Source organism: Mycolicibacter algericus DSM 45454 (assembly GCF_002086455.1).
Taxonomy (GTDB): Bacteria; Actinomycetota; Actinomycetes; order Mycobacteriales; family Mycobacteriaceae; genus Mycobacterium; species Mycobacterium algericum.
In genome coordinates this window covers 54,871-106,120 of sequence record NZ_MVHC01000012.1, presented here as the reverse complement: position 1 = coordinate 106,120, position 51,250 = coordinate 54,871, and the positions used below count along the sequence as shown (strand labels likewise).

46 protein-coding genes and 3 pseudogenes are annotated in these 51,250 nt (G+C 70.1%); 35 read left to right on the top strand and 14 right to left on the bottom strand.

Going from position 1 to position 51,250, the window contains the following annotated elements; genetic code table 11:
• Together BST10_RS13255 and BST10_RS13250 are read left to right on the top strand one after the other, a co-directional pair.
• On the top strand, positions 1-341 hold a 341-nt coding region (locus BST10_RS13255; RefSeq protein ID WP_242665670.1), incomplete at its 5' end, for an MmpS family transport accessory protein.
• Entirely contained in the window at positions 341-982 is a 642-nt protein-coding gene (locus tag BST10_RS13250) for a DUF2561 family protein (RefSeq protein ID WP_041319761.1), read from the top strand. The genes BST10_RS13255 and BST10_RS13250, both read left to right, overlap by 1 nt.
• A 6-nt stretch (positions 983-988) precedes the next feature.
• Here the strand turns inward: BST10_RS13250 and BST10_RS13245 are convergent, their stop codons facing one another.
• Genes BST10_RS13245 through ctaE form a run of 5 tightly spaced genes read right to left on the bottom strand, consistent with a single transcriptional unit; the run spans position 989 to position 5,936 of the window.
• Entirely contained in the window at positions 989-1,609 is a 621-nt protein-coding gene (locus BST10_RS13245) for a pyridoxine/pyridoxamine 5'-phosphate oxidase (RefSeq protein ID WP_085975708.1), read from the bottom strand.
• Between the two features lie 49 nt (positions 1,610-1,658).
• Positions 1,659-3,287: a cytochrome bc1 complex cytochrome b subunit gene (gene qcrB / locus BST10_RS13240; protein ID WP_013828643.1), complete on the bottom strand. Its 1,629-nt coding sequence runs from the start codon at positions 3,285-3,287 to the stop codon at positions 1,659-1,661.
• On the bottom strand, positions 3,284-4,456 hold the full coding sequence (gene qcrA, locus BST10_RS13235) for a cytochrome bc1 complex Rieske iron-sulfur subunit (protein ID WP_083038226.1): 1,173 nt from the start codon (positions 4,454-4,456) through the stop codon (positions 3,284-3,286). Before qcrA ends, qcrB begins: the two co-directional genes overlap by 4 nt.
• Positions 4,453-5,328, bottom strand: a complete 876-nt coding sequence (gene qcrC, locus BST10_RS13230) for a cytochrome bc1 complex diheme cytochrome c subunit (RefSeq protein ID WP_041317711.1) — start codon at positions 5,326-5,328, stop codon at positions 4,453-4,455. The genes qcrA and qcrC overlap by 4 nt, the downstream gene beginning before the upstream one ends.
• Positions 5,325-5,936 carry an aa3-type cytochrome oxidase subunit III gene (gene ctaE, locus BST10_RS13225; protein WP_041317714.1) on the bottom strand — a complete coding sequence of 204 codons (612 nt, stop codon included), beginning with the start codon at positions 5,934-5,936 and terminating at the stop codon, positions 5,325-5,327. The genes qcrC and ctaE overlap by 4 nt, the downstream gene beginning before the upstream one ends.
• Positions 5,937-6,075: 139 nt before the next feature.
• Here ctaE and trpD point away from each other — a divergent pair, with 139 nt between their 5' ends.
• Positions 6,076-7,158, top strand: a complete 1,083-nt coding sequence (gene trpD, locus BST10_RS23835; protein WP_162097227.1) for an anthranilate phosphoribosyltransferase — start codon at positions 6,076-6,078, stop codon at positions 7,156-7,158.
• Here trpD and BST10_RS13215 read toward each other — a convergent pair.
• Positions 7,096-8,934, bottom strand: a pseudogene (locus BST10_RS13215) (DEDD exonuclease domain-containing protein); the annotation flags it as partial. The gene trpD and the pseudogene BST10_RS13215 sit on opposite strands and share 63 nt — an antisense overlap.
• An 80-nt stretch (positions 8,935-9,014) precedes the next feature.
• Between BST10_RS13215 and BST10_RS24350 the strand changes: the two are divergent.
• The 4 genes from BST10_RS24350 to BST10_RS13195 all read left to right on the top strand — a co-directional run bounded on the left by BST10_RS24350 (position 9,015) and on the right by BST10_RS13195 (position 12,690).
• A complete protein-coding gene (locus BST10_RS24350; protein ID WP_235673585.1) occupies positions 9,015-9,335 on the top strand; it encodes a hypothetical protein in 321 nt (106 codons plus the stop codon).
• 161 nt (positions 9,336-9,496) lie between these two features.
• Positions 9,497-10,654 carry a peptidoglycan hydrolase RipC gene (ripC, locus tag BST10_RS13205; protein ID WP_083038222.1) on the top strand — a complete coding sequence of 386 codons (1,158 nt, stop codon included), beginning with the start codon at positions 9,497-9,499 and terminating at the stop codon, positions 10,652-10,654.
• 64 nt (positions 10,655-10,718) lie between these two features.
• The gene (locus BST10_RS13200; protein ID WP_083038220.1) at positions 10,719-11,480 is read left to right on the top strand and encodes a hypothetical protein; all 762 of its coding nucleotides are present in this window, start codon (positions 10,719-10,721) and stop codon (positions 11,478-11,480) included.
• 67 nt (positions 11,481-11,547) lie between these two features.
• Positions 11,548-12,690, top strand: coding sequence for a glycosyltransferase family 4 protein (locus BST10_RS13195; protein WP_083038219.1), 1,143 nt, complete (start codon positions 11,548-11,550; stop codon positions 12,688-12,690).
• A 78-nt stretch (positions 12,691-12,768) separates the two neighbouring features.
• On the opposite strand, the gene BST10_RS13190 is transcribed toward BST10_RS13195, so the two are convergent.
• On the bottom strand, positions 12,769-14,571 hold the full coding sequence (locus BST10_RS13190) for an AMP-dependent synthetase/ligase (RefSeq protein ID WP_083038218.1): 1,803 nt from the start codon (positions 14,569-14,571) through the stop codon (positions 12,769-12,771).
• Positions 14,572-14,726: 155 nt separating this feature from the next.
• On the opposite strand from BST10_RS13190, the gene BST10_RS13185 reads away from it, so the two are divergent.
• The 5 genes from BST10_RS13185 (at position 14,727) to BST10_RS13165 (ending at position 18,159) form a co-directional block, all read left to right on the top strand.
• Positions 14,727-15,122, top strand: coding sequence for a hypothetical protein (locus tag BST10_RS13185; protein ID WP_013828653.1), 396 nt, complete (start codon positions 14,727-14,729; stop codon positions 15,120-15,122).
• Positions 15,123-15,211: 89 nt separating this feature from the next.
• The gene (locus BST10_RS13180; protein ID WP_083038217.1) at positions 15,212-15,649 is read left to right on the top strand and encodes an SRPBCC family protein; all 438 of its coding nucleotides are present in this window, start codon (positions 15,212-15,214) and stop codon (positions 15,647-15,649) included.
• Positions 15,646-16,935, top strand: a complete 1,290-nt coding sequence (locus tag BST10_RS13175; RefSeq protein WP_205277384.1) for an ArsA family ATPase — start codon at positions 15,646-15,648, stop codon at positions 16,933-16,935. The genes BST10_RS13180 and BST10_RS13175 overlap by 4 nt, the downstream gene beginning before the upstream one ends.
• Positions 16,932-17,300, top strand: coding sequence for a hypothetical protein (locus BST10_RS13170; RefSeq protein WP_013828656.1), 369 nt, complete (start codon positions 16,932-16,934; stop codon positions 17,298-17,300). Before BST10_RS13175 ends, BST10_RS13170 begins: the two co-directional genes overlap by 4 nt.
• Positions 17,301-17,424: 124 nt before the next feature.
• Complete coding sequence (locus BST10_RS13165; protein WP_083038215.1) at positions 17,425-18,159, top strand: lysophospholipid acyltransferase family protein; 735 nt, start codon at positions 17,425-17,427, stop codon at positions 18,157-18,159.
• Here the strand turns inward: BST10_RS13165 and BST10_RS13160 are convergent.
• A complete protein-coding gene (locus BST10_RS13160; protein ID WP_083038214.1) occupies positions 18,120-19,406 on the bottom strand; it encodes a glycosyltransferase 87 family protein in 1,287 nt (428 codons plus the stop codon). The genes BST10_RS13165 and BST10_RS13160 overlap by 40 nt on opposite strands.
• Positions 19,407-19,499: 93 nt before the next feature.
• On the opposite strand from BST10_RS13160, the pseudogene BST10_RS13155 reads away from it, so the two are divergent.
• From BST10_RS13155 to BST10_RS13145, 3 genes and pseudogenes are all read left to right on the top strand, one after another.
• Positions 19,500-20,351, top strand: a pseudogene (locus tag BST10_RS13155) (hypothetical protein); the annotation flags it as partial.
• A gap of 220 nt (positions 20,352-20,571) precedes the next feature.
• Positions 20,572-21,060 (top strand): polyadenylate-specific 3'-exoribonuclease AS, encoded by a 489-nt coding sequence (locus tag BST10_RS13150; RefSeq protein ID WP_083038210.1) that lies wholly within the window; start codon positions 20,572-20,574, stop codon positions 21,058-21,060.
• A 34-nt stretch (positions 21,061-21,094) separates the two neighbouring features.
• Entirely contained in the window at positions 21,095-22,480 is a 1,386-nt protein-coding gene (locus BST10_RS13145; RefSeq protein ID WP_013828661.1) for a class II 3-deoxy-7-phosphoheptulonate synthase, read from the top strand.
• Between the two features lie 103 nt (positions 22,481-22,583).
• Here BST10_RS13145 and BST10_RS13140 read toward each other — a convergent pair whose 3' ends face one another.
• Positions 22,584-23,768 (bottom strand): protein kinase domain-containing protein, encoded by a 1,185-nt coding sequence (locus BST10_RS13140; RefSeq protein ID WP_083038209.1) that lies wholly within the window; start codon positions 23,766-23,768, stop codon positions 22,584-22,586.
• Between the two features lie 52 nt (positions 23,769-23,820).
• Between BST10_RS13140 and BST10_RS13135 the strand changes: the two genes are divergently transcribed.
• Positions 23,821-24,225 (top strand): Rv2175c family DNA-binding protein, encoded by a 405-nt coding sequence (locus BST10_RS13135; protein ID WP_083038242.1) that lies wholly within the window; start codon positions 23,821-23,823, stop codon positions 24,223-24,225.
• On the opposite strand, the pseudogene BST10_RS13130 reads toward BST10_RS13135, so the two are convergent.
• Together BST10_RS13130 and idsA2 are read right to left on the bottom strand one after the other, a co-directional pair.
• Positions 24,215-25,742, bottom strand: a pseudogene (locus BST10_RS13130) (alpha-(1->6)-mannopyranosyltransferase A); the annotation flags it as partial. The gene BST10_RS13135 and the pseudogene BST10_RS13130 overlap by 11 nt on opposite strands.
• 15 nt (positions 25,743-25,757) lie before the next feature.
• A complete protein-coding gene (gene idsA2, locus BST10_RS13125; RefSeq protein WP_308214907.1) occupies positions 25,758-26,795 on the bottom strand; it encodes a bifunctional (2E,6E)-farnesyl/geranyl diphosphate synthase in 1,038 nt (345 codons plus the stop codon).
• A 323-nt stretch (positions 26,796-27,118) separates the two neighbouring features.
• On the opposite strand from idsA2, the gene BST10_RS13120 reads away from it, so the two are divergent.
• Entirely contained in the window at positions 27,119-28,024 is a 906-nt protein-coding gene (locus BST10_RS13120) for a mycobacterial-type methylenetetrahydrofolate reductase (protein ID WP_083038240.1), read from the top strand.
• A gap of 13 nt (positions 28,025-28,037) precedes the next feature.
• Here the strand turns inward: BST10_RS13120 and BST10_RS13115 are convergent, their stop codons facing one another.
• Entirely contained in the window at positions 28,038-28,658 is a 621-nt protein-coding gene (locus tag BST10_RS13115; protein WP_409371393.1) for an LppM family (lipo)protein, read from the bottom strand.
• Positions 28,659-28,756: 98 nt separating this feature from the next.
• Positions 28,757-29,380: a GNAT family N-acetyltransferase gene (locus BST10_RS13110; protein ID WP_083038203.1), complete on the bottom strand. Its 624-nt coding sequence runs from the start codon at positions 29,378-29,380 to the stop codon at positions 28,757-28,759.
• A 226-nt stretch (positions 29,381-29,606) separates the two neighbouring features.
• On the opposite strand from BST10_RS13110, the gene BST10_RS13105 reads away from it, so the two are divergent.
• The 17 genes from BST10_RS13105 to BST10_RS13025 all read left to right on the top strand — a co-directional run bounded on the left by BST10_RS13105 (position 29,607) and on the right by BST10_RS13025 (position 49,167).
• Complete coding sequence (locus tag BST10_RS13105; protein WP_083038201.1) at positions 29,607-30,008, top strand: DUF3040 domain-containing protein; 402 nt, start codon at positions 29,607-29,609, stop codon at positions 30,006-30,008.
• Between the two features lie 300 nt (positions 30,009-30,308).
• Positions 30,309-30,740 (top strand): division/cell wall cluster transcriptional repressor MraZ, encoded by a 432-nt coding sequence (gene mraZ / locus BST10_RS13100; RefSeq protein WP_013828670.1) that lies wholly within the window; start codon positions 30,309-30,311, stop codon positions 30,738-30,740.
• Entirely contained in the window at positions 30,715-31,902 is a 1,188-nt protein-coding gene (gene rsmH / locus BST10_RS13095) for a 16S rRNA (cytosine(1402)-N(4))-methyltransferase RsmH (protein ID WP_083038199.1), read from the top strand. Before mraZ ends, rsmH begins: the two co-directional genes overlap by 26 nt.
• Positions 31,899-32,930 (top strand): cell division protein FtsL, encoded by a 1,032-nt coding sequence (ftsL, locus tag BST10_RS13090; RefSeq protein ID WP_371869098.1) that lies wholly within the window; start codon positions 31,899-31,901, stop codon positions 32,928-32,930. Before rsmH ends, ftsL begins: the two co-directional genes overlap by 4 nt.
• Complete coding sequence (locus tag BST10_RS13085) at positions 32,927-34,921, top strand: peptidoglycan D,D-transpeptidase FtsI family protein (protein ID WP_083038195.1); 1,995 nt, start codon at positions 32,927-32,929, stop codon at positions 34,919-34,921. The genes ftsL and BST10_RS13085 overlap by 4 nt, the downstream gene beginning before the upstream one ends.
• A gap of 101 nt (positions 34,922-35,022) precedes the next feature.
• Complete coding sequence (locus BST10_RS13080) at positions 35,023-36,588, top strand: UDP-N-acetylmuramoyl-L-alanyl-D-glutamate--2,6-diaminopimelate ligase (protein WP_083038193.1); 1,566 nt, start codon at positions 35,023-35,025, stop codon at positions 36,586-36,588.
• Positions 36,585-38,090, top strand: a complete 1,506-nt coding sequence (locus BST10_RS13075) for a UDP-N-acetylmuramoyl-tripeptide--D-alanyl-D-alanine ligase (RefSeq protein WP_083038191.1) — start codon at positions 36,585-36,587, stop codon at positions 38,088-38,090. The genes BST10_RS13080 and BST10_RS13075 overlap by 4 nt, the downstream gene beginning before the upstream one ends.
• Positions 38,087-39,166 (top strand): phospho-N-acetylmuramoyl-pentapeptide-transferase, encoded by a 1,080-nt coding sequence (gene mraY / locus BST10_RS13070; RefSeq protein WP_013828676.1) that lies wholly within the window; start codon positions 38,087-38,089, stop codon positions 39,164-39,166. The genes BST10_RS13075 and mraY overlap by 4 nt, the downstream gene beginning before the upstream one ends.
• A gap of 1 nt (position 39,167) precedes the next feature.
• On the top strand, positions 39,168-40,694 hold the full coding sequence (gene murD, locus BST10_RS13065) for a UDP-N-acetylmuramoyl-L-alanine--D-glutamate ligase (protein ID WP_083038188.1): 1,527 nt from the start codon (positions 39,168-39,170) through the stop codon (positions 40,692-40,694).
• Positions 40,691-42,259, top strand: coding sequence for a putative lipid II flippase FtsW (gene ftsW, locus BST10_RS13060; protein WP_083038186.1), 1,569 nt, complete (start codon positions 40,691-40,693; stop codon positions 42,257-42,259). The genes murD and ftsW overlap by 4 nt, the downstream gene beginning before the upstream one ends.
• Before the next feature lie 4 nt (positions 42,260-42,263).
• Positions 42,264-43,421, top strand: coding sequence for an undecaprenyldiphospho-muramoylpentapeptide beta-N-acetylglucosaminyltransferase (murG, locus tag BST10_RS13055; protein WP_013828679.1), 1,158 nt, complete (start codon positions 42,264-42,266; stop codon positions 43,419-43,421).
• Complete coding sequence (gene murC, locus BST10_RS13050; RefSeq protein ID WP_083038184.1) at positions 43,411-44,895, top strand: UDP-N-acetylmuramate--L-alanine ligase; 1,485 nt, start codon at positions 43,411-43,413, stop codon at positions 44,893-44,895. The genes murG and murC overlap by 11 nt, the downstream gene beginning before the upstream one ends.
• Positions 44,892-45,884: a cell division protein FtsQ/DivIB gene (locus tag BST10_RS13045; protein ID WP_371869099.1), complete on the top strand. Its 993-nt coding sequence runs from the start codon at positions 44,892-44,894 to the stop codon at positions 45,882-45,884. Before murC ends, BST10_RS13045 begins: the two co-directional genes overlap by 4 nt.
• A gap of 214 nt (positions 45,885-46,098) precedes the next feature.
• Complete coding sequence (gene ftsZ / locus BST10_RS13040) at positions 46,099-47,262, top strand: cell division protein FtsZ (protein WP_013828682.1); 1,164 nt, start codon at positions 46,099-46,101, stop codon at positions 47,260-47,262.
• Positions 47,263-47,279: 17 nt separating this feature from the next.
• Positions 47,280-47,987: a peptidoglycan editing factor PgeF gene (pgeF, locus tag BST10_RS13035; protein ID WP_083038182.1), complete on the top strand. Its 708-nt coding sequence runs from the start codon at positions 47,280-47,282 to the stop codon at positions 47,985-47,987.
• Positions 47,988-48,141: 154 nt separating this feature from the next.
• A complete protein-coding gene (locus BST10_RS13030; protein WP_041319770.1) occupies positions 48,142-48,804 on the top strand; it encodes a cell division protein SepF in 663 nt (220 codons plus the stop codon).
• Positions 48,805-48,876: 72 nt separating this feature from the next.
• On the top strand, positions 48,877-49,167 hold the full coding sequence (locus BST10_RS13025; protein ID WP_083038180.1) for a YggT family protein: 291 nt from the start codon (positions 48,877-48,879) through the stop codon (positions 49,165-49,167).
• Positions 49,168-49,227: 60 nt separating this feature from the next.
• On the opposite strand, the gene BST10_RS13020 is transcribed toward BST10_RS13025, so the two are convergent.
• A complete protein-coding gene (locus BST10_RS13020) occupies positions 49,228-50,028 on the bottom strand; it encodes a DUF2249 domain-containing protein (protein WP_083038179.1) in 801 nt (266 codons plus the stop codon).
• Positions 50,029-50,395: 367 nt separating this feature from the next.
• Between BST10_RS13020 and wag31 the strand changes: the two genes are divergently transcribed.
• The gene (gene wag31 / locus BST10_RS13015; protein WP_013828687.1) at positions 50,396-51,196 is read left to right on the top strand and encodes a DivIVA-like cell division protein Wag31; all 801 of its coding nucleotides are present in this window, start codon (positions 50,396-50,398) and stop codon (positions 51,194-51,196) included.
• Positions 51,197-51,250 lie beyond the last annotated feature (54 nt).

The following is a 51,250-nucleotide window of genomic DNA, read 5'->3' as shown; positions in this document are numbered from 1 at the left end:
CGCCGGTTGAGACCCCCGCCCCCGAACCGTCCACTACGACACCGGAGCCCACCACGACCACGCAGGCCAAGCCAATGCAGGTGACCTACTCGGTCACCGGCACCAAGGCACCGTTCGACCAGATCACGATCACCTACGTCGACGCATCCGGGCAACGGCGGACGCAGCGTAACGCCTACATTCCGTGGTCGTTGACGTTGACGCCGATCTCCCAGTCGGAGATCGGTTCGGTGGAGGCGTCCAGCATGCTGCGGCTGAGCAAGCTCAACTGCTCGATCACCAGCAGTGACGGCAGGGTGCTGTCCTCCAACAGCAACGACGCACCGGCGACGAGCTGCTGATGGTCGGCAGAAACATCGCGGACCGATTCGGCCACCCGGGGCAGTCCCCGGAGGTCACCGACCGCGTGCTGCTCGGTGTCTGCGCGGCGATCTGGCTGGCACTGCTGGGCATGAGCGTGGCGGCCACGGTCGCACTCGTCGACCTCGGGCGGGGTTTCGACCAGCCCACGGAGAGTTCCCACACCGGTCTGCTGTACATCGTCATCGGCGTCTCCGCTCTGGTCATCCTGGCCGCGATCCCGGTGCTGCTGCGAGCCCGGCAGGCCGGGCCGGCGCGGCGATCCGCCGGCTTCGCGCCGCCGGCGGCGGCCGGGCCGCGGCCACGGCCGGGGGCACCGCTGCCACAACGCGGGTTCGACGCTCCGGGTCGCCGGTCGGCCGCCACGCGACCGGCGTTGCTGCCCAACCAGGCGCAGGTGGACCGGGTGCTGCTGCGCGGCGTCACGGTACTCGGCAGCGCCTTCGGCGGTGCGTTGACCATGGTCGCCGCCGCGACCTATCTGATGGCGGTCGGCAAGGACACCGGCTCGTGGGTCTGCTACGGGCTGGCCGGCGCGATCACGCTCGCCATGCCGGTGATCCCGTGGCTGTATCTGCGCCGGCTGGGCGAGGTGCTCGAACTGCCGTCCCGGTTCGGCTGACGCCCCTTACGGCCACAGCAGCGTCGTGGCCCAGCTCTCGCCGTCGCGCTCGTAACGCAGCCTGCGGTGGCGCCGATCCGGGTCAGACTGCCAGAATTCGACGGTGTCGGCGCGTACCGCATAGGAGACCCAGTCGCCGGGGACCAGGGTGGGGGACCGGTCCAGCTCCAGGCGGGCCTTCGCCAGTGCCTCACTGATCTCGATGGGATCGCAGTAGGGCTGACTCTGGCGCCCGGTCAACGCCATCGCGCGGGCGCCCTCGGAGCGGGCCCGGAAGTCCTCGGCCGTCAGCTGCGGTGGGTCGGCATGCGCAACTCCCTCGACCCTGACCTGCCGGCCCAGTGCGGGCCAGTAGAACGTCAGCGCCACAGCGGGATTGCGTGCCAGCTCGGCGCCCTTGCGGCTCACCGAGCTGACCGCGAAATGCCATCCCGCGCCGTCGACGTCCTTGAGGATCAGGACCCGCGCCGACGGGCGCGGCCCGGCCGATCCGGACACCGTCGACACTGTCATGGCGTGCGGCTCAGCGACACCGGTGTCGACGGCGTGCAGCAGCCACTGGGTGAACAGCTCCACCGGATCCCCGGGTGCCCGCGCCGGATCGAACTCCGGCGCGGAACCGGTCAGAACCGGAAGCCCGCGCAGCAGGCCGCGCAGCTCGCCCGATCGCGCGGGGTCAGTGCTGCTGGCCGTTGCCGTCGCCGTCCTGGCGCTCGGCCAGCGCGGTCAGCGCGCGCCGTTCGCTGGCATGGGCGGCCTCGTTGAGCGCGGCGTCCTCGGAAGCCGGGTCCGCGGTCAGGAAGCTGCCCCGGCCGGGCGCGCCGCCCGAGCCGAGCTTGTTCATCCTCTTGGGCAGCGGCGCACCGGCGTACTCCAGCGGAATCGGGTGACCGTGCTCGTCGACCGGTCCCAGCGGCTGGTGCAACTCGATGTAGGCGCCGTGCGGCAACCGCTTGATGATGCCGGTCTCGACACCGTGCTCGAGCACGTCGCGGTCACTGCGCTGCAACCCGAGGCACCACCGGTAGGTGGCGAAGAACATGATCGGCGGCAGTATCACCATCCCGATGCGTCCGATCCAGGTCGTCGCATTCAGCGAGATGTGGAACTTCCACGCGATGATGTCGTTCATCGCCGCCAGGGTCAGCACCATGTAGAAGCTGATCGCCATCGCACCGATCCCGGTCCGGACCGGAGCGTCCCGCGGACGCTGCAGCAGGTTGTGGTGGGCGTAGTCCCCGGTGAACCGCTTCTCCAGGAACGGGTAGATGATCAGCAGGATGAAGACCGCGCCCATGATCAGCGCAACGCCGACCGAGCCGGGCACGGTGTGCCCGAAGGGGTAGAACTCCCATGCCGGCCAGAGCCGCGCCATCCCTTCGGTCCACATCATGTAGAAGTCCGGCTGGCTGCCTGCCGACACCTGAGATGGCCGGTAGGGCCCCAGGTTCCAGATCGCGTTGATCTGGAGCAGCCCGCCCATCAGGCCGAGGATGCCGGTGATGATGGCGAAGAACGCACCGGACTTGATCGCGAAGACCGGCAGCACCCGCACGCCGACCACGTTGCTCTCGGTGCGGCCGGGCCCGGGGAACTGGGTGTGCTTCTGGAACCACACCAGCGCCATGTGCACGCCGATCAGGGCCAGGATGATGCCCGGCAGCAGCAGGATGTGGAGGGCGTAGAGCCGGGGGATCAGGATGGTGCCCGGGAAGTCGCCGCCGAACAGCGCCCAGTGCAACCAGGTGCCGATGACCGGCATACCCAGCGTGATCGACGACAGTGCGGCCCGGATGCCGATACCGGACAGCAGGTCGTCGGGCAGCGAGTAGCCGAAGTAGCCCTCGAACATGGCCAGGATCAACAACAGTGACCCGACCACCCAGTTCGCCTCGCGAGGCCGGCGGAACGCGCCGGTGAAGAAGATGCGCGCCAGGTGCACCATGATCGACGCGGCGAACATCAGCGCCGCCCAGTGGTGCAGCTGCCGGACGAACAGCCCGCCGCGCACCTCGAAGGAGATGTTCAGTGCGGTTTCGTAGGCGCGCGACATCTGCACCCCGTTGAGCGGCTGATAGACGCCGTGGTAGATGACCTCGGCCATCGACGGGTCGAAGAACAGTGTCAGGTAGACACCGGACAGCAACAGGATGATGAAGCTGTACAACGCGATCTCGCCGAGCAGGAACGACCAATGCGTCGGGAAGACCTTGTTGAACTGGCGTCGCAGTGCCGCCGCCGGGTGGTAGCGGGTGTCGATGTCGTCTGCTTGGCGGGCGAGCAGATCGCCGATTGCAGGGCTCATGAGGTGCGCTCCCAGAAGGCCGGTCCGACAGGTTCGACGAAGTCGCCGTTGGCGACCAGATACCCATTGGTGTCAATGGTGATCGGCAGCTGGGCCAGTGCGCGCGCCGCCGGGCCGAAGACCGGCTTGGCGAAGTGCAGCGCATCGAACTGCGACTGGTGGCACGGGCACAGAATCCGGTAGGTCTGCTGCTCGAACAGCGATGACGGGCAGCCGAGGTGTGAGCAGATCTTCGTGTAGGCGAAGAAGTCGCCGAAGTTGAAGCTCTCCTGGCCCTTGCGCTTGACCACGTTGGGCATGTCGTCGGGCCGGATGCGGATCAGCATCACCGGGTTACGGACGCCCATCATGATCTCGGTGAGCTTCTCGCGCGACTCCTCGGTGGTGCCGTCGCCGTCGGACTCCCGCCACGGGAAGACGGTCTCCATGCCGCCGGCGTCGAGGTCTTCGGGGCGCATCTTGATGAACGGCGAATTGGTGCTGTGACCGGTGGCGCGGGCCAGGTAGATGGTCTCGCCGTGGTAGCGCGGGGTCCATCCCGAGGTCCACAGCATGGCCTTCTTGCCTTCGGCGGTGTCGACGACCGGCTTCCACGGGTTCTTGATCAGGCCGCCGGCCCCGGCCACCAGGGTGCCCAGCCCGAACGCGCCGAATCCGATGCCCAGCGACGCCCCGAGCAGCTTGCGCCGCCCGATCGTCGAGCCCTCGAATGCGTCGGTCAGCTGTGCCGCGACCGTCTTACGGTCCAGCTCGGCGGAGCTGCCGTCGTGGCGCTCCTGGATGGTGATCTCTTCGGGGATGAACTTCTTGACGAACATCACCGCGCCAATGCCGAGCAGCAGCACCGAGAGCCCGAAGGTCAGCCCGTAGAGCGGAGTGGCCAACGAGTAGGCGAACCCGCCCGCGGAGTCCACCGAGGCGTACTCCCAGGGCCAGAACACGAAGATCAGCAGCAGGGCGAGGCCGAAGCCGCCGGCGGCCAGAAACCAGCCGGCGACGCTACGCTCGGCCCGCTTCTCGGCCCGGGTGCCCTCGACCGGCCAGCGCGGCTCCTTGAAGATCGTCTCCACGCCGTCGATGCGGCCCCCGAGTGCCAGCAGCTCCTCGGTGTTCATCGCGGCCAGCTCGGCCGCGTCGGGAATGGCGGTGTCCTTGCCGACCTCGGTCATGAGCGTGCCCCGATCCACAAAGCCGCGCCGATGGCGGCGACCATCCCGACAATCCACATCACCATGCCCTCCGGCGCCGGACCGAAGCCGCCGAGCCCGTAACCGCCCGGATCATGTTCCTCGGTGACGGCTCTGACGTAGGCGATGATGTCCTTCTTCTCCTCCATGGAGATCTGCCGGTCGGAGAAGCGCGGCATGTTCTGCGGGCCGGTCACCATCGCGGTCAGGATCTGCTGCTCGTTGGCCGGTGCCAGGTCCGGGGCGTACTTGCCCGAGGACAGTGCGCCGCCCCGGCCGGTGAAGTTGTGGCAGGACGCGCAGTTGAGCCGGAACAGGTCGCCGCCGCGGCCCAGGTCGTCGCCGCGCAGCGAGGCCTGCGCGATGCTGCCGTCGGCGTCGCGGACCACGGTGGGGCCGCCGCCGTTGGCCTGCACGTAGGCGCCCAGGGCGTCGATCTGGTTGTCGTCGAAGAGCGGGTACTTGCGGGGTGCCTGGGCCTCACCGCGGGCTGCGGGCATCCGCCCGGTCGAGACCTGGAAGTAGACGGCGGCCTCGCCGACGCCGATCAGGCTCGGTCCACGTCCGGGCTCACCCTGCAGGTTGGCGCCGTGGCAGCTCACACACGAGGTGTCGAACAGTTGCTTGCCGGTGCGCAGCAGCGCCGAGGCGGACTCGTCGGCGACGGCCACCTGCGGGGTCGGGGTCACCACAGCGGCCAGTCCACCGGCCATGGCCAGCGCGACCAGCAGCAGCAGGCCGCCGGACAGTCGACGCCGGAGCCGACGCCGGGCGACGGTTTGGTTGTGGTGAGGTCGGGCCCACTTCCTCAGTGTCTTCAACCGGACACTCCTGTTCATCGGGCGGTTGGTCATCGGATGAAGTAGATCGTGGCGAACAGTGCGATCCACACGATGTCGACGAAGTGCCAGTAGTACGACACGACGATCGACGCGGTGGCCTGTGCCGGGGTGAACTTGCTCATCGTGGTGCGCAGCATCAGGAAGACGAATGCGATCAACCCGCCGATGACGTGCAGGCCGTGGAACCCGGTGGTCAGGTAGAACACGGTGCCGTAGGCGCTGGACGGGATCGTGGTGCCGTGCGAGATCAGGTGGTAGTACTCGTAGCCCTGACCGCAGACGAAGAACAAGCCCATCAGGAACGTCACCAGATACCACCGGCGCAGTCCGAACACGTCGCCGCGCTCGGCGGCGAACACGCCCATCTGGCAGGTGAACGACGAGGCGATCAGCACCAGCGTCACCGGCACCGACTGCCACAGGTTCAGCTCAGTCGGTGGTGGCGGCCAGGCGCCACCGGACTGTGCCCGGGCCGTGAAATACATGGCGAAAAGCCCGGCAAAGAACATCAACTCACTGGACAGCCACACGATGGTGCCCACGCTGACCATGTTGGGACGGTTCAGCGAATGCACACGCGACGTGATGGCAGTACCCGAGGACCCCACAGCGCTCGTCACATCCGCAAGTATGACGCTATGTAGTTGTAGATCTCCACCCGGGGCGGGCAATTCATCAGAAATGGTGTGGTGTAGGCCGTCACCTGCGGTATTTCCGGGCGGCTTTGGTGGCCGGTGGGCCGCGTGCGACGATCTGCGCGTGGTCGAGCCCGGTGGTGAGGCGCAGCCGATAGCGCAGATAGCACAGTGGCGGCAGGTGCTGGGGTGCCTCACGTCCGGCGCGGACCTCCCCCGGGGCCAGGCGGCCTGGGCGATGGAGCAGATCATGGCCGGTGCCGCCACGTCGGCCCAGATCGCGGCCTTCGGTGTGGCGATGCAGATGAAGGGCCCCAACGCTGCCGAGGTCGGGGAGCTGGCCGACGTCATGTTGGCGCACGGTCGCAAGGTTCCCACCGAGGAGATCGGCACCGAGACCGTCGACGTGGTGGGCACCGGCGGGGACGGCGCCAACACCGTGAACCTGTCCACGATGGCCGCGATCGTGGTGGCCGCCGCCGGGGTGCCGGTGGTCAAACACGGCAACCGGTCGGCCAGCTCGCTGTCCGGCGGCGCCGACACGCTCGAGGCGCTGGGGGTGCGCATCGATCTGGGCCCCGACGCCGTCGCGCGCAGCGTCGCCGAGGTCGGCATCGGGTTCTGCTTCGCGCCGCAGTTCCAGCCGTCCTACCGCAACGCATCGCTGGCGCGGCGCGAGATCGGCGTGCCGACGGTGTTCAACCTGCTGGGCCCGCTGACCAACCCGGCCAGGCCGCGGGCCGGCCTGATCGGCTGCGCGTTCGGTGATCTGGCCGAGGTGATGGCCGGGGTGTTCGCCGCCCGGCGGGCCAGCGTGCTGGTGGTGCACGGCGACGACGGCCTCGACGAACTGACCACGACCACGACCAGCACCATCTGGCGGGTGCAGGCCGGGACGATCGACCGGCTGACCTTCGACCCGGCCGGGTTCGGGTTCGCCCGCGCCGAGGTGCACGAGCTGCTCGGCGGCGACGCGCAGGCCAACGCCGAGGAGGCCCGGTCGGTGCTGGCCGGGGCGCCGGGTCCGGTACGCGACGCCGTGGTGCTCAATGCCGCCGGTGCGATCGTGGCGTATGCCGGCCTATCCAGCAGCGCTGAATGGCTGCCGGCCTGGGAGGACGGGCTGCAGCGCGCTGTCGCGGCGATAGACAGCGGTGCGGCCGAACAACTGCTCGCTCGTTGGGTCCGCTTCGGCACTCAGCTCTGAGGCCAGTCGGGCCGAGCGGGCCTGGGCCGCCCACGCCATCCACGCCCCGGCCGAGGCCAGCGGCTCTGCCCAGCCGCCGCCTTCGGCGGTGCCCTCGACCCGCACGATGCGCACTCCGGGAGCCGCCAGCCAGCGGGCGATGAGCGCGGTCTCCTCGACCAGTGCCCCGCCGGCCGGGGCGGGCTCGGGCCTCACCGCCTGGGCGCCCAGCGTGATCGCGTCGACGACCGGCATCGGCGGCACGCCGCGCGGCGCGTTGCCGGCGGCGGCCAGCCGGCCATGACGGATCACCGCGAGCCGCCACCCGCCGGTGCCGTCCGGGGCGGCGGCCACCAACTCCGGCAGCGCGGCCAGCGCGCGGGCGCGCTGGCTTCGCCACAGGATCTCAATGGTGGTCGCCGCAAGGTCGCGCAGTCGTGCGGCGCTCTCGTAGTGGCCCCGAGCGGCCAGCGCGGTCACCTGGTGCACCGCGGAGCGTAACGCGCTGTTGTCGGTGCCGTCGATCAACGCGGCGGCCCGCTGGACGGTTGCGGCGTACTGCGCGGCGGTGATGTCGGGCGCGGCGGGGCACGGGCTGACTTCGGCCGGCGGGCAGGTGTGCCGGCCAGTACGGCTCAACCGCGTTGTGCAGGTTCGGATTCCGGTGAAGCGTGCCAGCAGCGCGGCGGTCGCGGCGGCGTCGGCGCGGGAACGGAAGGGGCCGATCACCCGGTCGTGCCGGGGTGCGCGCACCACCGACAGCCGTGGGAAGGCCTCCTGCGACAGCGTGATCCACCACCACCGCCGCGGAAACTTCGACCGCCGGTTGTACGGCGGGGCGTGTGCGGCCAGCAGGCGCAGCTCGTGCACCCCGGCCTCCAGTGGGTGCGCGCATTCGACGTGGTCGATCCGCGTCGCCAGGGCCACCATCTCGGTGATGCGACTGCGCCGATCGGATCCGTTGAAGTACCCACCGGCCCGGCGGCGCAGGTCGGTGGCGGTGCCGATGTAGAGCACTTCGTCGGACGGCCCGCGGAACAGGTAGACACCCGGCCGGTGCGGAAGCGCCTCGGCCAGGGTGCGTTTGCGGCGCTGGGCCGGGGTGGCGTGCGACAGATAGGCGCGCAGGTCGGCGAAGGTGTGCACCCGCTGGTTGCCGACCCGCTCGATGAGGGCGTGCAGGACGTCGACGGTCGCGCGGGCATCATCGAGTGCCCGGTGGGTGGGTGTGGTGCTGACCGCGAACAGCCGGGCCAACTCGGCCAGTCGCACGCTGGGCGCCTCCTCACGACTGAGCACCCGGCGTGCCAGCCGGACCGTGCACAGCACCGGCGGCCGCGGCCAGCCCAGCCCGCAGCGTTGCGCGGCGGCGGTCAGGAACCCGACGTCGAACCCGGCGTTGTGGGCGACCAGCACGGTGTCATCGCCGCCCTTGCGGGCCGAGCCGAGCCCGGCGAACTCCAGAAACATCGGCAGGACGGCATCGATCGTGGGCGCGTCGTGCACCATCGCGGTGGTGATCCCGGTCAACCGGACGATCTGCGGCGGGATGCCGCGCTGCGGATTGATCAAGGTGGCGAACTCCCCCTCGACGACGCCGCCGCGCACCTTGACCGCGCCGATCTCGGTGATGGCGTCGACGGCGCCGTCGACGCCGGGGGAGGCGCGCGCGCCGGTGGTCTCCAGGTCCACCACCACGAAGGTGGTCTCCCGCAGTGCCTTGGCGGCCGGTGTGGCTTCGAGCTGGGCCTGGAGTTGCACAAAACTCAGCTGCCCGGCGTCAGCGCGCGACGTCATGGCCCGAACCTAGGCCGACGCACCGACAGCTGTCGGTGGGCACGGTTAGCGTGCCGGCAACCGATCGAGAGGAATCACCAATGGGACAGATCTCGGGCCACTCGGGCCACTCGGAGCGCACGGGCCACTCGGGCTACTCAGAGCGTACGGGCCACTCGGAGCGCACTGATGCACCGCGCGTCGACCCGGAGCCGGTGGTGATCGACTGTGACCACTGCGCGGTACGGGGACCCGCCTGCCGGGATTGCGTGGTCAGCGTGCTGCTGGGAGTGCCCACCGAGCTGCTGGAGGACGAGCGGGCGGCCCTGGACGTGCTCGCCGAGGCCGGGATGGCGCCGCGGTTGCGCCTGGTCCCGATTCGCCGGGACGGCAGCCCGGCGCGCCGCTCCGGCGTGGCCTGACCCCAGGGGCCCACCGCTTCGGGCCTCAGCCGAAGCCGGGTGTTAAAGTGGCAGCTCGCGATGGACAACGCCGTTGCCATTTCGTAACCTGTTCGAGACCTTACGTACTTTCGGCGGCGGCACGGCCACGTACCTCCCTGGGCAGTGTTAAGGATGCAATCTTGAAGCTCGAACGTATGCGGTGGAATCTGCGTGCTTTTAGGCGTCCTGCTCTCGGTGTCGCAACGGCCCTGGTGGTCGGCGCTACGACTCTGACCGGCACCTGGGCCGGCAGCGTGTATGCCGATCCGGCCGACGACGCGCTGGCGAAACTCAGCGAGTTGTCCCGCCAGGCCGAGCAGACCACCGAGGCGATGCACACCGCACAGCTCAACCTCGACCGGAAACTGGCCGAACAGCAGGCCGCGGACCGGGCACACTCCGACGACCAGGCCGCGCTCGCCGCCGCCAAGGAACAACTGTCCAGCTACCGTTCGGCGGTCAACAGGTTCGCCGCCACCACCTACATGGGTGGCCGGGTCGGGGGCATGGACGCCATCCTGACCGCCGAGTCACCGCAGCAGCTGATCGACAAGCTCGCCGTGCAGCGGGTGGTTGCCAGCGACCTGTCGGTGCAGCTGGAGCGGTTCCGGGCCGCCAACGAGCAGGCCGACCAGGCCGAGCAGGCGTCCGCCAAGTCGGCCGAGGAGGCCCGAACCGCAGCCGAGCAGGCCGCCGCGGTGCGCGCCGAACTACAGGCCAAGCAGAGCCGGCTGCAGCTGCAGATCTCGGTGGTCAAATCGCAGTACTACGCGCTCACGCCGCAGCAGCGCACCGCGATGGCCGAGCCCGGGCCGGTCCCGGAAGCCGCACCGGGCGAGCCCGGCCCCGACGGACAGCCCCCGGCTCCCGGATTCGGAATCCCCGGGTTCCCGATCCCCGGCTCCGATGCGCCACCCCCGATGGAGATGGGCGCGCCCGGCGGTGGAAGCGGCGGTGCCGCGACCGCCGTCCAAGCCGCGTTGACCCAGGTCGGCACCCCGTACGTCTGGGGCGGGGCCGCACCGGGTGGGTTCGACTGCTCGGGGCTGGTGATGTGGGCGTTCAACCAGGCCGGGATCAACCTGCCGCACTCCAGTCAGGCGCAGGCCAGCGGCGGACAGCCGGTGGCGCTGTCGGATCTGCAGCCGGGCGACGTGCTGACCTTCTACTCGGATGCCTCCCACTCCGGCATCTACGTCGGCGACGGCATGATGATCCACTCGTCCACCTACGGTCAGCCGGTCCGGGTGGTGCCGATGACCTCATCCGGCCCGATCCACAACGCGCGCCGTTACTGAGCGCCGCGGACTCCGCCGCCTGCTGGCCGCGCTGCTGGCGGCCGAGCTGATCGGCGGCGCCACGATGCTGGCCGTCCCGGCACCGCCACCGGCGGATGCGCCGCTGATCGTCGGGGATCACCGCAGCGTCGTCCTGGAGAATCTCGGTGGCCCGCCCGGTGAGGCGTTGCTGTCCCGGGCGGCCGCCGACATCGGATCCGCCGTCGAGGCGGTCGAAGCGTTCTGGGGGACCGACTGGTCGCACCACATCCAACTGACGGCCACCGGCTCGGATCGGCAATTCGCCACGCTGGCCGGCGGCACAGCCGGTGATGTCACGCAGTGGTCCGACGTCGCGGCGGTCGCGGTGGCCGACCGGGTGGATCCCGAACGCCGGGTGGCCGCCGGTCAGCGGATCGTCTTCGCCCCCGGCGCGGCCGCGATGAGCACTCCGGCGCTGCGAATCGTGTTGAGCCACGAGCTTTTCCACTACGCGGCCCGCGCCGACACCGCTCTCGACGCACCGCGCTGGCTGGTCGAGGGCGTCGCCGATTTCGTGGCCCGTCCCGCCCGGGATCCGGCCGGCGCGCCCCCGGCGCCGTTGGCCACGGCCGACCTGCCGTCGGACGCCGACCTGGTGGTACCGGGGCCGCGGCGGAGCCAGGCCTACGACCGGGCGTGGCACTTCGCCCGGTTCGTCGCCGCCCGGTTCGGACCGGCCAAGCTGCGCGAGCTCTACCTGTCGGCCTGTGGTCCCGGGCACGTCGAGCCCGCCGTCGCCGTGCCGCTGGTGCTGGGCGTGGATCTACCGGACCTGCTCGCGGAATGGCAGCAGTGGCGCGGCTGAGCCTGATCGCCCGATTCCTCGCCGGGCCGCGGGCGGCCCGCATCGTCATCCGGCTAGCATCCCTGCAGTGAGCCGGGTGCTGCTGGTTACCAACGATTTTCCGCCGCGCCCCGGCGGCATTCAGAGCTATCTGGAAGAGCTGGTGCGCCGTATTGCCGGTTCAGGCCGCCACGACGTGACGGTGTACGCGCCGCAGTGGAAGGGCGCCGACGCCTTCGACGAGGCGGCGGAATCCACCGGCTACCAGGTGGTCCGCCACCCGGGCACGCTGATGTTGCCGGGTCGCGCCGTCGATACCCGGATGCGCCGCCTGGTCGCCGAACAGGCCGTCGACACGGTGTGGTTCGGCGCGGCCGCGCCGCTGGCGCTGCTGGCGCAGCGGGCGCGCGCCGCCGGTGCCGGCCGGGTGGTGGCCAGCACCCACGGCCACGAGGTCGGCTGGTCGATGCTGCCGGTGGCGAGTTCGGTGCTGCGCCGGATCGGCGAGTCCTGCGACACCGTCACCTTCGTCAGCCACTACACCCGCGGCCGGTTCGCATCGGCGTTCGGTCCCCACGCCGCGCTGGAGCACCTGCCGCCCGGGGTGGACACCGACCGCTTCCGCCCCGACGCCGGCGCCCGCGCCGAACTGCGGGCCCGCCACGGGCTGGGCGGTCGGCCCACCGTGGTGTGCGTGTCGCGGCTGGTGCCGCGCAAGGGCCAGGACATGCTGATCCGCGCGTTACCGGCGATCCGGCGCCGGGTCGACGGCGCCGCGCTGGTGATCGTCGGCGGCGGCCCGTATGCCGACACACTGCGGCGGCTGGCCGTCGAGTGTGGGGTCGCCGATGCGGTGACGTTCACCGGTGGCGTGCCGGCCGCCGAGCTGCCCGCCTACTACCTGCTCGGCGACGTCTTCGCGATGCCATGCCGCACGCGTGGCGCCGGGCTCGACGTCGAGGGGCTGGGCATCGTGTTCCTGGAGGCGTCGGCGGCGGGGGTGCCGGTGGTCGCAGGTGACTCGGGCGGCGCACCGGAGACCGTGCTGGACAACCGGACCGGGCGGGTGGTCGACGGCCGGTCCGTGGAGCAGATCGGTGATGCCGTCAGCGGATTGCTGGCCGACCCCGACCGCGCCGCCGCGATGGGCGCCGCGGGGCGGGAGTGGGTGATGAGTGACTGGCGCTGGGAAACCCTGGCCGGACGCATGGCCGACCTGCTGCAGGCGTGAGGACGCCGATGGTGCGATGTGGTCGCGTTTTTCCACGAAAAGCCGACCAAACCGCTCACTGGGCGCCGGGACCGCCGGTCAGTCCTTGGTGTAGATCGCCTCGATGGCGTCGGCGAACTTCTCGGCGACCACCTTGCGCTTGACCTTCATCGTCGGGGTCAGCTCACCGGTGGCCTCGGTGAAGTCGACCGGCAGGATCCGGAACTTGCGGATCGACTCGGCGTGTGAGACCGCCAGGTTGGCCTGTTTGACCGCCGCGTCCACCTCGGCCAGCAGGTCCGGGTCGGTGGCCAGGTCCGCGGCGGTGGCGATGTCGGCCTTGCTGTTGCGCTGCTTCCAGCCTTCCAGGGCTTCCGGGTCGATGGTGATCAGCGCCCCGATGAACGGCTGGGCGTCGCCGACGACCATCGCCTGGCTGATCAGCGGGTGCGCGCGCAGCTGGTCCTCGAGCACCGCGGGTGCGACGTTTTTGCCGCCGGCGGTGACGATGATCTCCTTCTTGCGGCCGGTGATCTTCAGGTAGCCGTCGGCGTCGATGTCGGCCAGGTCGCCGGTCTTGAACCAGCCGTCGGTGAACGCCTCGGCGGTGGCCTGCTCGTTGCGCCAGTAGCCGCTGAACACCACCCCGCCGCGGACCAGCAACTCACCGTCCTCGGCGATGCGCATGCTGTTGCCCGGCACCAGTTTTCCGACGGTCCCGACCTTCATGCCGCCGACCGGGTTGACGGTCACCGCGGCGGTCGTCTCGGTCAGCCCGTAGCCCTCGTAGATGGACAGGCCGACGCCGCGGTAGAAGTGGCCGAGCCGTTCGCCCAGCGGCGCACCACCGGACACCGACGCCCGGCAGTCGCCACCCAGCGCCGCGCGCAGCTTGTGGTAGACCAGCTTGTCGAACACCGCGTGCTTGAGCCGCAACAGCGGACCGGGGCCGCCCCGGTCGAGGGCTTCGCTCCAGTCCACCGCGGTCTGGGCGGCCATCTCGAAAATTCGGCCCTTGCCGTCATTGGCGGCGTTCTGCGCGGCCGTGTTGTAAACCTTCTCGAACACCCGCGGCACCGACACCACCACGGTCGGCTTGAAGACCGCGAACATCGGCACCAGATTCTTGATGTCGCTGGTGAATCCGACCGTGACCCGATTGGTGAATGCCGCCAGGGTCAGGGCGCGGGCCAGCACGTGAGCCAACGGCAGGAAGATCAGCAGGCGCTGGTCGGGACCCAGCAGGGTCGGCAGCGCCGCTTTGGTGCCGCGCACCTCGTGGAGCAGGTTGGAGTGGGTGAGCTGGCAGCCCTTGGGGCGGCCCGTGGTGCCCGAGGTGTAGATCAGCGTCGCCGGGTCGGTGGCCTTCAGGGCGTCCCCGCGCGCGGTGAGCTGCGCCGGGTCCTGGCCCGCGCCGGCCTCGGCGAGTTCATCGAAGGCCTTGGCGCCCGACCCGTCGATGGTCAGCACCCGCCGCAGCGAGGGCAGTTCACCGGCGAGTTCGTTGACCAGCTGGGCGTGGGCGTCGGTCTCGGCGAACGCCAGCACCGCGCTGGAGTCCTCCATCACCCAACGCACCTGCTCCGCCGAGGACGTCTCATAGATCGGGACGGTCACCGCGCCGATGGACAGGATCGCGAAGTCCAGGATCGCCCACTCGTAGCGGGTCGCCGAGAAGATCACCACCCGGTCGCCGGCGGCCACCCCCTGCGCGATCAGACCCAGTGCGGCCGAACGGATGTGCGCGGCGGCGGCGGCGCAGCTGACGTCGGTCCACGCGCCGTCCACGAGACGCTGGTAGATGACGTGGTCGGGATTGTCGCGCTCGTGTTCGAAGACGATCGCGGCGACGTTGTCGTGCTCCTCGACGGTGAACGGCGCCGGAACACTGAACTCACGCATTCGAATGACCTCTCTGGCAGCCCGGGTGTGTGTCCGACCAGCCTAATAGGCGCGCCCCGGCAGATGTGACGGTGTTCACTGTCGGGCGGGGAGAAGCCCGGCGGTGTGCACCGGCGGCGTTCCGCCCCGGGGACGTCATATGTGAAGCTGGGGCGATGAACAGTATCCAGGTTGCCGATGAGACCTTCATCGCCGCATCCGGCGCACAGGTGGGGGCCCTCGTCGGCGACCGGTCGAGCTGGCGGCGGTGGTGGCCGGACCTGCAGCTGCAGCTGGTCGAAGATCGCGCCGAGAAGGGTGTCCGATGGACGGTGGGCGGGCCGCTGACCGGAACCATGGAGATCTGGCTGGATCCGATGCTCGACGGGGTGCTGCTGCACTATTTCCTGCACGCCGAACCCAGCGGGGTGACCGGCCGCCAGCTGGCCAAGATGAACTTGGCGAAGCTCAACCACCGCCGCCGGGTGGCGGGCAAACGGATGGCCTTCGAGGTGAAGGCCCGCCTCGAGCAGGCCCGACCCGTGGGTGTCGCCCCGGCCGCTGTGAGCTGAGCCGGGCTGAAGGGGCGGGCGCCGGGCGCGGCGAGGTAGCGTCTCTGCCGAGGGCTGGTGGCAGGCGAATGAGTTAGGGAAGTAACCACGTGGCGGACAAGACAGCTCAGACCATCTTCATCGAGGCGGATCCGGACACGGTGATGAAGGTGATCGCCGACATCGGCGCCTACCCCGAATGGGTGTCGGAGTACACCGAGGCCGAGGTGCTCGAAACCGACTCCGACGGATACCCGAAGCAGGCCCGGCTGGTGCTCGATGCCGCGGTGCTCAAGGACACCATGGTGCTGGCCTACGACTGGCCGCAAGACCGTCGCAGCGTGCGCTGGTCATTGGTGTCCAGTTCGTTGTTGAAGGCACTTGACGGCGAATACCGCTTGGCGCCCAAGGGGTCCGGCACGGAAGTCGTCTACGAGCTGTCGGTCGATCTGCTGATCCCGATGATCGGACTGCTCAAGCGCAAGGCGGAGCGGCGACTGACCGACACCGCGCTGAAGGACCTGAAGAAGCGAGCCGAGGTTGAGTGACGCCGTCTGAGGCAGCAACGCCCCCAGTGCTCCCGGTCGCGCCGATCAGTCTGTTCGTAGGCAAGGGCGGCGTGGGTAAGTCCACGCTGGCGGCGGCGACCGCCGTCGCCGATGCGCGCGCCGGGAACCGGGTGTTGCTGGTCTCCACCGACCAGGCGCACTCGGTCGGTGACGTGCTGGGCGTCTCGGTGGTGCCCGGCGCCGGCCGTGACCCGGCGGCGGTGGTGCTCGACGACGCCGGGCCCGGCGGGCTTGACGTGCTGGCGCTGGACACGCTGGCACTGCTCGAGGCGCATTGGGTCGAGGTTGTCGGGGTGCTGGCCGGGCGATTCCCGGAGTCGGATCTGGGTAGCGTTGCCCCCGAAGAGCTTTCGGCGCTTCCCGGCGTCCAGGAGGTGCTCGGTCTGCATGAGGTCGGCGAGCTGGCCGGCAGCGGTCGGTGGGAGCGGGTCGTCGTCGACTGCGCGTCCACCGCCGATGCGATGCGGATGCTGACACTGCCCGCCACGGTCGCGCTGTATGCCGAGCGGTCCTGGCCGCGGCACCGCAGGCTCAGCGGGCCCGATGGCACGTCGGACGCACTGGTCGAGTTGGTCGAGCGGATCAGCGGCGCCGCCGAACGGCTGGCCACGCTGCTGACCGACGAGGCGCTGGTCGGGGCCCACCTGGTGCTGACCGCCGAGCGCGTGGTGGCCGCTGAAGCGGTCCGGACCCTGGGGACGCTGGCGCTGACCGGGGTGCGGGTCGACGAGCTGATCGTGAATCAGATTCTGTTGCAGGATGATTCGTACGTCTACACGAATCTGCCCGCTCATCCGGCGTTCGACTGGTACGCCGAGCGGATCCGTGAACAGCACGGCGTTCTGGAGGACTTGGACCGCGCCATCGGTGACGTGGCGATGGTGCTGGTCCCGCACCTGGCCGGCGAACCGATCGGCCCCAAGGCGCTCAGCGAGCTGCTCGAGGGCAGCCGCCGACGCGGCGGTTCGGCACCGCCGGGGCCGGTGCGGCCGGTGGTCGACCGGGAGTCGGGTTCCGGACTGGGGGCGGTGTACCGGTTGCGGTTAGAGTTGCCCCAGGTCGATTCCGGTGCGCTCAGCCTGGGCCGCTCCGGTGACGACTTGGTCATCGGTGCCGGCGGCACCAGACGCCGGGTCCGATTGGCGTCGGTGCTGCGACGATGCACGGTTTTGGACGCGACGCTGCGCGGCAGCGAACTGACGGTGCGCTTCCGGCCGAACCCGGAGGTGTGGCCGGTGAGCAGTGACGAGGAGGTGCGACGTTGAGCGCTGGCGCGCACCGTGATCTGGGTGAGCTGGGGCCGGAGTTGCGCAAACTCGCCCAGGCGATCCTGGATCGCCTCGACCCGGCGGTGCGGGCAGCGGCGATGCTGGCGGCGGCCGACGCGCCGGGTAAGTGCCAACAGGTGTGGTGTCCGGTGTGTGCGCTGGCGGCGTTGGTGACGGGGGAGGAGCACCCGTTGCTCAGCATCGTCGCCGAGCACAGCGTTGCGTTGTTCGAGGTGATCCGAGCGGTGGTCGGTGAGACCGGTGACAGGCCGGGCCCGCCCGACGGCCCGCCGCCGGGCGGAGCCGGCGGCGCGTCGGCCAAGACCGGTTATGAGCACATCCCCGTCACGATCGAGCACTGACCGCGGAAAGCTAAGGAATTCCCCGGAATCTCCGCTGTGACGAATCACCGTGTGGCCGTAGCCACCGCTGGTCGGTAAAGTTGGCGCGAACACGGCCGGTGTTCGCGGGCAGGAGGGAGGGGCCATGTGGTATTGGCTGTTCAAGTACGTACTCCTGGGTCCGCTGCTGGCCCTGATCGGACGGCCGAAAGTCGAGGGTCTGGAGAACATCCCCGAGCACGGTGCGGCGATCCTGGCCAGTAATCACCTCGCCGTCATGGACAGCTTCTACCTGCCGCTGGTGGTGCGCCGCCGGATCACCTTTCTGGCCAAGTCCGAATACTTCACCGGCACCGGGATCAAAGGCTGGTTCACCCGCTGGTTCTACACCGCGGTCGGGCAGGTGCCCATCGACCGCAGCGACTCCGACGCCGCACAAGCCGCGCTGACCACCGCCCAGCGGATCCTGAACGCCGGCAAGCTGTTGGGCATCTACCCCGAAGGCACCCGGTCACCCGACGGCAGGCTGTACAAGGGTAAGACCGGCCTGGCCCGGCTCGCGCTGCACACCGGCGTCCCGGTGATTCCGGTCGCCATGATCGGAACCAACGTCGTCAACCCGCCCGGCACCAAGATGCTGCGGTTCAGCCGGGTCACCGTCCGCTTCGGCAAGCCGATGGACTTCTCCCGCTTCGAGGGGATGGCCGACAACCGCTTCATCGAGCGGGCGGTCACCGACGAGGTCATCTACGAGCTGATGGGGCTCTCCGGCCAGGAGTACGTCGACATCTACGCGGCGAGCCTCAAAAACGGTGCCGCGCAACAGGATGGGGCAACGGCTCAGCCGGTCGCCCGGTTTCCGGAAACCGCCGCAGGCTGATCCGGAGTGCTCCGGCGGTCCGGACGCAGCGTCGCGCCGGCGGTGATGATCACCGCCAGCCCCCACCACACATATGATGTGCCGGCCAACTGGCGCCACCACGCCGCGCCCGCCTCGTGATGCTCGGGCAGCAGGTCGATCGGACTGCGCATCATCAACGCCACACCCAGCGCGCTGAGCACGCCCAGCGCGATCGCGCGGTGCCGGTAGGCCACCACGGCGGTCACCACGACGGTCGGCAGCATCCACACCCAGTGGTGCGACCATGACACCGGTGACACCACCAGTCCGAACAGCGCCACGCAGATCAGCGCCAGAATCGGCTCCCCGACATCCCGGCTGAGCAGTCGGCGGGCCGCCCACACCGTCACCGCCAGGACCAACAGGCTGCCCAGCAGCCACAGGGCGGAGCGCTGATGTTCGCTCAGCGGCAGCCGGGCCAGCGCGCCGGCCAGATTCTGGTTGGTGTTGAGCGTTGCCCCGCCGATGCGGTCGGTGTTGCGGACCGTGTGCGTCCAGTACTGCCAGGAGTCGCTCCAGGCCAGCACGAAGCCTGCCAGGGTCGCCACCAGAAACGATGCCACGGTGGTCACCGCGGCGCGCCCGTCGCGGCGCAGCAGGAAGTACAGCAGAAACACCGCCGGTGTCAGCTTCAGTGCCACCGCCAGTCCCAGCAGCGCGCCCCGCGGCCAGTAGGTGCGGCGCGGTACGCAGTCGGCGATCACCAGCGTCATCAGCACGGCGTTGACCTGGCCGAAATCGAAGTTGGACCAGATCGGTTCGGCGTCGAGCCAGATGGCCGCCGCGACGATCGCCGCTGCCAGCACACCCCGTCGCCACCACTGCGGGCCGCTGCCGCGGCCCACTGCGACGCCCAACCCGGCGAGCACGACGGTGATCGACACCACCAGCAGCAGCGTCGAGACGATCGTCAGCGCGGCGGTGCCCGAACCGAGCGACACCCAGGTCAGTGGGGCGAACAACACGGCCGCGATCGGGGGATAGGTGAACGGCAACACCGTGCCGTCGATCTGGGTGGGGAACCAGGCGTCGCCGTAGAGCGGTTTCCCGTCCCGCCACGCCTGCGCGGCCATCCGGTAGACGTCGACGTCGATGTGGTACGGCGTGCTGCCGAGCGCCCGCCACGTCGTGTAGCCCAGGGCTCCGATCGCCAGCAGGGCGAAGATCAACCAGACGGAACCGCCCCCGTGCCGACGGCCCGGCTCGGGCGGCCGCGATGTAGTCATGTCGCAGCACAGCCTATCGGGTGGTGAGGTTTTCCCGGGCCATGCCGGTGGTGATCCCGGCGCGGAGTGTGGTGAGGGCGTACGTTGCATTAGGTGCTCGAATGGTTCCGCGACGACATCATCGGACGCGGCAGATTGCCGCTGCTGTGCTGCCTGCTCGCGTTCCTGGCGACGTTTCTGGTGACCCGCTGCGTCGTCCGCTATATCCGCAGCACCGCCGGTCGCGTCGGCGCCCCCCGATGGTGGCAGCCGCGCAACATCCACATCGGGTCGAAGCACATCCACCACGTGGTCTTCGGGGTGCTGCTGGTGATGGCCGCCGGGGTGACGCTGGTGGCCGCCGGCCCCCATGGGCACGAACCGGCATTCAGCCTCGCCGCGATCTCGTTCGGCATCGGCGCGGCGTTGGTGCTCGACGAGTACGCGCTGATCCTGCACTTGTCCGACGTGTACTGGGAAGAGGACGGGCGCGCCTCGGTGGATGCCGTCTTCGCCGCGACGGCGGTGGCCGGCCTGCTGGTGCTGGGCTTTCACCCGCTGGCCTTTCTGTTGTCGCTGTGGCACGACACCTCCTCGCCGCTGATCCGCGCCGGGGTCTTCGCCGGGCTGGTGATGTCGCTGCCGCTGGGCGTGGTGGTGTTGTTGAAGGGCAAGGTGTGGACCGGGTTGATCGGGATGTTCTTCTTTCCGCTGCTGGTGGTCGGCGCGATCCGGCTGTCCCGGCCGCACGCGCCGTGGGCCCGCTGGCGCTACCTGTCCAGCCGCGAGCGGATGCGCCGCGCGTTGCTGCGCGAACGCCGGCTGCGACGCCCGGTGATCCAGGCCAAGCTGTGGCTGCAGGACGCCGTCGCGGGCCGGCCGCAGCTGCCCGACGAGCGGGTCGTTGACGCCGAGCTCGACCGCGAGGTGCGCGCGGCGTCGGCGCCGACGCAACCGATCATGATCGGGCGGCCGAAAGTATCGCCCGCCCGCCCGCCCACCAGGCGGGCCGCCGGCTCCGACCGCCCCGCCTACCCCGGACGGCTGCCCGGCCGGTCGGCGCCGGCCGGGCGGTCTGGGCCCAACCGCGCGGTCGCCGATGCGTCGGCGCCCACGGTGCCCTTTTCCACGCCGCTACCGGCCCATCCGCTACAGCGCCCCGGCGGTCCCGGGAGATGAGCGGGCGGTGAGATATTTCTACGACACCGAGTTCATCGAGGACGGCCGCACCATCGAGTTGATCTCGATCGGCGTGGTCGCCGAGGACGGGCGCGAATATTACGCGGTCTCCACCGAATTCGACCCGGGCCGGGCCGGTCCGTGGGTCCGCACCCACGTGCTGCCCAAGCTGCCCTCCCCGGCATCCCCGGCGTGGCGATCACGGCGCCGGATCCGCGACGATCTCGAGGAGTTCTTCGCAGTCGACGACGGCGAGTCGATCGAGTTGTGGGCCTGGGTGGCGGCTTACGACCACGTGGTGTTGTGCCAGCTGTGGGGCACGATGCCCGACCTGCCGCAGTCGATCCCGCGCTTCACCCACGAGTTGCGTCAACTCTGGGAGGACCGGGGCCGGCCGCGGCTGCCACCGCGGTCGGCAGGCAGCCATGACGCGCTGGTGGACGCCCGCGACCAGTTGCGTCGCTTCCAGGTGATCACCCAGAGCGAACAGGCCTGATCAGCGCGGGTCGTTCCCCGGCTACCATGGTCGGGTGAACTGGACCGTTGATGTACCGATCGACCAGCTGCCGGCGCTGCCGCCGCTGCCCGCGGACCTGCGTGAGCGCCTTGACGCCGCGCTGTCCCGCCCGGCCGTTCAGCAGCCGAGTTGGCCCGCCGACCAGGCCAAGGCGATGCGCACGGTGCTCGAGAGTGTCCCGCCGATCACGGTGGCGTCCGAGATCGTCCGGCTCAAGGGGCTGCTGGCCGAGGTCGCCCGCGGGGAGGCCTTCCTGCTGCAGGGCGGCGACTGCGCCGAGACCTTCGCCGACAACACCGAGCCGCACATCAAGGGCAACATCCGCACCCTGCTGCAGATGGCGGTGGTGCTCACCTACGGGGCGTCCACCCCGGTGGTCAAGTTGGCCCGCATCGCCGGCCAGTACGCCAAGCCCCGCTCGGCCGACATCGACGCACTCGGGCTGAAGTCCTACCGCGGTGACATGGTCAACGGATTCGCCCCGGATGCCGCCGTGCGTGAACACGACCCGTCCCGGTTGGTGCGGGCCTACGCCAACGCCAGCGCGGCGATGAACCTGGTGCGGGCACTGACCTCGTCGGGGCTGGCGTCGCTGGAACTGGTGCACGACTGGAACCGGGAGTTCGTCCGCACCTCGCCGGCCGGTGCGCGCTATGAGGCGCTGGCCGGGGAGATCGACCGCGGCCTGCGGTTCATGAACGCCTGCGGGGTCGCCGACCGGGAACTGCAGACCGCCGAGATCTACGCCAGCCACGAGGCACTGGTGCTCGACTACGAGCGCGCCATGCTGCGGATGGCCGACATTGAGGGCGAACCGAAGCTCTATGACCTGTCAGCGCACTACGTGTGGATCGGTGAGCGGACCCGCCAGCTCGATGGCGCACATGTCGGCCTGGCCGAGGTGATCGCCAACCCGATCGGCATCAAGCTCGGGCCGACCACCTCCCCGGAGCTGGCCGTCGAGTACGTCGAACGGCTCGACCCCAACAATGAGCCGGGCCGGCTCACCCTGGTCAGCCGGATGGGCAACTCCAAGGTGCGCGATCTGCTGCCGGGCATCATCGAGAAGGTGCAGGCCACCGGTCACCAGGTGATCTGGCAGTGCGACCCGATGCACGGCAACACCCATGAGGCCTCCACCGGTCACAAGACCCGGCACTTCGACCGGATCGTCGACGAGGTACAGGGGTTCTTCGAGGTGCACCACGCGCTGGGCACCCACCCCGGCGGCATCCACCTGGAATTCACCGGCGAGGACGTCACCGAGTGTCTCGGTGGCGCGCAAGACATTTCGGATGCGGACCTGGGCGGGCGCTACGAGACCGCGTGCGACCCGCGGCTCAACACCCAGCAGAGCCTGGAGTTGGCCTTCCTGGTCGCCGAGATGCTCCGCGGCTAGGTTTTTTTGCCGCGAACGTGCGCGTCCCCGGCCGACACGCCGGGGTGAACACCGTTTCTGCGCACGCTCGCGCAACGGGTAACGCGCAACGGGTAACGGGTGACTACAGCAGCGCGCCGACGTTGTTGCCCAGCGTCCACGCCACCGCGGCCACCAGTCCGGTAAGGGCGAACACCACGGTCAGCCAGATCACCACCATCCGGCGCGCGTGCTGACGTTGCAGCACGAACTGACTCAGTTCGATTCCGGCGAATTGGCCTGTCACCACCTGGTATTGGGTGTCGGTATCGGCTGTCCAATCCTGCGGGCCGCGCGTCATGTGCAGTGTCGGCCGCTGCGGCGGCGCGGCAGGCCCGCGTCCGCGCTGCTGCGGCGCCGAGCTGTGCTGGGCGGAGTTGCGCGGGGCCGGAACCCGAAACGCCGGCAGCCCCAACCGTTCGGCGATCGCCGCGACGTCCTGGGCCATCTCGAGGCCGTCGGCGTAGCGGTCAGCCGGCTCGAGTGCGGTGGCGCGCGCCACCAATTCGTCGAACGCTCTGGGCACTCCCTCGATGGCGGCGCTCGGCGGCGGAACATCGTGATCCAGCCGCTGGTAGGCCACGGTCAGCGGGGAGTCACCGGCGAACGGTGTGCGACCGGTCAGCAGCTCGTAGGCCAGGATGCCGACCCCGTAGACGTCGCTGGCCGGCCCGGCGTTGCCGTCGCGGACCTGCTCGGGTGACAGGTAGGCCGCAGTGCCCAGAATCACGTTGGTCGAAGTGATCCCGGCCGCCGCGAGGGCGCGAACCAGCCCGAAGTCGACCACCTTCACCTCGCCGTCGTCGGAGATCAGAATGTTCTCCGGCTTGACGTCGCGGTGCACCAGGCCGGCGCGGTGTGCGATACCCAGCGCCCCCAGCACCGGGCGCAGCACCGCGACGACGGCATGCGGCGGCATCGGGCCGCGTTCGTTGAGCAGTTCGCGCAGCGTCCCGCCCTCGACGAGTTCCATGATCAGAAACGGCTGGCCTGGGTCGTGCGGCGTGCCGAAACCCTGGTCGTACACCGCGACCAGAGCCGGGTCCTTGAGGCGGGCGACCGCCCGCGCCTCGAGCTGAAATCGGGTGAGGAACTGCTGGTCGCCGGCGTAGCGCAGATCCATCACCTTGCACGCGACCGGGCGGTCCAGCCGTTCGTCGAGACCGCGATACACCGTGGAGGTGCCGCCGGTGGCGATCCGGGTGCCGACGCGATACCGGCCGTCGAGCAGGGCGCCCTCGAGTGCGTCTGGGCCCCACGCTGCAGTCACCTGGTCATGGTATGCGGGCGGGTCGCCGATCCGGCGGTTCTAGACTCGTGTGGTGAGCAGCATCCCGGCCGCCGAAGACATCCTGGAACCCGACGAACCGATGTTCGACCTGCCAACGGTCGCCGACATGCTCGGTGTGCCGGTCACCAAAGTGCACCAGTACCTGCGTGACAATCATCTGCTCGCGGTGCGACGCGGCGGTGTGCTGGTGGTGCCGCAGGTGTTCTTCACCGCGGCCGGGGACGTCGTGAAGAGCCTGCCGGGTCTGCTGGCGGTGCTCCACGACGGCGGCTATCAGCAGACCGACATCGTGCGCTGGCTGTTCACCCACGACCCGTCGCTGTCGTTGACCCGCGACGGTGCGCGCGAGTCGGTCGCCAACGCCCGCCCGATCGACGCGCTGCATGCCCATCAGGCCCGTGAGGTGATGCGCCGGGCGCAGGCCATGGCGTACTGAGCTCAGTCGGCCGGCGACGGGACTTCCGGCGCGGTTTGCGACAGTCGATACCAGGCGAACACGGCGCAACCGGTCGCGCCGATCACGTGCAGCCAGGAGTACATGCCATGCGAGCCGTCGGGTTTGAAGATCACCATGATCCAGGTCGAGGCCGCGGCGATCGCGGCGATCGCCGTCGGTGAGCGGACCAGGGTGGCCGCGGCCGCCAGCGGCCAGGTGTAGTACCAGGGCAGCGCCGCCGGCACGAACAGCACCACGACCAGCATGCCCCAGGCGATCCCCGTCACCGCCGCCCGGTCGTCGCGTCGCGACCGCCACCACAGCACCGGGAGCACCAGCGCGATCACCACGATCCCGCTGATCCGGGTGATGTGCAGTGCGGCATAGAAATTGATCGGCGCGACCAGTCCGCCGACGGCGTGGACGAGGTTGGCCGCGGCGGTCGGCACGGTGAGCCAGTTGATGATCTTGACGTTGCCGGCCAGCAGCGCGGTCAGCCAACCCAGGCCCACACCGGCCAGCGCCGACAGCGCCGCGAAGGCGGCGACGACGATCGCCGCGGAGATGGTCGCCGCCGCCGCGAACGCCTTCGCCGCCGGGTAGCCGCGGCGTTCATGTAGCCGGCGCATCCACACCCACACCAGAAACGGCAACGCGATCACCGCGGTGGCCTTCACCGCGGCGGCCAGGGCCACCAGGCTGATGCCCGCCAGCGGCCGGCCCTGCAGCGTCAGCGCGATCCCGGCGACCATCAGGCCCACCATCAGCATCTCGTTGTGGACGCCGCCCATCAGGTGGATGATGACCAGCGGGTTGAGCACCGCCAGGTACAGCGCCGCCGGGGCGCTGCCGCCGACCCGGCGGGCGACTTGCGGTGCCGCCCAGATCAACAGCGCCAAACCGGGCAGCATGCACAACCGCAACACCATGGTGCCGACCACCACGTTGTTGCCCACCAGGATCGTGACGAGTTTGGCGACCAGGATGAACGCCGGGCCGTAAGGTGCCGTCGTCGCCGCCCAGATCGGGCTGACATCGTCGAGCAGCGGGTTGGGGTTCTCGACCGGACCCACCTGGTAGGGATCCAAACCGTCCCGCAGCAGTGCGCCCTGGGCCAGATAGGAGTAGGTGTCGCGGCTGAACACCGGAACCGACAGCAGCAGCGGCGCCAGCCAGAACCCGGTAGTGGCAATCAGCGTGTATTCGGTTGCGGCGCCGTCGATCACCCGCCGGCCCAGGCCGAACCAGGCCAACAGCATCACCGCGACACCGGTCCACAGCAGCACCGACGACAACACCAGCCCGTGACCGAACCGCAGCCAGGACAGATGCACCGCCTCCAGCACCGGGTCCTGGATCCGGGTGCTGCCGGCGCCCAGGCCGCCCACCGTGATCAGCATCGCGCCCGCGCACCCCAGCCACGCCGCCGCGGCCTGCTCGCTGGTGGCGAACTCGCGCAGCCGGGTCAGCGGCCGGGTCGGGCCCGCCGGAACCGTCGATGTGCTGGGGATGGACATGGCGCTGGGGGCTCCTCAGGCCTTCCGGTCGGCGACCAGTCGGGCCAGGTCGGTCAGTCCGGCCTTGGCGGCCTCGTCGATCGGGGCGGCCGCCAGCGCCGTCACGGCCCGGCGGGTCAGGTTGTCGATACGGTCCTCGACGGCGGCGAGCGCGCCCACCGCCTCGATCAGGTCGCACAATTCGCGGACCTGCACGTCGGTCAACGCGGTGCCGAGCGATGCGCGCAACCGTTCGGCGGCCGCCGCATCCGACTTGTCGGCCAACTCGACGGCCTCGGCCACCAGCACGGTGCGTTTGCCTGAGCGCAGGTCGTCCCCGGACGGCTTGCCGGTCACGGCGGGGTCGCCGAACACGCCCAGCACATCGTCGCGCAGCTGGAACGCCACCCCGAGATCGGTGCCGACCTCGTGAAACAGCGCCTGGATGTCGGGCCGGTCGGCGGCGGCCGCGACCCCCAGTTGCAGCGGCCGCACCACCGTGTAGGAGGCGGTCTTGTAGGTGTTGACCGTCATCGCCGCCGCGATCGACTCGTCACCGCTGGCCTCGGCGACGATGTCGAGGTACTGCCCGCCCAACACCTCGGTGCGAATGTCCGACCAGACCCGCCGCACCCGGCGTTGCGCGTCCGCCGGCAGGCCGGCGCCGGCGACGATGTCGTCGGCCCACACCAGTGCCAGGTCGCCGAGCAGAATGGCGGCCGAGATCCCGAATTGGTCGGCCGGTCCCCGCCACCCGCGGGCGCGGTGCAGATCGGCGAACTTGTGGTGCGTGGTGGGGCTGCCGCGCCGGGTCGCCGAGGCATCGATCACGTCGTCGTGCACCAGCGCGCAGGCGTGCAGTAGTTCCAGTGCCGAGAACAGCAGCAGCTCGTCGTCGACGGCGTCCCGACCGGTGATGGCCCGCCAGCCCCAGTAGGCGAACGCCGGACGGAGTCGCTTGCCGCCGCTGAGGACGAACTCCTCCAGGCCGGCGATCAGCCCCTGGTAGTCCTCGCCCATGTAGCCGGTGTCGGTACGGCGGGTGCGCAGGTAGGAGCGCAGCTGCTCGGTCACCGCACCGGCCAGTTCGACGGCCGAGGGTGCGGTTGCTGCTGTTGCCTTGAAGCTCAGCTCGGCGCCCCTTCCTCACTCGGCCGGCCCGGGACCCCCGGCGTGCGTTCAGCGTAGAGTGTGCCACCACGCCCGGGGGAGGCTCAGACCGGCGGCGACGCCCGGGTGGGGTCACACCGATTGCCCGCCGGCACCGGTCGCTTCGATAGGCTCGGGGCATTGCGTCCGTGTCGGCCGCAATGCCGCTGCTGCTTCTGGCGAAGCGAGCCGGCGAAGCCGGCCCGCGGACCCGCCCCATGGCAACCGCCTTCGATCAGGAGCAACCCGTGACCTTGAACACCGTCGCACTCGAGCTTGTCCCGCCGAACTTGGATCGTGGGCCAGAGCAGGCCCACGAGAAAGCCTGCGAGGACGCCGACAAGGTCCGGCGGTTTGCGGCCGAGGCCGGTATCGAGGGCCGCATCCGGCACATCCTGATGCCCGCGATGATCGCCGAGGACGACGACCGGCCCGTGGAGATGAAGCCCAAGCTCGACGTGCTGGACTTCTGGAAGACCATCGGGCCGCAGCTGCCGGGCATGTCCGGGCTGTGCACCCAGGTGACCGCGTTCTCGGACGAAGCGGCGCTGCGTGGTCGGCTCGGCGATCTGACCGGGGCCGGTATCGAGGGCGTGGTGTTCGTCGGAGTGCCGCGCACCATGGCCGACGGTGAGGGCTCCGGCGTGCCGCCCACCGACGCGCTGGCGACCTTCCGCGCCGATGTCGCCAACCGCGGCGTCATCCTGATCCCGACCCGCGCCGACGAGATCGGCCGGTTCGATTTCAAATGCGACCGGGGTGCCACCTTCGGGCTGACCCAGCTGCTGTACTCCGATGCGATCGTGCCGTTCTTGACCGAGTTCGCCCAGCACAGCGACGCGCGCCCGGAGATCTTGCTGTCCTTCGGTTTCGTGCCGACGTTCGAGAACCGGGTCGGCCTGATCAACTGGCTGATCCAAGACCCCGGCAACGCGGCGGTCGCGGCCGAGCAGGCCTTCGTCAGAACCCTCGCCGACAGCGAGCCCGAGCAGCGTCGCAAGCTGATGCTCGACCTGTACAAGCGGGTCATCGACGGTGTCGCCGACCTGGGCTTTCCGTTGAGCATCCACCTCGAGGCGACCTACGGGGTGTCCGCCGCTGCGTTCACGACCTTCGCCCAGATGCTCGACTACTGGTCGCCGGCGGCTCGCTGAGCCGGCTCGGCGCTCAGGCGGCGTCGTCGTGCGGGGAGCTGAAGCGCGGTGAGCGGTCGCGGCCGCCCCAGGCGATCAGCGCCACCGCTCCGGCCACGGCGAACGTCGACAACACCAGCCACATGGCGGCGCGGGCGAACGATCGGGTGCTGGGGTCGGTGTAATGAGCCTGTGCGCTCATGGTGCTGACCACGCCCGGCTTGAGTCGCCACTGCACCGTATCGTCGCCGAGTCGCTCGCCGTTGGTCGAGGTTACCTCCCCGGGGAACGCGACGCTCAACTCGACGTCGGCCGTCGGGTCGCTCAGCGAGGTGAGGTCCACCCGGCCCTCCAGGATCACCAGGTTCCCGGCGCGGCGCAGCGCGAGGTTCACCCCGGCCGCGTCGCGGTTCATCTCGGCCAGCTGCGGCAGTTCGGCGAAGGTCAGGTCGGAGAACACCGCCTGCGAGCCGACGTAGCCGTCACGGTTGTAGCTGGTGATCGCGATCTTCTGCGCGAACGGCACGTCGGCGCTGAGTTTGGGTCCGGTGTCGTTGTCGTTGCGGGGTTTGGCCGCCGCGATGATCTGTCCGGAGACCTGGTCGTTGGGGGAGACGGTGATGGTGGCCTTGACGCGCACACACCCGACCATCATGGGCGCGGTGATCAGCACCAGCACCACCAGCGCCAGCAGTCGACGGTATGCGGTGAACCGCCGGAAAGTCGGTAGCGAGCGCCGAACGTGCACGGAGGTCATCGTGCCAGACCGGCGGGCTGGTCGGCCGACGACGCGGCGGTTGGCTGCTCCAGCGGCAGCGCTCGGCCCAGGATGGCGAACGGCCGGGGATCGCCGGCGAAGTGGTGCCCGCGGATGACGTCGGCGAAGCCCAGCCGGCGGTAGAGCCGCCAGGCGCGGTTGCCTTCGCCGCTGATCTCCGGGGTGGAGAGCAGCACGTTGGCCTCGGCCCGTCCGGTCAGCAGCCGCCGCGCGAGTGCCTCGCCCAAGCCGCTGCCCTGTGAACGCGGCAGCACGTGCAGCTCGGTCAGCTCGAAGTAGCTGGTCGTCAGCCGCTGGATGTCGGGGCGGGGGATGCCGCGGCGGTGCAGACCCGCCACCACCTGCTGCTGCCACCACTGGTCGGGTGCACCGCAGTAGCCATAAGCGATCCCCAGCAGTTCGGCGCCGCCCCCGGTAGCCCCGTCTTGCAGGGCGGCCACCGCCCGCCAGCCACGGCGGCGGGTGTGATCCAGCCACATCGAGGCTCGTTGGTTCTCGGTGCCGGGCGGGTAGCCCATCGCGTTGACGTATACCCGCAGTGCCTCGCTGAGCCGGTCCGCCATGTCGCGCGGCGACAGGTCGATGAGCAATGTCGCCAACGGTTCCTCTCCCGGTCGATGGTTTTGGGCGCGCGCACCCATTATCGGAGCTTCGGTTCCCGGACGTCGGGCGGTTACCGATCGGCATCGCCGGACCGGGGCTACAATCGGCTGACGAAGCCTGTGGTACACCACAGGCCGACCTCGTATTATCAGTGTTAGTTGCCCGCACAGTCCGTAGCCAGCCGTGGGCAGTGATGTGACCGGCCGTCGGCAAGGAGGGACGATGCCACTCTCCGATCATGAACAGCGCATGCTCGACGAGATCGAGAGCGCCCTCTACGCGGAGGACCCCAAGTTCGCGTCCAGCGTCCGTGGTGGTGCGCTGCGCACTCCCACCACGCGGCGGCGGGTGCAGGGCATGGCAATGTTCCTGACCGGGCTGGTGATGCTGGTTTCCGGTATTCCGTTCTATTCGACCGTCAACCCCGGATTCCTGATCTTGAGCGTGGTCGGTTTCGTGGTGATGTTTGGCGGCGTGGTGTTCGCCATCACCGGAAACCACGCGACCGCGGCCGGCGACGGGGTGGCCAAGACGGGCGGGAGTCAGCAGCGTCGGGTCAAGGGTGGCAGCGGTACGTTCGCCAGTCGCATGGAGGACCGGTTCCGCCGTCGTTTCGAGCCGTAGCGCGGCACGTTTGACGTGACAGGGGCAGCCGATCGGCTGCCCCTTTTTCGTGTGCGTTCGCCGTCGCGCCGGCGCGTCCCGGGTCCGGTAACGGCCTGATTCCCCACTTCGCCCCACTCCAATTCTGACGGTGTGACCTGGGGTTTTTCTGATCCAGCTTGCTGATTTTGCCGCGGTAGAGCCGACCAACCCCCGGTTCAGTGGGGAAAGGGGGCGACAGCAGCTCATTAAATGGTGCAGAGTGGGGGATTGTGGGGTATTGTGGGCTGACGTTGTCGACGTGGTGGCGGGAGGTGGCCGATGTTCCTCGGCACCTATACGCCCAAGCTCGACGACAAGGGGCGGCTGACACTGCCCGCGAAGTTTCGCGACGCGCTGGCAGGAGGTTTGATGGTCACCAAGAGCCAGGACTACAGCCTGGCCGTGTACCCGCGGGCCGAGTTCGAGCAACTCGCCCGCCGCGCGGCCAAGGCGTCGCGCAGCAATCCCGAAGCGCGGGCATTCCTGCGCAACCTGGCCGCCGCCACCGACGAACAGCATCCCGACGGACAGGGCCGGATCACCTTGTCGCCCGACCATCGCCGCTACGCCAACCTCTCCAAGGACTGCGTGGTCATCGGATCGGTCGACTACCTCGAGATCTGGGATGCGCAGGCGTGGAGCGACTACCAGCAGACCCATGAAGAGAACTTCTCCGCGGCCAGCGATGAAGCCCTCAGCGACATCATCTGAGGCGCGCGCCCGTGCCTCGTGGCCTCTGTCCGAACCGACCCTGACGTACTTCCCCAACGTCAGGTTCGCGCCGTCGGGCAGGGACCTCGAGGCAGGGGCGATCCCCGGACGATCGCCGGCATGGCGGGGCCCACATCGGAGGGGAGGTGTTGCGGTGGCCGAGCAGGGCGAATTCGGGCACGTACCGGTACTGCTGGAGCGTTGCGTGGAACTGCTGGCCCCGGCGCTGACCCGGGAATCACCAGACGGCCGTGGCGCCACTCTCGTCGACGCCACCCTCGGGGCCGGCGGCCATACCGAACGGTTCCTGAGCCAGTTCCCCGGCCTGCGGGTCATCGGCCTCGACCGGGACACCACCGCGCTTGAGATCGCCGGCACCCGGTTGGACCGGTTCGCCGATCGGCTGCGCACCGTCCGGACCCGCTACGACGCGATCGGCGCAGCGCTGACGGAAGTGGGGTTGGCGCCAACAGGTTCGGTCGACGGGGTGCTGTTCGATCTCGGCGTCTCGTCGATGCAGCTCGACCGGGCGGAGCGGGGCTTCTCCTACGCCCAGGACGCCCCACTGGACATGCGGATGGATCCCGAGGCCGAGCTGACGGCCGCGGAGATCGTCAACACCTACGACGCGGCCGCGCTGACCGACATCCTGCGCCGTTTCGGCGAGGAGCGCTTCGCGTCACGCATCGCCGCCCATATCGTCCGCCGGCGGTCGCAGACACCGTTCACCTCGACGGGGGAGCTGACAGCGCTGCTCTACGAGGCGATTCCGGCGCCCGCCCGACGCACCGGGGGGCATCCGGCCAAGCGGACGTTCCAGGCACTGCGCATCGCGGTCAACGGCGAGCTCGAGTCGCTGCGCAGCGCCCTCCCGGCCGCCCTGGACGCGCTGGCGGTGGGCGGGCGCGTCGCGGTGATGTCCTATCAGTCACTGGAGGATCGCATCGTCAAGCAGTTGTTCGCCGCGGTGACCACGTCGCGCACGCCGGTCGATCTGCCGGTCGAATTGCCCGGTGACAGACCGAGGTTCACGACGTTGACGCGGGGCGCCGAGCGTGCCCAACCGGATGAGGTCGAGCACAACCCGAGAGCGGGATCGGTCCGGTTGCGGGCCGTGCAGCGCGTTGCGGCCGGGCCGGCTTCGACAGCGAGGGGGGATTGATGGCGACCAACCGCAAACCTGCGGCCAGGCAAGGCGATCGCCGCCGCGGCCCCGAGGGCGCCACCCGCACCGGGCCGCGCCGTTCGAGTGAGGCGCCGCAGGCACGGCGCTCTCGGCGGCAGCACGGGACTGCGCCCGCCCCGGGGCGTGAATCGCGGCCGCGGTCGGGGCCGCAGAACGCGGTGCTCGCACGCACCGATGCCCGGCCGGTGCCGCCGAAGAACACCAAGCAGGCCAAGGCGCGTGCCAAGGCGCGAAAGGCCAAGGCACCCAAGGTGGTGCGCGTACCGCTGCGGGAACGCCTGATCACCCGGCTGGCGTCGATCGACCTGCGACCGCGCTCCTTGGCGGCCAAGGTCCCGTTCGTGGTGTTGATCATCGGTTCGCTCGGTATCGGGCTGGGCATCACGCTGTGGCTGTCGACCGATGCCGCCGAGCGCTCCTATCAGCTGGGCAACATCCGGGAGCGCAATCGGGTGCTGCTGCAGCAGAAGGAGGCGCTGGAGCGTGACGTGCTCACCGCCGAGTCGGCGCCGGCGCTGGCCGAGGCGGCCCGCGAACTGGGCATGATCCCGACCCGCGACACCGCCCACCTGGTCCAGGACCCGGCCGGCAACTGGGTGGTCGTCGGCCAACCGAAACCGGCCGAGGGTGTGCCGCCGCCGCCACTGAACACCAAGCTGCCCGACGAGCAACCGGCGACACCGCCGGCCGAGGTTCCGGTGCGGGTGCCGCCCGCCGGGCCGAAGCTGGACAGCCGGCATCTGCCCACCCCGGCCGCGCCGGCGCCCGCGGTACCCGGTGCGCCGCTGATCATCCCGGGGCTGCCGGGAATGCCCGGCCTGCCCGGTGCGCCGCTGTCCGGGCCGCCGCCGGGTCCCGCGCTTGAGATCCCGCCCGTCGCGCTGCCGCCGGAGGCCGCGCTGCCCCCCGCGGCCGTGCTTCCGCCGCAGGCCGCCTTGCCGCCGCAACCGGAGCTGCCGCAGCAGCCCGTCCTGCCACCGCTGCTTCCGGGAGCCCCGCGATGAGACGGTCGGCTCGGAGCACAGGACCGACGCGGCGCGCCGACGGCTCGGTCAAGGCGAGCACGCGCAGGGCCGGCCGATCCGCCAAGCCCACCAAGCAGCCCAAGTCGGCCAAAACGGCCAAAGTTGCCCAGCAGACGGGACATTCGGCGCGCGATCGTCGTACCCGGCCGGCCACCGACCTGGGGCTGCGCAGCGCATCGTTCGTCTTCCGGCACCGCACCGGCAACGCCGTGATCTTCCTGGTGCTGGCGCTGTCCGCGGCCCAGTTGTTTTATCTGCAGGTGCCGCGGGCGTCGGGATTGCGGGCCGAGGCCGCTGGACAACTCAAGGTCACCGACGTCCAGCAGGCCATGCGCGGCGACATCATCGACCGCACCGGCGACAAGTTGGCGTTCACCATCGAAGCCCGGGCATTGACCTTCCAGCCGATCAAGGTCGGCAAGCAACTCGCGGAGGCCCGGAAGAAGGATCCGGCCGCCCCCGATCCCCAGCGGCGCTTTCAGGAGATCGCCAAGGACATCGCCGGCCGACTCGGGAACAAGCCGGATGCGGCGACGCTGTTGAAGAAATTGCGCAGCAACGAGACCTTTGTCTATCTGGCCCGTGCCGTCGATCCGGCGCTGGCCGAGGCGATCACCGACAAATACCCGGAGGTCGGCAGCGAGCGCCAGGATCTGCGGCAGTATCCGGGCGGATCGTTGGCCGCCAACATCATCGGCGGCATCGACTGGGACGGCCACGGCCTGCTGGGGCTGGAAGACTCGATGGACGCCGTGCTGGCCGGCACCGACGGCTCGATCACCTACGACCGCGGCTCCGACGGCGTGGTGATCCCGGGCAGCTACCGCAACCGGCACCGGGCCGTCAACGGCTCGACGATCCAGCTCACCCTCGACGACGACATCCAGTTCTACGTCCAGCAGCAGGTTCAGCAGGCCAAGAACGTCTCCGGCGCCCGCAACGTCACCGCGGTGGTGCTCGACGCCAAGACCGGCGAGGTGCTGGCGATGGCCGGCGACAACACCTTCGACCCGTCTCAGGACATCGGGCGACAAGAGGACCGGCAGCTGGGAAACCCGGCGGTGTCGTCGCCGTTCGAGCCCGGCTCGGTGAACAAGATCATCACCGCCGCCTCGGTCATCGAGTACGGCCTGAGCAACCCCGATGAGGTGCTACAGGTTCCGGGCTCGATCAACATCGCAGATGTCACCGTCAGCGATGCCTGGGAGCACGGGGTGGCGCCCTACACCACGACCGGGATCTTTGGGAAGTCCTCCAACGTCGGCACCCTGATGCTGGCGCAGCGGGTAGGCCCCGAGCGTTGGTTCGAGATGCTGGAGAAATTCGGTCTGGGGCAGCGCACCGGCGTCGCCCTTCCCGGCGAGAGCGCCGGGCTGGTTCCGCCGGTTGACCAGTGGTCGGGCAGCTCGTTCGCCAACCTTCCGATCGGCCAAGGCCTTTCGATGACGCTGCTGCAGATGGCCGGGATGTATCAGGCCATCGCCAACGACGGGCTGCGCATTCCGCCGCGAATCATCAAGGCCACCATCGCCCCCGACGGCGCCCGCACCGAGGAACCCCGCCCGGACGGGGTGCGGGTCGTCTCGGAGCAGACCGCGCAGACCGTCCGCAACATGCTGCGCTCGGTGACCCAGCGCGACCCGACCGGTGTTCAGCAGGGCACCGGATGGCAGGCCGCCGTCGACGGCTACCAGATCGCCGGGAAGACCGGCACCGCCCAGCAGATCAATCCCGGCTGCGGCTGCTATTACGACGACGTCTACTGGATCACCTTCGCCGGGATCGCGCCGGTGGACAATCCGCGCTACGTCATCGGAATGATGATGGACAACCCCCATCGTGCCGCCGACGGATCGCCGGGCACGTCGGCCGCGCCGCTGTTCCACAACATCGCCGGCTGGCTGTTGCAGCGGCACAATGTTCCGCTGTCGCCGGACCCGGGACCGCCACTCGTGCTGCAGGCGATGTAGCGGTCGTCCCCGCGCCGACTGCGAAATGCCGATCGGCCACCCCGCTGTGGGTGCCGGCCTGGGTAGTCTCAGGTCCGGTTCTGGTGACCTGGCCGCAGCGGATGGAGGTGATCGCGGTGTCTGCCGCAATGCGCCCTGAGGTCGGGACGGGTACGCCGCTGCGCGTCCTGGCCGACCACGTCGGGGCGGTCTCCGCGACCGGCGGTGTGGTGCCGGAGCTGCCGATCACCGGGCTGACGCTGCGCGCCCAGGATGCGCAGCCAGGGGACCTGTTCGCGGCGCTGCCCGGCGCGACCACCCGCGGGGCGCGGTTCGTCGCCGACGCGGTGGCACGCGGCGCGGTCGCGGTGCTCTCCGATGGCGACGGGGCCGCCGAGATCACCAGCGGCGCAGCGGCGCCCGGGATACCGGTGCTGGTGCATCCGGCTCCTCGCGCGGTGCTCGGCGAATTGGCGGCCACCGTCTACCGGCATCCCTGCGAGCGGCTCACGGTCATCGGTGTCACCGGGACGTCGGGCAAAACCACCACCGCCTACCTGGTGGAGGCCGGGTTGCGGGCCGCCGGCCGGACCGCGGGGCTGATCGGCACCGTCGGGGTCCGAATCGACGGGGTCGATCTGCCCAGCGCGCTGACCACCCCCGAGGCGCCGGCGCTGCAGGCGCTGCTGGCAGTGATGGCGCAGCGCGGGGTCGACACCGTGGTGATGGAGGTGTCCAGCCACGCCCTGACGTTGGGCCGGGCCGACGGCACCCGCTTTGCGGTGGGCGCGTTCACCAACCTGTCGCGTGACCACCTGGACTTCCACCCGAGCATGGCCGACTACTTCGAGGCCAAGGCGCGGCTGTTCGATCCGGCCTCACCGCTGCACGCCGCCCGGACGGTGGTCTGTATCGACGACGAGGCCGGCGAGGCGATGGCGGCGCGCGCGAGCGCACCGGTCACCGTCAGCGTTACCGGCCGGCCCGCGGGCTGGGGTGTGGAAGGCGTCAGCGCGGCTGCGGGCCCAGGTGGCCGGGAGTTCGTGGCGGTGGACCCCGCCGGTGTGCACCATCCGGTCGGAATCGGGCTGCCCGGGGACTACAACGTCGCCAATTGTCTGGTGGCGCTGGCGATTCTCGACGTGGTCGGGGTGTCGCCGGAGCAGGCGGCGCCGGGCCTGCGCGACGCCCGGGTGCCCGGCCGGATGGAGCCGATCGATCGCGGCCAGGGCTTCCTGGCGCTGGTCGACTACGCGCACAAGCCGGGTGCGCTGGCCGCGGTCTTGCAGACACTGCGCCAGGACCTGCGCGAAACGGCCGGGCGGCTGGCTGTGGTTTTCGGCGCCGGCGGCGACCGCGACCACGGCAAGCGCGCGCCGATGGGGCGGATCGCCGCCGAGACCGCGGACCTGGTGGTCATCACCGACGACAACCCGCGGGGCGAGGACCCCGCCGACATCCGGCGCGCGATTCTGGCCGGTGCGGCCGACGGCAGCGCGGCGGTGGTCGAGATCGGTGATCGCCGGGCGGCGATCGAGCACGCGGTGCGCTGGGCGCGGCCCGGCGATGTGGTGCTCGTCGCCGGCAAGGGCCACGAAACCGGGCAGACCGCCGGGGGACGAACGCAGCCCTTCGACGACCGAATCGAGCTGGCCCAGGCGCTCGAAGCGCGCGAGCAGCACCGATGATCGCGCTGACCGTCGCGGAGATCGCCGCGATCGTGGGTGGCCGGCTCGCCGACATCTCACCGGAGCAGGCCGCGCGCACCGTGGTCAGCGGGACCGTGGAGTTCGACTCCCGTCGCATCACCGCGGGCTCGTTGTTCCTGGCTCTGCCCGGTGCGCGTGCCGACGGCCACGACCACGCGGCGTCGGCGGTGGCCGCCGGCGCGGTGGCGGTGCTGGCGGCCCGTCCGGTCGGGGTGCCGGCGATCGTGGTAGACCCCGGCCCGAAGGCCGCCAGCAGATCCGGTGCGCTCGAGCACGACGACGCGTCCGGATCCGGGGCGACGGTGCTGGCCGCGCTGGCCAAACTCGCCGCCGCGGTGGCCGCCCGACTGGTCGCCGAGGGCCTGAGGATCATCGGCGTTACCGGCTCGTCGGGCAAAACCTCCACCAAAGACCTGATCGCCACGGTGCTGGCGCCGCTGGGTCAGGTGGTGGCGCCGCCCGGATCGTTCAACAACGAACTGGGCCACCCGTGGACGGTGCTGCGGGCCGATGAGCACACGGACTTTCTGGTGCTGGAGCTGTCCGCGCGGCATCGCGGCAACATCGCGGAACTGGCCGCCATCGCCCCGCCGCAACTGGCGGTGGTGCTCAACGTCGGCAGCGCGCATCTGGGCGAGTTCGGCTCCCGCGAGGCGATCGCGGAGACCAAAGCCGAACTGGTGCAAGCCGTTCCGGAGTCGGGCGTGGTGATCCTCAACGTCGACGATTCCGCGGTGGCCACGATGGCGGACAAGACCGTCGCACGGGTGGTGCGGGTCAGCCGCTCCGCGCCGGCCGACGTGTGGGCCGATGCCGTGGTCCTCGACGAGTTGGCCCGCCCGCGGTTCGCCCTGCACGCCGGTTGCGAAGCCGACGTCACGGTGTCACTCGGGGTGTCCGGAGACCACCAAGTCGGCAACGCGCTGTGCGCCGCTGCCGTGGCCTTGGAATGCGGTGCTACGCCGCAGCAGGTGGCCGACGCCCTGGCGGGCGCCGGGCCGGCCTCGGGGCACCGGATGCAGGTCAGTACCCGCGCCGACGGCGTAACCGTGATCGACGACTCCTACAACGCCAACCCCGACTCCATGCGGGCGGCGCTGCAGGCGCTGGCCTGGATCGCCCGCGGTGAGAATCCGGGGGCGAAGCGCCACAGCTGGGCCGTGCTCGGCGAGATGGCTGAGCTGGGCGAGGACGCGATATCTGAGCATGACCGCATCGGCCGGCTCGCGGTGCGCTTAGATGTGTCTCGTCTCATTGTCGTCGGCGTAGGGAGAGCAATGGGGGCGATGCACCACGGCGCGGTCATGGAGGGATCCTGGGGCGCCGAGGCCACTGCGGTACAAGACGTCGATGCCGCCCTGGCCCTGCTGCGCGCCGAATTGCGGCCGGGTGACGTGGTGCTGGTCAAGGCGTCCAACTCCGCCGGGCTGACGGTCCTGGCCGACGCGCTGGTCAGCGACCACCCGGGAGACCGCCGATGATCATGATCCTCGTCGCGGCCGGTGTCGCGCTGTTGGTCGCGATCCTGCTGACCCCGGTGCTGATCCGGGTGTTCACCAAGCAGGGCTTCGGTCAGGAGATCCGCGAGGACGGCCCGGCCAGCCATCAGAGCAAACGGGGCACACCGTCGATGGGTGGCGTAGCGATCGTGGCCGGGATCTGGGCGGGCTACCTGACGGCTCAACTGGCCGGCCTGGTCTTCTACGGCACCGGACCGACGGCCTCCGGGCTATTGGTATTGGGGCTGGCGACCGCGCTGGGCGGCGTCGGATTCATCGACGACCTGATCAAGATCCGCCGGTCACGCAATCTCGGCCTGAACAAGACCGCCAAGACCGTCGGGCAGGTCACCGCGGCGACCCTGTTCGGCCTGCTGGTGCTCAACTTCCGCAACAGCTCCGGGCTGACCCCGGGCTCCCAGCAGCTGTCCTACGTGCGCGAGATCGCCACCGTCACACTGCCACCGGCGATTTTCGTGTTGTTCGTCATCCTGATCGTCAGCGCCTGGTCGAACGCGGTGAACTTCACCGACGGCCTGGACGGCCTGGCCGCCGGATCGATGGCGATGGTCAGTGCCGCCTACGTGCTGATCACCGTGATGCAGCACCGCAACGCCTGTGCCATCGCGCCCGGACTGGGTTGCTACAACGTGCGCGACCCGCTGGATTTGGCGCTGATCGCCGCCGCAACGGCGGGCGCCTGCATCGGGTTTCTGTGGTGGAACGCCGCGCCGGCGAAGATCTTCATGGGCGACACCGGATCACTGGCGCTGGGCGGGGTGATCGCCGGGATGTCGATCACCACCCGCACCGAGATCCTCGCGGTGGTGCTCGGCGGGCTCTTCGTCGCCGAGATCACCTCGGTCGTCGTGCAGATCCTGGCGTTCCGCAGCACCGGCCGCCGGGTGTTCCGGATGGCGCCGTTCCATCATCACTTCGAGTTGGCCGGCTGGGCGGAGACCACCGTGATCATCCGGTTCTGGCTGCTGACGGCCATCGCCTGCGGGCTGGGCGTCTCCATGTTCTACGGCGAGTGGTTCACCGCCGTCGGCGGCTGACATGACCGGCGTGCTGTCCTCCGGCGCCCGGGTGCTGGTTGCCGGCGCCGGGGTGACCGGCCGGGCGGTGCTGAGTGCGTTGGCGCCGCTGGGCCTGGACTTGACACTCTGCGACGACGACCCGGCCGCGCTGCGTGCCCACACCGGGGTCACCAGGTGCAGCCCGGCCCAGGCCGGGTCCCAGATCGCCGACTACACCCTGGTGGTCACCAGCCCCGGGTTTGCGCCCACCACACCCGTGCTGGCCGCGGCGGCCGAAGCCGGGGTGCCGATCTGGGGTGACGTGGAACTGGCCTGGCAGCTCGATGCGGCTGGTCGTTACGGTCCGCCACGGCGCTGGCTGGTGGTGACCGGCACCAACGGCAAGACCACCACGACGTCGATGCTGCACGCCATGCTGACCGCCGCGGGCCGGCGCGCCGCATTGTGCGGCAACATCGGCAGCCCGGTGCTCGATGTGCTCGGCGAGCCCGCCGGCGGTTCAGCGAGGCTCGACGGAGGAGAGCGGAAGCTGGGACCGCCGCATGAATCCGAACTGCTGGCCGTCGAGCTGTCCAGTTTCCAGCTGCACTGGGCGCCGTCGCTGCGTCCGGAGGCCGGGGCGGTGCTCAACATCGCCGAAGACCACCTGGACTGGCACGGCAGCATGGCCGCCTACACCGCCGACAAGGCGCGGGCACTGGCCGGCCGGGTGGCGGTGGTCGGCCTCGACGACGCCCGCGCGGCGGCGCTGCTGGGCGGGTCGCCCGCGGCGGTGAAGGCCGGTTTCCGGCTCGGGGAGCCGGCGGCCGGCGAGCTCGGCGTCATCGACGGCATGCTGGTCGACCGCGCGTTCGCCGGCGCGGAAGCCGTGGCGCTGGCGCCGGTGGCCTCGATTTCGGTGCCCGGGCCGGTCGGCGTGCTGGATGCGCTGGCCGCGGCGGCGCTGGCCCGCAGCGTGGCGGTGCCGCCGGAGGCGATCGCGGCCGCGTTGGCATCGTTTCAGGTCGGTCGGCACCGCGCCGAACTGGTGGTCGTCGCCGACGGCATCAGCTACGTCGACGACTCCAAGGCCACCAACCCGCACGCCGCCGAAGCCTCGGTGCTGGCCTACCCGCGGGTGGTCTGGGTGGCCGGTGGTCTGCTCAAGGGCGCCTCGGTCGAGGCGACCGTCGCCCGCATCGCCGATCACCTGGCCGGGGCGGTGCTGATCGGCCGCGATCGCGGCGAGGTTGCCAAGGCGTTATCACGACACGCACCGGATGTCCCCGTCGTCTTCGTTGAGACGGGTCAGGATGCTGATATGCAAGTTATGGGTGAGACTGCTGTGTCTCCAGTTACTCGTGTGACACGAGTAGCTGATGGGTCCGACGAGTCGCTGGGCTCGCGAGTGATGACCGCGGTGGTCGCCGCCGCCCGTGACCTGGCAAGGCCCGGCGACACGGTGCTGCTGGCCCCGGCGGGGGCGTCCTTCGACCAGTTCGCCGGCTACGGCGCCCGGGGCGAAGCCTTCGCGGCCGCCGCGCGCGCCGCGGCAGGGGCGGTGTGATCGGGATTCTGGCCCGGCTGCGGCGAGACGCCGGGGCCGCGGCCGCCGAGGACGAGACGACGCCGCCGAAGCCCGCCAACACCGAGCCGCGCACCCGGTTCGGGGCCTGGCTGGGCCGGCCCATGACGTCGTTTCACCTCATCATCGCCATTGCCGCGTTGCTGACCACGCTCGGTCTGATCATGGTGCTGTCCGCGTCGGGGGTGGAGTCCTACGGTGTCGACGGCTCGGCCTGGCGGATCTTCGGCAAGCAGGTGCTCTGGACGGTGATCGGGCTCATCGGTTGCTATGTGGCGTTGCGGATGCCGGTGCGGTTCATGCGCCGCATGGCTTTTCTGGGATTCGCGTTCACCGTCGTGTTGCTGGTGCTCGTGCTTATCCCCGGTATCGGCACGCTGTCCAACGGCTCCCGGGGCTGGTTCGTCGTCGCCGGATTCTCCATGCAGCCCTCCGAACTGGCCAAGATCGCGTTCGCCATCTGGGGCGCCCACCTGCTGGCGGCCCGGCGGATGGAACGCGCGACGCTGCGCGAGATGCTGATTCCGCTGGTGCCGGCCGCGGTGGTCGCTTTGGCGCTGATCGTCGCCCAACCGGACCTGGGGCAGACGGTCTCGCTGGGCATCATCCTGCTGGCGCTGCTGTGGTACGCCGGCCTGCCGCTGCGGGTGTTCACCAGCTCGCTGGCGGCGGTGATCGTGGCGGCCGGCATCCTGGCCGTCTCGGAGGGTTACCGTTCCGACCGGGTGCGGTCCTGGCTGGACCCAGATGCCGACCCGATGAACGCCGGGTACCAGGCGCGGCAGGCGAAGTTCGCACTGGCCAACGGCGGCATCTTCGGCGACGGCCTGGGCCAGGGGACCGCCAAGTGGAACTACCTGCCCAACGCGCACAACGACTTCATCTTCGCCATCATCGGCGAGGAACTCGGCTTCATCGGCGGGTTCGGGTTGCTGGCGCTGTTCGGCCTGTTCGCCTACACCGGCATGCGCATCGCGAAGCGCTCCGCCGACCCGTTCCTGCGACTGCTGACGGCCACCACCACGATGTGGGTGATCGGCCAGTCCTTCATCAACGTCGGCTACGTGATCGGGCTGCTGCCTGTCACCGGGATTCAGCTACCGCTGATATCGGCCGGTGGAACCTCCACGGCGACAACGTTGTTCATGATCGGCATCATGGCCAATGCGGCCCGGCACGAACCGGAGGCGGTGGCTGCGCTGCGCGCCGGCGCCGACGACCGGATGAACCGGATGCTGCGGTTGCCGCTGCCGGAGCCGTATGCACCGACCCGGATCGAGGCACTGCGTGACCGGCTGCGGTCTCGGCCGCAATCCGCCGGCGGGCAGCGCGGCACCGGGCGGGCACCGTCCCGGTCGGCCGGGCGGCAACGCGCAGCCGGGCAGCCGACGAAGCGGGCGGCGAGCCGCGGTACGGGCCGGGCAGGGCAAAATGGAGCCGGCCGACGTCGCCGGGCGGCGTCCGTACAAGCGGCGTCCCGACAACCGGCGTCGGCCGAGCGGCGTCCGACAGTCGGGCGCGCACGCGCACTGGAAGGTCAGCATTAGGGGAGTGAACGACTCGGTCAGCAAGCCGGACCGCGGTGCGCCGATATCGGTGGTTCTGGCCGGCGGCGGTACCGCAGGCCACGTCGAGCCCGCGATGGCCGTCGCCGACGCGCTGCGCGCCGTGGACGCGGGTGTCCGCATCACCGCGCTGGGCACGGCACGCGGCCTGGAGACCCGGCTGGTGCCTGCTCGCGGCTATGACCTGGAGTTGATCACCCCGGTGCCGTTGCCGCGCAAACTCAACGCTGATCTGGTTCGGCTGCCGGCCCGGGTGGTGCGGGCCGTTCGCGAGACCCGGGCGGTGTTGCGCGCCGTGCGGGCTGACGTGGTGATCGGGTTCGGCGGCTACGTGGCGTTGCCGGCGTATCTGGCCGCGCGTGGTATCGGTCGGCGGCAGATTCCGGTGGTGATCCACGAGGCCAATGCGCGCGCCGGGCTGGCCAACCGGGTCGGCGCCCGCGGCGCCGTGCGGGTGCTCTCCGCCGTCGGCGATTGCGGCCTGTCGCGCCCGGAGGTGGTCGGGGTGCCGGTCCGCGCGGCGATCACCACGCTGGACCGGGCGGCGCTGCGGGCAACGGCCCGCGCCCACTTCGGCTTCGCCGACGACGCCCGGGTGCTGCTGGTGTTCGGCGGTTCGCAAGGCGCCCAGTCGATCAACCAGGCCGTCGCCGGCGCGGCCAAACATCTTGCTGCGGCTGGGGTTTCGGTGCTGCACGCGCACGGCCCGAAGAACACGCTGGATCTGCCGCAGCCCGCCGAGGGCGATCCGCCGTACGTCGCGGTGCCTTATTTGGACCGGATGGACCTGGCATATGCGGCCGCCGATCTGGCGATCTGCCGGTCCGGGGCGATGACGGTCGCCGAGGTGTCGGCGGTCGGATTGCCGGCGGTGTACGTGCCGTTGCCGATCGGCAACGGTGAGCAGCGGCTCAACGCGCTGCCGGTCGTCGACGCGGGCGGCGGTGAGCTGGTCGACGACGCCGCGCTGACCCCGGACTTCGTGGCCGGCACGGTCGCCGGGCTGCTCACCGACCGGGCGCGGCTCGCCGCGATGACCAGCGCCGCCCGGCTGGCCGGGCACCCGGAAGCGGCGCAGCGGGTGGCGCAGGCGGCGTTGGACGTGGCGGCCGACCGGCGGTCTCGGAGCCGTAATGAGCACTGATCAGCTGCCGCCGGAGCTGAGCCGGGTGCACATGGTCGGCATCGGAGGAGCGGGCATGTCCGGCATCGCCCGCATCCTGCTGGACCGGGGCGGCCTGGTGTCGGGGTCCGACGCCAAGGAGTCGCGCGGGACCCACGCGCTGCGGGCCCGGGGCGCGCAGGTGCGGATCGGCCACGACGCCTCGGCGCTGGATCTGTTGCCGGGCGGTGTCACCACGGTGGTGACCACCCACGCGGCGATCCCCAAGACCAACCCCGAACTCGTCGAGGCCCGCCGCCGCGGCATTCCGGTGGTGTTGCGGCCGGCGGTGCTGGCCATGCTGATGGCCGGGCGCACCACCTTGATGGTCACCGGCACGCACGGCAAGACCACCACCACGTCGATGCTGGTGGTCGCGTTGCAGCACTGCGGGCTGGATCCGTCGTTCGCGGTCGGTGGCGAATTGGGTTCGGCTGGTGCCGAGGCCGGCACCAACGCCCATCACGGCAGCGGACCGTTGTTCGTCGCCGAGGCCGACGAGAGCGACGGCTCGCTGCTGGAGTACACCCCGAACGTCGCGGTGGTGACCAACGTCGAAGCCGACCACCTGGACTTCTTCGGCAGTGCCGAGGCCTACACCCGGGTGTTCGACTCGTTCATGGAGCGCATCACGCCGGGCGGCGCGGCGGTGGTGTGCGTCGATGACCCCGGCGCCGCCGAGCTGGCCGATCGCACTGCGGCACAGGGCATCCGGGTTCTGCGCTACGGCACCGAGCGGCCCGGACAGCAGGAGCTGGCCGGTTCGCTGTTGAGCTGGGAACAGCAGGGGACCGGCGCGGTCGCCGAGATCGCGCTGGCGGGATCCGCTTCCCGGGAGGCGATGTGCCTGGCGGTGCCGGGCCGGCACATGGCGCTCAACGCGCTGGGTGCGTTGCTGGCTGCGGTCGAGGTCGGCGCGCCGCTGCGGGCCGTGCTCGACGGTCTGGCTGGCTTCGACGGGGTACGACGCAGGTTCGAATTGGTGGGCTCGGCGGGCTCGTCGGGGTCGGTGCGGGTCTTCGACGACTACGCACACCATCCCACCGAGATCGCCGCGACGCTGACCGCGGTCCGCGCCCTGCTCGCCGAGCGTGGCACGGGCCGCAGCCTGGTGGTGTTTCAGCCGCATCTGTACTCGCGGACAAAGGCTTTCGCTGCCGAGTTCGGCCGGTCGCTGAACGGCGCCGATGAGGTGTTCGTGCTTGACGTTTACGGTGCGCGTGAGCAGCCGTTGCCCGGCGTGAGCGGGGCGAGTGTCGCCGAGCATGTCAGCGTTCCGGTGCACTACCTGCCGGACTTCGCCGCGGTGCCGCAGGCGGTGGCCGCGGCGGCCGGGCCTGGTGACGTGATCGTCACCATGGGCGCCGGCGACGTGACCGTGCTGGGCCCGGAGATCGTGACCGCGCTGCGGGCGCGGTCCGACCGGACCCTTCCCGGCCGCCCGGGCGCGCTGTGAGTACGCCACCCGACGAACCCGACGTGACACCGGAAGACCCGGTGGGCGACGGCGCCGCCCGGGACATCGAACAAACCGAGCACGTCGAGAACACCGAAGCCGGCCAGAACACCGACGCCGGCCGGGCCACCGGTGACGCCGCGGCCGGCGCGGAGTCCGAGGAGCCCGCGGAGGCCGAGGGCCCGCGGCGGCGCGCACGGCGGGAGCGCGCCGAGCGCCGTGCGGCACAGGCGCGCGCCGAGGCGATCGAACAAGCCCGCCGGGATGCAAAGCGCCGACTCCGGGCCGGTTCCGCCGAGCCGCAGCAGGGTGTTCCGCGGGGGGCCATCCGGGGCTTGAAGATGGTGCTGGCCACATTCCTCGCGGTGGTGCTGGTGGTCGGGCTCGGGCTCATCCTGTATTTCACGCCGGTGATGTCGGTGCGCGACATCGAGGTCACCGGGATCGCGGCCGTGCCTCGTGAGGAGGTCATCGACGTCGCGAAGGTGCGGCTCGGCACCCCGCTGCTGCAAATCGACACCGGCAGCGTCGCCGAGCGAGTCGCGGCGATCCGCCGGGTCGCCAGCACCCGGGTGCAGCGGCAGTACCCCTCGGTGTTGTCGATCACGGTGGTGGAGCGGGTCGCCGTGGTGTTCAAGGATTTTCCGGACGGCCCGCATCTGTTCGACCGCGACGGCGTCGATTTCGCGACGGCGCCGCCGCCGGGGCCGCTGCCGGTATTCGACGTCGAGAACCCCGGTCCGACGGATCCGGCCAGCCGGGCCGCGCTGCAGGTGATGACCGCGCTGGCCCCCGAGGTCGCCGGCCAGGTCAGCCGGGTGGCCGCCCCGTCGGTCGCTTCCATCACCCTGACGTTGGCCGACGGCCGGGTGGTGGTCTGGGGCAGCACCGATCGCACCGCGGAGAAGGCCCAGAAGCTGGCGGCGTTGCTCACCCAGCCCGGTCACACCTACGACGTCTCGAGTCCGGATCTGCCCACCGTCCGCTAGGAAAGAAAATTCGCCCGGTGTGTCCCGGCGCGTCGGAGCCGAGGACGGGCGGGGCGGCCCTACTGTGGCGGTTACGCGGAACAACTTGACATAACTCTAAGCCTTTGGTTGAGGTTGAGGGTTTGCCACAGTTTTTCGAAAGGCAGTTCAGGGAGTTCAGCGGTAAGCCAGGCCCCAGAGAGGGATCAGATCCCACCAGGGAGGAAGACGAACGATGACCCCACCGCACAACTATCTGGCCGTCATCAAAGTCGTGGGTATCGGTGGTGGCGGCGTCAACGCCGTCAACCGGATGATCGAGCAGGGCCTCAAGGGCGTCGAGTTCATCGCGATCAACACCGACGCACAGGCATTGTTGATGAGCGACGCCGACGTCAAGCTCGACGTCGGGCGCGACTCGACCCGCGGCCTCGGTGCCGGCGCCGACCCCGAAGTCGGGCGCCGGGCCGCCGAAGACGCCAAGGACGAGATCGAAGAGCTACTGCGCGGCGCCGACATGGTGTTCGTCACCGCCGGCGAGGGCGGCGGCACCGGCACCGGTGGCGCACCGGTCGTCGCCACCATCGCGCGCAAGCTCGGGGCGCTGACCGTCGGCGTGGTCACCCGGCCGTTCTCCTTCGAGGGCAAACGCCGCAGCAACCAGGCCGAGAACGGGATCAACACGCTGCGGGAGAGCTGCGACACCCTGATCGTGATCCCCAACGACCGGTTGCTGCAGATGGGCGACGCGCAGGTCTCGCTGATGGACGCCTTCCGCAGCGCCGACGAGGTGCTGCTCAACGGCGTCCAGGGCATCACTGACCTGATCACCACGCCGGGCCTGATCAACGTCGACTTCGCCGACGTCAAGGGCATCATGAGCGGCGCGGGCACCGCGTTGATGGGAATCGGGTCGGCTCGCGGCGACGGCCGGGCGCTCAAGGCCGCTGAGATCGCGATCAACTCGCCACTGCTGGAGGCCTCGATGGAGGGCGCCCAGGGTGTGCTGATGTCGGTCGCCGGCGGCAGCGACCTGGGGTTGTTCGAGATCAACGAGGCGGCGTCGCTGGTGCAGGACGCCGCGCACCCCGAAGCCAACATCATCTTCGGCACCGTGATCGACGATTCGCTCGGCGACGAGGTCCGGGTGACCGTGATCGCGGCGGGCTTCGACTCGGCCGGTGCGGGCCGCAAACCGGTGACCGGAGCAACGGGCCAACCACGGCACGCCGTGGCGCCCGGGCAGGCCGGCAAGGTCACGTCGTCGCTGTTCGACCCGGTCGACGCCGTCAGCGTGCCCGCCCCGACCAACGGTGCGACGGTCAGCGTCGGCGGCCGCAACGGCGATGACGGCGTGGATGACGACGACGTCGACGTCCCGCCGTTCATGCGCCACTAGCGTTCGGCCCTGAGTCGGTGACGTTCCGCGTCCGGCGGGTGACCACCACCCGGTCCGGTGGCGTCTCGGCGGCTCCGTTCGACAGCTTCAACCTCGGCGATCATGTCGGCGACGATCCGGCGGCGGTGGCGACCAACCGCGCGCGATTGGCCAAGGCCACCGGACTCGGTCCCGACCGCCTGGTGTGGATGAACCAGGTGCACGGGGATCGGGTGGTGGTCGTCGACGAACCGCGCGACACCCCGGTAGACGCGACCGACGCGCTGATCACAGGCGTGCCCCGGCTGGCGATGGTGGTGGTGACCGCCGACTGCGTACCGGTGCTGATGGCGGATGCACGCGCCGGCGTGGTGGCGGCGGTACACGCCGGCCGGGTCGGCGCCCAGCGCGGCATCGTCGCCCGGGCGCTGGAGGTGATGCTCGCGGCGGGGGCGCAGCTCGGTGACATCTCGGTGCTGCTCGGCCCGGCGATCAGCGGACCGCACTATGAGGTGCCCGCGGCGATGGCCGAGGAGGTCGAGGCGGCACTGCCGGGTAGTCGCACCCGCACCTCGGCCGGCACCCCCGGCCTGGACCTGCGGGCCGGAATCACCCGGCAATTACGGGAATTGGGCGTCGAGGCCATCGACGCCGACCCCCGCTGCACGGCGGCCGACCCGAAGTTGTTCAGTCACCGGCGGGACGGCCGCACCGGCCGGCTCGCGTCACTGGTGTGGCTGGAATGAGCCGGCGGTACCGGGGCGCCGGCGGAGCGACCGTGAAACCGGTTGCGCCTGTCCGCGTGTCGTTGCCGCGCCACGGCGCACTCGGCCATTACCGTCACCATAATTAGTCACTTCAGTCACACCTTCATCACAGTCATCAGAGAAGGGTCCAATGATGAGCACACTCCACAAGGTCAAGGCCTACTTCGGGATGGCTCCTATGGAGGACTACGACGACGACTACTACGACGACGGCGATGAGCGCGCCTCGTCGCGCGACTACGCACCCCGGGGGGAGCGGTTCTCCGAGGACGTCTTCGACCGGGTCGCGGGTCGCTCCGACGGTCGCTACGACGAACGATTCGACGGTCGCGAGTACGACGAGGCGCCGGCTGGCTACCGGGGCGGCTACGACGATGACCCGCGGTACCGGGGCCGCGACTTCGACCGGCCCCGCGACTTCGAGCGTTCGCGGTTCGCCTCGCTGCGCGGTTCCACCCGCGGCGCCCTGGCGATGGACCCGCGCCGGATGGCGATGATGTTCGACGAGAGCAGTCCGCTGTCGAAGATCACCACGTTGCGCCCCAAGGACTACAGCGAGGCCCGCACCATCGGTGAGCGGTTCCGCGACGGCACCCCGGTGATCATGGATCTGGTGTCGATGGACAACGCCGACGCCAAGCGGTTGGTCGACTTCGCGGCGGGTCTGGCATTCGCCCTGCGTGGCTCGTTCGACAAGGTCGCGACCAAGGTGTTCCTGCTGTCGCCGGCCGACGTCGACGTGACGCCCGAGGAGCGTCGCCGCATCGCCGAAACCGGCTTCTACGCCTATCGGTAGGCTGGGGCGACAGTCGGGCCGGTCAGCGCGATGCTGATGCGGGCACACCCTCGTCAGTAAGGTCGCATTCCGTTGGCGCTGTTCTTCACGATTCTCGCTATCGCGCTGTTTGCTTTCTGGCTGTTGTTGATCGCTCGGATCGTCATCGAGTTCGTCCGCTCGTTCAGCCGGGACTGGCACCCGCGCGGCGCCACCGTGGTGATCCTGGAGCTGATCATGAGCATCACCGATCCGCCCGTGAAGCTGCTGCGGCGGTTGATACCGCAGTTGACCATCGGTGCGGTGCGCATCGACCTGTCGATCATGGTGCTGCTGCTGATCGCGTTCATCGGGATGGAACTGGCGATCCAGCACGCCGCGTGAGCAACGGCGGCCAAGCGCCGGGGTGACCCGGATTCGGGTGCCGGGCCACCCCGGGCGTCATCAGACCCGGGTCAGCCGCAACCGCCACGCCTCCGGGCCACGCTCCTCGTAACCGACGGCCAGCCGGCCACCGCTGCGCTCGGCGAGCTGGTGCAGCAGCGGGATCGGATCGTGCGGCGCCACCAGCAGCATCGAGCCGCCCGCCGGAACCGCATCGAAGGCCCCGAACACCGTCGCGTGCCGGATAGCGTGCGGGATCTCGCGCACGTCGAGCTCGGGCATCTCCTCGTCCTCTTCGCCGCAGCCGCAACCGCCGTGGCCGTGACCGTGGCCGTGGGCGGCCGGCCCGGGGGCCTGAGCGGGGGCGCCCAGCTCGGTGGGGATCGCCGGCAGCTGGGCGGCCAAATCGGCCAGCGCGACGCCGCTGGCCTCCGCGAGCGCGGGCAGCAGCAGGTCGGCGACCTTGCCCAGCAGTGCCTCCAGCAGCACCCGCAGCGCCTCGACGTGCGCGGCGATCTGTACCCGGTCGGTGTCACGGGCGATGCGCGCCGCGGCCTGCTCGATCAGGTGGGTCTCGCCGAGCAGCCCCTCGATCAGCAGCCGTGACCGCTCGACACCGGCTGCGGCCGGATAGATCAGTTCCACCGCTGCCTGCAGCTGTGGCCGCACCGCTTGCTCGATGAACGCCTGCACCGTGCGGTGGGCGTCGTCGAATGCCGGACCGGCCGTGCCCACCGCGGCGAACACCGCCGCCCCGAGCGCGGCCTGGCGGCCGAGCAGCTCGGCGTAGGCGGACCGTACGTCATCGACGGCGGCTGAATCCGCCGCGCTGGTCGCCACGACCACGTCGTTGGTTGTCATCCTCGAGAGTCCTTCCGATTGGTCGTCACCTGCGTCGGCCTTCCAGGCCACCTACCCTCAATATTTACGGGTAGGCCTTGTAGATAATACGGCCCGGGTGGCCGGCCCGGTAGACCGCGGGTCCGGGATACGACCCGGATCCGGGACCGCTCTACCGGCAGCGATCGGCGAACGCCGTCATCAGTTGTGTTTGCCGAAACGTGACTTCTGTGGCAGCAATTTGAAATTCGCTCTTAATATCATTCTCATTGCCGAGCCCAGCTCCTGATGTGACAGGATGGACGGCAGTTACTACACGGCTAGCGTATTCCCGGTCGACCTAGACTTGCCCGATCGGTGCTAACTACCTGACTCAAGGGGGCAGACCATGCCACTAACACCGGCAGACGTGCACAACGTCGCGTTCAGCAAACCACCCATCGGGAAGCGCGGCTACAACGAGGACGAGGTCGACGCCTTTCTCGACCTCGTGGAAGGCGAACTGACCCGCCTCATCGAGGAGAACGCAGACCTGCGCCAGCGGGTCAGCGAACTCGACCAGGAGCTCGCCGCGGCCCGCGCCGGTGGCGGCGGCCAGCAGCCCACCACCGCGATCCCGGTCTACGAGCCGTCTCCCGAGCCGTCGGCGCCGCAGCCGGTCGCCGCCGCCGCGCCGGAGCCCCCCACCGAAGACCAGCACCTCAAAGCGGCCCGCGTGCTGAGCCTGGCTCAGGACACCGCCGACCGGCTGACCGGTACCGCCCGGGCCGAGTCCGAGAAGCTGATGGCCGACGCCCGTGCCAACGCCGACCAGATCCTCAGTGAGGCACGGCAAACCGCCGAGACGACCGTCGCCGACGCCCGGCAGCGTGCTGACGCCATGCTGGCCGATGCGCAGACGCGTTCCGAGACCCAGCTGCGCCAAGCCCAGGAGAAGGCCGATGCGCTGCAAGCCGACGCCGAACGCAAGCATTCCGAGATCATGGGCACGATCAACCAGCAGCGCACCGTGCTGGAAGGCCGCCTGGAACAGTTGCGCACCTTCGAGCGTGAGTACCGCACCCGGCTCAAGACCTACCTGGAATCCCAGCTCGAGGAGTTGGGCCAGCGGGGCTCGGCGGCACCGGTCGACACCAGCGCAGCCAGCGACGGCGGCGGGTTCAACCATTTCAACCGCGGGACGAACTGAGCCCCAGAACCGAACCGCCGTACCTGGGAATCGAGTAGTCTGCTCCTCGGGCGG

Excerpts from the sequence above, each read along its gene's own strand:
- mraY (WP_013828676.1), top strand. The coding sequence starts at position 38,087 with ATGATCATGATCCTCGTCGCGGCCGGTGTCGCGCTGTTGGTCGCGATC.
- BST10_RS13075 (WP_083038191.1), top strand. The coding sequence starts at position 36,585 with ATGATCGCGCTGACCGTCGCGGAGATCGCCGCGATCGTGGGTGGCCGG.
- rsmH (WP_083038199.1), top strand. The coding sequence starts at position 30,715 with ATGAAGCCCTCAGCGACATCATCTGAGGCGCGCGCCCGTGCCTCGTGG.
- BST10_RS13165 (WP_083038215.1), top strand. The coding sequence starts at position 17,425 with ATGTGGTATTGGCTGTTCAAGTACGTACTCCTGGGTCCGCTGCTGGCC.
- BST10_RS13080 (WP_083038193.1), top strand. The coding sequence starts at position 35,023 with ATGGAGGTGATCGCGGTGTCTGCCGCAATGCGCCCTGAGGTCGGGACG.
- BST10_RS13020 (WP_083038179.1), bottom strand. The coding sequence starts at position 50,028 with ATGACAACCAACGACGTGGTCGTGGCGACCAGCGCGGCGGATTCAGCC.
- murD (WP_083038188.1), top strand. The coding sequence starts at position 39,168 with ATGACCGGCGTGCTGTCCTCCGGCGCCCGGGTGCTGGTTGCCGGCGCC.
- murC (WP_083038184.1), top strand. The coding sequence starts at position 43,411 with ATGAGCACTGATCAGCTGCCGCCGGAGCTGAGCCGGGTGCACATGGTC.
- BST10_RS13115 (WP_409371393.1), bottom strand. The coding sequence starts at position 28,658 with ATGATGGTCGGGTGTGTGCGCGTCAAGGCCACCATCACCGTCTCCCCC.
- BST10_RS13085 (WP_083038195.1), top strand. The coding sequence starts at position 32,927 with ATGAGACGGTCGGCTCGGAGCACAGGACCGACGCGGCGCGCCGACGGC.
- BST10_RS13160 (WP_083038214.1), bottom strand. The coding sequence starts at position 19,406 with ATGACTACATCGCGGCCGCCCGAGCCGGGCCGTCGGCACGGGGGCGGT.
- qcrB (WP_013828643.1), bottom strand. The coding sequence starts at position 3,287 with ATGAGCCCTGCAATCGGCGATCTGCTCGCCCGCCAAGCAGACGACATC.
- BST10_RS13185 (WP_013828653.1), top strand. The coding sequence starts at position 14,727 with ATGAACAGTATCCAGGTTGCCGATGAGACCTTCATCGCCGCATCCGGC.
- BST10_RS13105 (WP_083038201.1), top strand. The coding sequence starts at position 29,607 with ATGCCACTCTCCGATCATGAACAGCGCATGCTCGACGAGATCGAGAGC.
- qcrA (WP_083038226.1), bottom strand. The coding sequence starts at position 4,456 with ATGACCGAGGTCGGCAAGGACACCGCCATTCCCGACGCGGCCGAGCTG.
- ftsZ (WP_013828682.1), top strand. The coding sequence starts at position 46,099 with ATGACCCCACCGCACAACTATCTGGCCGTCATCAAAGTCGTGGGTATC.
- wag31 (WP_013828687.1), top strand. The coding sequence starts at position 50,396 with ATGCCACTAACACCGGCAGACGTGCACAACGTCGCGTTCAGCAAACCA.
- BST10_RS13250 (WP_041319761.1), top strand. The coding sequence starts at position 341 with ATGGTCGGCAGAAACATCGCGGACCGATTCGGCCACCCGGGGCAGTCC.
- mraZ (WP_013828670.1), top strand. The coding sequence starts at position 30,309 with ATGTTCCTCGGCACCTATACGCCCAAGCTCGACGACAAGGGGCGGCTG.
- BST10_RS13190 (WP_083038218.1), bottom strand. The coding sequence starts at position 14,571 with ATGCGTGAGTTCAGTGTTCCGGCGCCGTTCACCGTCGAGGAGCACGAC.
- BST10_RS24350 (WP_235673585.1), top strand. The coding sequence starts at position 9,015 with ATGGGACAGATCTCGGGCCACTCGGGCCACTCGGAGCGCACGGGCCAC.
- BST10_RS13200 (WP_083038220.1), top strand. The coding sequence starts at position 10,719 with ATGCTGGCCGTCCCGGCACCGCCACCGGCGGATGCGCCGCTGATCGTC.
- BST10_RS13030 (WP_041319770.1), top strand. The coding sequence starts at position 48,142 with ATGAGCACACTCCACAAGGTCAAGGCCTACTTCGGGATGGCTCCTATG.
- qcrC (WP_041317711.1), bottom strand. The coding sequence starts at position 5,328 with ATGACCAACCGCCCGATGAACAGGAGTGTCCGGTTGAAGACACTGAGG.